The following is a 57,671-nucleotide window of genomic DNA, read 5'->3' as shown; positions in this document are numbered from 1 at the left end:
TGGATTCAGATATTTTACTCAAAAAGCCGCCCGGAGTTGCGGCATATATGGTTTTGTAAAAAATGAATCTGACGGCTCTGTTTTCATTGAAGCTGAGGGAGCGCATGAGCAGCTAATTACATTTCAGGAGTTGTGCAAACAAGGCCCGGCCAGAGCTGCAGTAAGTCACATCAAAGTCATCGAAGGACCTGTCATGAACTACCATTCTTTCAGCATCAGGTAACTGCCTGTTGATAATTCGCCGGTTAAACCAACTGCTTACAATCAAGATCAGCAGCAAACGCATCTTTTCTGCCATCTGCAAAAACTAAATAGCCGTTGCCCTGAGCATTTCACGTTTCCCTGGAGGGCCAGGCAATCGTTCAACCCGAAAACCCGATTGCTGCATAAACCGTCTGACAGCCCCTTTTGCACAATAAGTTACCAGTACTCCACCTGTTTGCATACTGTTTCTAACCTTTTCAAAAACAGAAAGCTGCCATAAATCAGGCGCCGACTCAGGAGAAAAGGCATCGAAATAAACCAGATTATAAAAATCAGGTGCTAAATCAGCTTGCTGTAGTTCATGATTTATCTTTAGCAAATAAAAATCCTGACCAAGAGCCACTTTCAAACCAGCAGCAACAGAATGCATGTGATGAAATTGCGCAGTAAAAATTGAGAACTCAGGATTATCACAATAATTAAGATTTTGGCAGAGCTCAATTGCAACAGGAAATGGCTCTATACCATGATACTCAACCGGAAGTTTAAGTTCTGATGCCCGCCTGAGCGTAAGCAGGCAGTTAAGACCAGTGCCAAAGCCTATTTCAAGCAAACGGATTTGGTGATTAAAACGGGCTGCCATTTCAAAACCGGTTTGCAAAAATACATGTTCAGACTCCTGTTTCGCTCCATGAATTGAATGGTAATGCTCGCCTGATTCAGGACTAAAAAGCGTGTGTGAACCATCCTCGGTAACTTCAAGTCTTATTTGCTGCACAACAATTTCTATTTGTTAAACTTCAAAAACAAATCTCTTATACTCCCAGGCAGTTCGAACGATTGCGAAGGAACAGAAGAAGGAAGCCGGTAAATTTCAATTTGGTTCCCTTTTCCCACATAAAGACTATTGGTAAGAAAGTCGTCGGTAATATGTATTTCGCCCTCAAATGACAGATATTTCACCAGACTATTATTACCGGGTCGATACCAATAAACTCCATCCTGAAAAACCAAAAAGGCATTTTCTGTTCCTGACATGGAAACAGCTGAAATCTTGCCAAAATTAAGGTCTTTTAGTTTAACAAGGCTATTGGTGGCAACATTGTACTCAAAAATGGCAGAGCTATTGCTGTAATTGATAAAAATGAGCACTTTTTCGTCAGTCTGGGTCAAAATCCTGGCTACATCACCTTGAAAATCTACGCGCTGAAACAGCGTTCCGCCGGGATAATTAAACACCATCAATGTATTAAACAAGCCATTAAAAGGTTCAAAAACGGCCAAAAATCTGGAATCCACCCTGGTCATTTCAGTAAAGTATCCATTATTGTATAGCTGACTTTTAAAAATAGTAAGACCAGCCGTATTATAACCGGTAATAAAAGCTTCGGGCGAAGCAACAAACACCTCCTCATCAGCATAAAATCCAGTAAAAAGCGGAAAAGGAGGACTGAAAGGAGGAGCAACAAACCAGAGTGAGGCATTATCGGCAAGCCTCCAGGCCTGAAGATTACCGGTCAAATTTCCGCAAGTGTAAAATACATTGGCAGCACTTTGCACAGAGGCGCCCAGATAATCGCCGGCAAGACTGATTTTTTTCTCAGCTGTACCATCTAAAGGCCAATTATAAACGGCATACGTTCCATCAGGTTCAGTGCAGACAGCCAACACCGACTCCAGGGTTTTCTCAACAACAGAAATATAAATGCCGGCATAAGCTGTGAAACTTTCAGTTCCGGCATAAGCCCTGACCTGAACATAATACTGGCCACTCTCCAGGCTGGTATTATCGACAACCATCTCTGTTTCAAATTCAAAAAAACTTCCGGTAGCTTGTAAATTCTGAACAGGCAAAACAGAAACAAACTTATCATTAACCACAGCAATACGCACATAATCAATACTTTGATTACCCGAAACTGCAGCACTCACACGTATCGTATCAGCCTCATTATAAAGCTGATTTGCAGAAGGCTGCAAAATACTAACTTGCAACACGCCCGCAGAACTTTCATCCCTGGTACATTGTGCAAATAAAAGCGGCACCAAAATCAGCGACAAAAATCTGACAACAAACAAAGCTTTTTGTGGCATGAATGTTCTTATTTAACGAATTTGAAGGTTACAAATGTCAGATAATAAACAATTGAACTGATGAAAAAATTGCAGATTCAGCAGGATTGGAATATCTTTATCAAAAAAATATCAATATATGCTGGAGCAGATAAAAAATGAGAATGTATTATTTCTGGATATAGAAACCGTATCACAATATCCTGAATATAACGAAATGCCTGACAGATTTAAAAAACTGTGGGACCATAAAGCTGCCAAAATTGCGCAAAAAGAAACCGACACACCTGCTGAGGTTTATGAAAAAGCAGGAATTTATGCTGAGTTCGGAAAAATCATTTGCATATCGGTTGGCTATCTTAACGGGGAACAAATACGGATAAAATCATTTTTCAGTGAAAATGAGGCAGAATTACTTTCAGCATTTGCCGGACTGCTAAACGCCCGTTACTACAAACCCGAATTTCAGCTTTGCGCACACAACGGCAAAGAGTTCGACTTTCCATATATTGCCCGGCGAATGCTTATCAATGGTATTAAAATTCCGGTTATTCTGGATACTGCCGGACGTAAACCATGGGAAGTACAGCATCTTGACACAATGGAACTATGGAAATTCGGCGATTATAAAAACTACACTTCACTGGCTCTGCTTACCGCTGTTTTTGATATTCCCACGCCCAAAGATGATATTGACGGCAGTCAGGTCGGCCATGTTTTCTGGAAAGAAAACAACCTTGAAAGAATAGTTGAATATTGTCAAAAAGATGTAATCGCTATCATTCAGCTTTTTCTCAGGTACAAGGGTCAGGCTTTAATTTCTGACCACAATATCATTATTGCCTGAAATTCTTTTGTTAAATATTATTAATTCTCCGACACGGAGTTTTGATTCCAGCGTCGAATTTATACTTTTGCCTGTTATAAAAAAAAACTTAGATGAAAACCCAAATCAGCACCTTACTTTTAGCTTTTGCTTTTATTGTTACCGGATTTAATGTTCAGGCTCAAAAAAGCAAAAAACAGAAAAACGATCAGGCTAAACCCTGCGAACAAACCCAGGCTCTTATTTTAAAAACCAAACAGGATACTATCAGCTACCTTATTGGAAGAGATATCGGAAGCAATATGCGGACCAATGAAATAGCCGTAACTCCTGAAGTTATGCTTGCCGGATTGAAAGACGGACTGAACAGCATTGACAGTGTATTCAGCCCCGAAGTAACCGAACAGATTATGGTTCAGTTTCAACAGGAGATGATGCAACGCAATCAGCAAAAAACAGCTGCTGCTTCTGCAGAAGTAAAAGCCGAAGGCCTTGCTTTTCTTGCTGAAAACAAACTAAAAGAAGGGGTTATTGAATTGCCAAGCGGGCTTCAGTATAAAGTGATAAAGGAAGGTGAAGGGGAAAACCCCACAGCTGAAGATGTGGTTGAAGTACACTATACTGGCAAGCTGCTCGACGGCACTGTATTCGATTCATCTGTTGAGCGCGGTGAAACTATAAAATTCCCGTTAAATGGTGTTATTCCAGGCTGGACAGAAGGCGTTCAGCTAATGAAACCCGGAGCAAAATACGAATTTTACATTCCTTCGCAGCTGGCATATGGAGACAAAGGCGCCGGCCCTATACCCGGAGGAGCCACATTAATTTTCGAAGTCGAGCTTATTTCAATTGAGAAAAAATAATGATTCTATCGCAATAAACTGCCAGGATCATTTATAAAATCAATAAAAAGAGGCCATCCATTGGATGAGTCTCTTTTTTTTAACCATACCAGAAAGCAAATAAATAGTTTTTCGTCAAAAGCCACATTTAGACGGCATTGACTATGAAACATCAACCTTTTTCAGACAATGAGAAATAAATTAGGTAATAAACAGATAAATAACACCTGATGAGTCTATGCATGCAATTAAAGCCGGCAGGAAAAGTATAAACTATTCAGCTTCGAAAATTTCTTCCAGCTTGCTTTCAAGCGCTTTTCCGCGAAGTTTTCGGGCAATAATTCTGCCTTCACGATCAAGAAGCACAGTGTGAGGGATTGATTTAACGCCATATGCAGCCGCTCCGGCACTTTGCCAGTATTTCAAGTCGCTAACATGTGTCCAAACAAGCCCATCCTTGGCAATTGCATTTGTCCATGACAAGGAATCCCTGTCGAGGGAAACCCCAAAAATTTCAAATCCCCTGTCATGAAAACGCTGGTAAAGTTTTACAACCTCAGGATTATCCTTCCGGCATGGGCCACACCATGAAGCCCAAAAATCAATCAACACAATATGGCCTTGCAACGAAGCTAGGGAAATCATCTTGCCATCCGGGCCGGGCAATGAAATGTCAGGTGCTTTCATTCCGGGGCGGAGTTGTTTTTCAATATCCATTCTTTTTTTCAAATCAGAAATAAGTTTAAAGTCAGGATAAAGTTTAAAGAGCTCGTCGGAAACTTTTTTGTAAACATCAAAATCAGCAACCACATCAAGTTTGTCAATAAAAAACAAAGAGGCTGGAGACGAAGCATTTGCCCAAAGATCGCTTTTTAATTGTTGCACCTGCTGTTCAACAACCCGTGCGTAAGCATCTTCAATTTCCGGCAACAGATAGCGCGTTTCATCCTTCATCTGGGCTTCAGCAAATGCACTGTTAAGGCTGTCGAGTAATTTTTCATTCCTTGCAGTGTGCATGGCAATCTCATAGAGCAATCTGGTATCGGCCGAACCCGATATTTCGGGCATTTGGTTCAGCTTTTCACTATTCAGTGTGAGGTTAATTTCATTCCCAGCTGAAGCAAGAATCATCAAATAGTTTTCAGGTGAAGCATACAGCTTTTCAATCACTAAATCAGCAGAAGGCAGCTCAACACTGAAATACCCGTTTTCATCAGTCACAAATGAACGCACTTGGGAAGTAACTTCAAGCGGGTTTACCATAAAAAGCTGCACTCCGGCAATTTGTTTTCCGGTTAACCGGCCTGAAACCATAATTTTATCCTGGCTGTATGATGCAGATCCCAACAGACCAGAGAAGATAAATATTAAAAACAAGACAAATACTTTTTTCATGCTTCAAGATTTAATGAACCATCAAAATTATAAAAAACCAAAAGTCCTATGGCAAATAAAAATAATCTAAAAGCCGGATAATGGGCAGCGCAAATTAATATTTTCTTTTCCAGTCAATTATATGGAGACGATAGATTGTTCATAACTTTAATCCCTGAGCAAATGTTGTAACAAGCAGTGGATTATCTATTTTTGAACTATGGAAGAGAATAAATTTACAAGCAACGATAACAAGAAAAAAAGGAGCAATCGCTTGCAACCCCTGAGTGAAGTATTTGAGCACGGTAAGATTCCACCACAGGCAGTTGACCTTGAAGAGGCTGTTCTTGGTGCTATTATGCTCGAGAAAGACGCTCTTGCTTCAATTATTGATTTAATCAGACCTGATGCATTTTACAAAGAATCGCATCAGATCATATTTCAAGCCATCAGCAGGTTATTTGCCAAAACTGAACCGGTTGATATTCTCACAGTAACCAATGAACTTAAATTCACCGGCGAGCTTGAAATTGCCGGAGGGCCTTTTTATATTGCCCAACTTACCAACAGGGTAGCCTCATCAGCTAACACTGAGTTTCATGCCCGCATTATCCTGCAGAAATTTATTCAGCGCGAGCTTATTCGTATCTCATCAGAAATAATCCGCGATGCTTACGAAGACACAACAGATGTGTTTGCCTTACTCGACAAGGCCGAAAATCAGCTTTTCAGCGTAGGTGAAAACAATATGCGCAGAAATTATCTGGATATGCACAGCCTTGTGCGCGATGCCGTAAAGCAAATTGAAACAGCCCGAAATCAAACAGGGCAGTTTAGCGGAGTTGCATCTGGTTTTACAGAGCTCGACAGGGTTACAGCAGGTTGGCAACCTTCTGATTTGATTATTATTGCAGCCCGTCCAGGTATGGGAAAAACCGCCTTTGTACTCACAATCGCCCGAAATGCGGCAGTTGATTTTCACAAACCGGTGGCTGTTTTCTCACTTGAAATGTCATCTGTTCAGTTGGTTACCAGGCTTATTTCCGCTGAAGCCCAGCTACCCGGAGATAAATTACGAAAAGGAAACCTTGAGAATTATGAATGGGAGCAATTAAATTCAAAACTCAACAGCCTGATAGACGCTCCGCTTTATATTGATGACACACCTTCACTCTCCGTATTTGAACTCAGGGCCAAATGCAGAAGATTAAAAGCCCAGCACGACATTCAAATGGTAATCATTGATTATATCCAATTAATGTCAGCCGGGATTGACAGAGGCAGCGGGAATCGCGAACAGGAAATCAGTACAATTTCGCGCTCCTTGAAGAGTTTGGCCAAAGAACTTAACATACCGGTAATTGCACTTTCGCAGCTCAACAGGTCGGTTGAAACCCGTCCCAATAAAAAGCCACTCTTGTCCGACCTGAGGGAATCAGGTGCGATTGAGCAGGATGCCGACATGGTGCTCTTTATATACCGGCCCGAGTATTACAACCAAAACCAGGACGAAAGCGGCGCCAGTCTTGTTGGCCATGCCGAACTAAGTATAGCCAAACACCGTAACGGAGCCCTGAAAGATGTAGCAGTGAGATTTATCAGCAAATATGCCAAATTTGCTGATTTGGAACCTAACGAATATTCAGGCGAAGGCCAGCTTATGCCAAGCAACGGATTTGAGCAGGGCTTTAATTCTTACACCAGGCCTTCCAAAATGAATGAAATGGAAGAAGACCACGAAACACCATTTTAATATTTCACACAAAACATTCAACAATACTCCATCATATAAAACAATCAAACCCGAATAACAAAATACCGGGTTTACCGTTAATGGATGAATACCTTCGGTAGTATGAAAAAAATAACTATCATTTTCATCGCACTCTTTTTATTGACCTTCAGGTTACAGGCTGCTTATATCCTGATACCTATGGATAAAGCCCAGAAGAACCACCTGAAAGCTTATGGCATAGCTTACTGGACATTACAACAACAGGTAGAGGTTAGCTGGCTGCTTAATTACCGGGGTGGAAGTTTTATGTTTAAACATCACCCTCAGCTTGAAGGTGAATGCGTGGTAAGAGGCGTTTCATTTCAGGTAATTGCTGATGTACAGGCTAATGCCATTTTACAGGAAATCAGCGACCCCCAGGTAAATATGGACGAAATGCGGCTGCAAAAAGCACCGAAAATTGCCGTGTACTCACCTAAGAATAAACTCCCCTGGGACGATGCAGTTACACTCGCCCTAACTTACGCTGAAATTCCTTATGATATTGTTTACGATGAGGAAGTTATTGGAGGAGCCTTGCCTTTGTATGACTGGCTCCACCTGCACCATGAAGATTTTACAGGTCAATACGGAAAATTCTGGGCTGCCTACCGGAACGCCCCATGGTATAAAGATGATGTAGCTTCTTCAGAAAACAGTGCCCGCAAACTGGGATTTGCAAAAGTTTCGCAACTTAAACTGGCTGTAGCACAAAAGATTAGAGAGTTTACCGCTGGCGGTGGATATTTATTTGCCATGTGTTCAGCCCCTGACAGTTATGATATTGCCCTTGCGGCTGAATCTGTTGATATATGCGATGTTATGTTTGACGGTGATGCAGCCGACCCTCATGCCAATGAGCACCTCAATTATAACAACTGTTTTGCATTTACCGACTTTACGGTTGTAACAAACCCTTATGAATATGAGGTTTCAAATATTGATGTTACAACTACCCGAAAAATCACCATGGCGAATGATTTTTTCACATTATTTGACTTTTCGGCAAAATGGGATCCGGTTCCTGCCATGCTTACGCAGAATCACGAACAGGTAATTAAAGGTTTTATGGGACAAACTACTGCCTTTAACAAAAAATATGTAAAGCCTGAGGTATTAATAATGGGCGAAAATAAAGCCGCTGGTGAAGTCAGGTATATCCATGGAAATTATGGCAAAGGCACCTGGACATTCTATGGTGGCCATGATCCTGAAGACTATCAGCATCTTGTCGGAGACCCGCCGACCGACTTAAATCTCTATCCTAACTCACCGGGATACAGACTTATTCTTAATAACGTTCTTTTCCCTGCGGCTAAAAAGAAAAAACAAAAGACCTGATTTTGACCACCATTTTAAAATTGGGTTTTCATAATACCAATCAGGCTTTCGATAATCCCAAATACAGTTCAGCTATACAACTGAACATGAGTACTTTGCACAGTAAGTCAGTTATAACAGGCTATATGGCCATTTTAAAAAATAAGGGCTAAGATTGTCTGCGCTCCAGGGTTACATATGAATAATCGAATCCAAGGCTATCTTTAGCCGAAATATCCTCACGCTCAACTTCATTCCACTGCGAATAATCAATCTCATCATAAAAAGTATCAGCTTCAAACTCATGATGAACAATAGTGAGATACAACTTATGAGCTAAAGGCATAAATTGCTTGTAAACCATGCCCCCTCCAATAATAAAATTCTCACGGTTTTCTTCCATTTTATCAATGGCATCCTGAATCGAGTATGCCATTTCGCAACCTTCAATAACCTCATCAGCAATATCAGTAATAACCACGCTGCGGCGATTGGGCAAAGGGCGCAAAGGCAATGATTCAAATGTACGTTTACCCATTACAATAGTATGACCTGTTGTCAACGCTTTGAATCTTTTCAAATCCTGGGGAATATGCCAAAGTAACTGATTATCTTTTCCAATAGCATAGTTTTTTGCAATCGCGACTATAATTGAGATGGGTTTCATGTTTATTTCTCTGTTTAAAAATAATTATACAGCAACCGGTGCCTTTATGTGTGGGTGAGGCTCATATCCTTCAAGTTTAAAGTCTTCAAATGTAAAATTGAAGATATTGTCCACTTCAGGGTTTATTTTCATTTCAGGCAACGATTTAAAATCACGGCTTAACTGAAGATTTACCTGTTCAAGATGATTCAAGTAAATATGAGCATCACCAAACGTATGAATGAATTCGCCGGGCTTCAAACCGGTAACCTGAGCCATCATCATGGTAAGCAAAGCATAAGATGCTATATTGAAGGGAACTCCCAGAAAAATGTCAGCACTCCGTTGATATAACTGACAGGAGAGTCTGCCATTGGCCACGTAAAACTGGAACAACACATGGCAAGGAGGAAGGGCCATTTTATCGACATCGCCGGGGTTCCACGCGCTTACCAACAGCCGGCGTGAGTCAGGGTTGGTTTTAATCATGCTAACTACCTGACTTATCTGATCAATCGTCCGGCCATCGGCAGCTCCCCATGAACGCCATTGATGCCCGTAAACAGGCCCGAGATTTCCTTCAGCATCGGCCCATTCATCCCAAATGCTCACTTTGTTATCATGGAGATATTGAATATTGGTTTCTCCCTTCAAAAACCAAAGCAACTCATAAATAATGGACCGAAGATGCAACTTTTTGGTAGTCAATACAGGAAAACCTTCTTCAAGGTTAAATCTCATCTGATACCCAAATACACTGATTGTACCTGTGCCAGTGCGATCGTCTTTTCTGACTCCGTTTTCCAGCACATGCTTTAAAAGGTCGTGGTATTGCTTCATGCGATGTTTTTAGAACACAAAAATAATTTATTAATCCGCTTCAGCTAAACAATCACCCCATCATTTAACATCCTTTCTTAAAAAAACACAATGTTAACCCGTCATATGTTTGACAGTGAATACATTAAACAAAAGCCCTGTTTTTGCCGGATACCGAATCAATTTCTTTCTTTAAAATGCAGGGAATCGCCCCATTCGTCAAAGCCAATTTTATTGCCCGACATATGAATTCTGGCTTCAAGACAGTTCTTGCAATCAGAAGCTTCTTCATCAGTACAGGGCTTATTTTCATAGAGTTTATAATCGTTTCGATAAACGCCCGGTGTAATATTAGGCATAATAATATTAGCTCCAATTTTCAGTGCTTTTTCTCTGCCTATGGGATCAATAGCCTGAAGGGCAGTAGCAGAAGCGATATTGATATTTTTCATCATCAAGCGCAAAATGGCAATCATTTTAAGCGCCAGATTAAATCGCTCATCAAGTGGTAAAAGCTGATGACGAAACTCCCATAAAGGAGTATCGGCATGTTCAATGTAAGGGCCCATCCCACACATGTCGATATCAAGTTCCTTCATAAATAAAAGGTCTTTAGCCAAATGATCCGATGTCTGAAATGGGAGGCCAATCATCACACCAGTGCCAACCTGATACCCCGCACTTCTTAAATCGTAAAGCGCCTGCAACCTGCGCTCAAAATTGTGGGTTTTATCCTGTGGATGAATTTTATAGTACAATTCCCTGTCAGATGATTCAATACGAAGAAGATAACGATGCGCTCCAGCATCAAACCACCGCTTATAAACATCAGGTGATTGTTCACCAACTGAAAGTGTGATTCCAAGCTTTCCGCCCGAAAGTTGTTTGATATTTTTCAGCAACCGCTCCATTCGTGATGTAAATGCTTCACTCTCAAGTTCGCCACCCTGCAACACAATAGAGCCGTAGTTACTTTCAAAAGCAAATTTTGCTGCATTCAGGATTTCATCATCAGTAAGATTATACCGGTGAGCATTTTTATTCCCTTTCCGGATTCCACAATACAAACAGTTTTTCCCGCAAATATTGGAAAATTCAATCAGCCCCCTGAAATACACTATATTTCCAACGTATTGTTCCTTAACAGCAGCAGAACGTGCAAAAAGCTTATTGCGCCCTTCGGCATCAGATTGAAGAAGCTGAACAATATCCTGATGGGTGAAAGTATCTTTTTGAAGAATTGATTCGATTGCAACCATATAACAGTTTGATAAGTAGTTGAAGCAAAATTACGTATAAATCATGTTCAGATGAGAGCTTAAACAAAACAGGCCTAACGTCTCCAGTTTGAAACTGCCAGATGCCAGGGCATACGAAAATCTTCGGATCTTAAAAGAAAATAATCCTGTATACCATTGCTGCTGTTTTGTAACTTAAAAACAAACCTCACTGAAGAAGCATTTCCCGGCTCTCCATAAGTCCATTCCTCCACTTCAGAATTTCTATATACAACATAAGGCGAGCCAAAAACAATATAAATCATCCCCCGGTCCGATTTCCAACCTTCGCGTGAAATTGTAAAGGCTCTGTTAGCCTCCTCTACCCTGCCGTAATAGCGCTTTAACTGTACTACTGAGCGCTCGGAGTCTCCAGTTACACTACGCCAGAATTCATCAATGGCAACACGGGGATTTAATTTTTGCATATTTCTAAACTCTGCATCAGAGGCTATATAGCGCAGCGATTCAACCATTACGCTTTCTTTACTGATTTTAGGAAATCCGTCATAAAAGCTGTATAGCTTAATGCCCTGAACCTGATTTTCAGAATCTAAATAGATACCTTGCTGCTGAAATGTCAAGACATCTGTATAACTCCGGTTATTATTGTTTATATTTATTTTCACAGAATCGATAGCCATTTTATTGTCGGCCAATCCAAATGCAAAAGGTGGTGATGCAGCTTTTAATTCATCGGATATCACCCGCAGAAGCTGAAAATGGTGCGTAAACCCATCGCGGTATCTCAAACGGATTAAATCAGCCCTGTTGATAAAATTGCGCATCAATGGCAGACCATTGACATCACAGATTAAGATGTCGGCGGCTGTTCCCATTTTAGCTTTTGGAAGGGTGACTAACTGATGAAAATCTCTTTTTGCGTTCAGGTCAGTAATTTGAAGATCCAGAATATAATCTTTTCCCTGCCTGGCATTCAAAGCAATAGAATCGAAGAAAACAGGCAAAACCAATAAAGAGTCAAGTCCTGAAAAAGAAGCAGAGTCAACCATAACCCCCTGCTCATATCCATCAAAAAGTTGGTAAGTCAATTTAAAGTGAACGGCCCCAGTCAAATTTTCTTTATTCAAATCCGGCATCCGTTTCAACGAAGAGAGCGGAAAACGAATATATAAATTTGAAACTGAATCATTCAGATTAAAAACCGAAAATTCAAGTCCTTTCAGCTGAGCCTCTTGCTTATAAATATCAGCCAGATTGCGGTATGCTAACTTTCCCGGGCCTTTGCAGGAGTAGAAGGACAACGCCAGCATGCAACAAACAACGGATAAATACACGACTGAATTTCTATTCATGACAGACACAAAACAGGATGAAAACTTAAAATACAGACAAATGCCGAATCAGAGAGTAAAATTAACTAAAAATGCAAACAGAGAATGAGCAAAAGACAATAATAAAGGCAGGACAATACAGGGGTTTACGGGTAGATCATTTTAAGATGAGCATTCGAAATTACTTCACCCGTAAACGACTACCCACTTTTAAAGTCTTACGCTCAGAAATGCCATTCAGACGGGTAATTTTTGAAACGGTTGTTTTATAACGCAGGGCAAGCGCATACAATGTGTCGCCGGTTTTAATGGTATGATATTTTTTTGTTGACGAGTTATCTTCTGTAACTGCCCCCTGAGAATTAACAGACTTATCAGCAGTTTTCTTTTTACTAAAAAAGTACTTGTCAACAATCAGCTTATCCTGCTTAAGTGTATAATTGTCAAAATCGATAATGCGGGCAGGATTAAAATGCTCACCCAAGAACCTTGTTTCAAAATGCAGGTGAGTTGTAGTAGCACGCCCTGTTCTGCCTCCAAGTCCGATGGGTTCACCTGCCCTGACCTCCTGATTATTCTTAACCAATATTTTCGACAAATGGCCGTAAACAGTTTCAAGCCCATTGGTATGTCTGATTACTAAAAGCTTGCCATAACCACTCATCACTCTTGCAATCCGCACTTTTCCATCAAAAGCACTTTTCACAGTATCTCCCAATTCAAGTTTAATATCCATGCCGGCATGAAAACGCCTGCCTCGCATACCGTAAGGTGAAAGTAATTTACCTTTGAACGGAAAACAAAATTGGCCTTGCTGCGGATTATTCAGAACGAGCACAACCGAGTCCTTCATTTCAGACAAGTCAACTTTCCCGGTTCTGATATAAAGCGTGTCCCAGCGGTTATTATACACAACATCGGATGGAACAAATATCATGTCAGCTGGAATGAAATTGGTTTCAGGAGCTTCGTCTTCAAAGGTCTGATCATAATCAAAATCATGCGGCCCCATTACCAAGGTATCCTCGGTATAAAAAAAAGAAGTTGTATCGATGGCAAATATCTGACTAAAAGCGCTTTTACCAGTTGCAAAGGTTAGCAAAAGTGAAAAGAAAATAGTATAGCGGAGTCGTTTACTGACAATCATTAAATGCGTATTGAAAGATTGCTGTTGATTTAAGAAAATAGAATTACAAAAATAGCTATTTCAACCATAGCTTTAAATGAGCAGCAGATGTAAACAATTTCAAATGCCGTTGTTTTGTGTTAAAATTTGTTAAGTCAACATTAAAAAGCGGGAAATCAGCAAAGACTTCCCGCTTTCTGTATCAACAATAAAATGGTTAAGGAAAAACAAGTCCCGGATAATCACCAATATTTACATGCGGAATGGCTGAGTTATACTTTGCATTGATAACATCAATAAAATAATTAGCCACAATAGCATTCCCACGTGGCGTAAGGTGAATTCCATCAAGCGAAAAAACGCCCCCGGTAACATAAGTTAATGAGAATCTGATACCATCATAAACCAAACCTGTCTTTGCATTCCTGAGGAAGGCATTTACATCAACAAAAGCCAGATTTTTAGATTCAGCCAAAGTTTTAAGTGTTTGATTGAAAGCATTTGTTGCTGTTTGAATAGCGCTCACCTCCAGTTCATCCAAGGTATATTGACCGGGTATCGGCTTTATACTTCCCCATCCCGCACAGCGGATAGAATCCTGAGGTACAGTAAGTAAAACATATTCGGTTGATTTAATCTGGCGCAGATGTGCAGGAGCCGATGGATCAGCAATGATAAATGCATTCTGACCTAATTGAAAACTGATACCCAACGCACTATAAGCCATATTGAGTGCATCAACCTGTGCCTGATCAGTTAAAACGAGTCCGTTATACGGTACTGTTGTAAAAAAAGGCGCACTGGTAATTTCTGGAATATTGGCCACAACCCCTTTGGCGCCGTTGGCTGTTAATCCGGTAATAAGACCATTTAGGGCTCCGGTAAACAAATCCTGGGAAGTAATAACATCTCCCATGCCTCCTGAAGTTGAATAACCCAAAACATCGTTATTGCCTATCCACAATGAAAAGAAAGTCGGGTCAACAGCTAAAGCATCAGCCAGAACAGAAGTTTCAGGTGAAGAAGCAAAACGGACAAAATAAGGATTGGCCGTTGGAGGTAAAGTAGCCAAGCCGGCAGGATTTCCATAACCAGGTGCCACCAGATGATATGATTTTGCCCCCGGAACGCCAAAATTATGAACAGAATAGCCCACAGGTGCAAGAGCTGCCGGAATTCCTGTAGGAGTTCCACCAGCAGAAACCGGCCCTAATGAACTAACACCCAAACAATTGGTTGAAACGCCTAAAGTCATCTTGCCGGGAAGTAATCCATCTTCATTGGTAACAACGGGCTGCACAAACTCACCACCGCCTGCAAGTTTCATTTGCTGAGCAATCAGGTTGGCATAAGAATAACTTTGTCCGGAGGTATACAGCGCTCCATTTGAATATCCGGCAGTTAGCGAATTTCCAAGGGCCACATATCTGGTAAAATCAGCGGAACCCGCCGATGGAGAAAAATCATCAATTTTTGGTTCGCATGAAACCGCGGTTACCAGCAGAAAGAGAAATGTAATATATCTATATTTCATGGTTGAGTTCTTTTACGATTAGAAACTATAAGTAAAACCAATTCCGGGTATGTAAACCCTTGATTTGAATGTACCTCCAAAGTTGTCGGGAGTATAATTCTTCTTAGCTTCCATTCCCATTATATAAAGAAATGAAAGGTCTACCGATAATTTCTCAACAGGCATAAAGGAGAGACCGGCCGTTAATCCTAAATTATTAAGGCTGGGGGTTTCAGGTGAAAAATAATCTTCGTTTACCGGTGAAGGATCGTAATATCCGCCAGCTCTTACGGTGACTTTTTCATTGATTTTATATTCACCGCCCAGCCTGACTATCAGTTTATTAGAATAAAGCCTGGGATTTTTAGAATCAGGCAAAGCAGGCGTATTGGTTTCAAAATCAAAAATTAATGAATCATAAACATTCCAGAAAACATAATTCAGGCTTAATGCCAGCATAAGTTGATCATTAACCTGGTATGAAGCGCCCAAATCAAGATTAGCCGGCAAAGGCAATGATGTAGAGAACTTGTTTTTAGCCGGGAAATTGGCAGCCAACGAAGCAGGTGTATTAAAAGTGGCATCAGCACCATCAACCTCCATATTAATCCGTGATCTGAAATCGACTCCAATACTTAGTTTATCATCAGGTTTTATCATAGCACCTAAATTGAAGCCCATTTCTGCAGTAGAACCAGTCAGTTTAACACTTCCCTCCCCACCTGCATCATACACAGGAAGAGCCTTTGCCAGCTCAAAATCGCCAGTAGCATAAATAAATCCAGCTCCTAAACTCAGCCAGTCATTCAACTTATACGAAATCGTTGGTTGAAAAAAAATAGCCTTTAATGACAAATCCTGAATCAGGAAACGACCGTCCCATTCCTTTCCCCATGAAAGACTGTTGCCGTAAGGGGTATTAACAGCCAAACCAGCGCTGAACTTATCCGTAATTTTAACTCCTCCATAAAAATAAAATGGCGTTCCTAACGGGTTGTCAGTAGTTGCAGTGTAGTCAGAAGGTGCATTTTTCTGAAAAACAGTAAAAGATCGGATAGGACTGACACCTGCCGAAAAACTGTACTTCGTATTCATAAAAGAGAGCCCTCCGGGATTATAAAACATCGAACTGGCGTCAAAACTAAGGGATGTTCCAACAAGGCCCATTCCTATCTGTTTCTGTCCGTGAAGTCCAACCTGGTAACCTCCGGCATGTGCACCACTTATTAAAGCGGCACAAAATGCTACAAGCAAGGAAATTTTTCGCATAGTTTGATTGTTTGGTTAATAATGGAACTGTTTCCAAATAACGCACAAATTTACATATTTACATCTAATATGTAACAAAATATTTACACACTGTAATTCAGCCAGATGTGTCAGAGTTGCCAGTCAATAGGCGTAGCTCCGGAATTTTCGAGCAACAGATTGGTACCGGAAAAATGCGCGCATTCGAAGAACCCTTTGTGAGCGCTTAGAGGTGAAGGATGAGGAGCTTCAAGAATGAAGTGTTTTTGAGTATCGATGAGCACTTTTTTATTTTGTGCATATTTTCCCCACAAAATAAAAACCACGCCCGTTTTTTGTGAAGAAATCAAGCTGATTACCGAATCTGTAAATTGTTCCCAACCCTTGCCCTGGTGAGAGCCTGCCGAATGGGCTCTTACTGTCAGTATGGCATTCATCATCAAAACACCTTGATCGGCCCATTTCGACAAATCACCGCTATTTGGAATAGAAACGCCCAAATCACTTTGGAGTGCTTTGAAAATATTCCTTAATGAAGGTGGGAATGCAACACCTGAGGGAACCGAAAAACAAAGCCCATGCGCCTGCCCGGGCCCATGATATGGATCCTGCCCTAATAAAACCACCTTTACTTTATCAAATGGAGTTCTGTTGAAAGCTTCAAAAATTTTATTCCCCGGGGGATAAATATGATATTGCTTCTTTTCTTGCGAAAGGAATGATTTGAGTTCAGCAAAATATGGTTTTGCAAATTCGCTACTCAATATTTTTTTCCAACTTTCTTCAATCTGAGGATTAATCTGCTCCATCCTGTATTACTTTTAAAGTTTTCGTGAATAAACAATATAATTGCTGATAATTAGTTAGTAACTTTGTCAGGCATAGATTTTTCAAAATATAATCCTATCAAAGAGTAAAATTATGAAAAAATTTGTTGTAATCATGTTGGCGGTTTTTACATTGGGTATAATTATGTCATCATGCCAGTCGAGCCAGAAATGCGCTGCTTACGGAGAATCAAACCGTTACAAAGTAGAACGCAACCGCTAATTTCAACTCCATTGATTAAATTCCGCCTATGAGCATTCATGGGCTTTTTTTGTTGATTCCGGCATATTGTTTGTGTAATTTTGCTTCACACATATTCTTTTCATGTAGGATGAAAAAATTGCTATCTGTTTCTATCGTTGTATTAAGCTTGATACCGTCCTTGTTAAAAGCTCAGGATGATATTGCTTTTGACAGTATTGCTGACAATGTACTCTTCAGAAAGGAATTGAGTGGCAGTGCCATTATTCATTCTAATGGCTGGGGTTTGGAGTTCAGGATTGGACAAAACAGGAGTGTCTTCAATAAATTTATGTTTGAAGCCAATCTGCTTGAAATGAAGGATGCCAAAGAAATCAAATCCATCAACCCGTTTTTTACAAACACAAAAAGTTACATTTATGGCAAGCTGAATGCCATGTATATTTTAAGAGCAGGAGTTGGTCAGCAATACCAGCTTAACAGAAAACCATATTCAGGTGGTGTAGAACTGCGCCTTTTTTACTCAGGAGGATTGTCCGTTGCCTTTACCAAACCAGTTTACCTGTATATTATAACCACCGACGGATCTTCATTCAGATACATTACTGTAACTGAAAAGTATAATCCGGACAATCATTTCCCTGACAATATTTTCGGGAGAGCTTCTTTCACAAAGGGCTTTAATCAGCTTAAACCTTACCCGGGTGCGTACGCCAAAGCAGGACTTAGTATCGAATTTGGCACAATTAATCAACGCCCAAAAATAATTGAAGTAGGTGCTGCACTTGATGTTTATGCCAAACCTGTGCCAATAATGGCGTTTAAGAAACCTGATCAGTTTTTTCTTACCTTATATGTTAGCTTTGGCTTAGGCAAAAGATACAATTAAATTACGGAGCCTTCTTTTACAACCTGCACCCATCCCGAATTAAAAAACAGCCATTACTTTAAAGCCCTGGGCTAATATTCAATATCTTCGATTATGAATAGGCAAAAGGACTTCACTGGTAATGGCCAGCAGACCGGGATGCTGGCTTTCATTCTATTCAATGAAACGGAAAGCACAGGAAATATTCAAAATTCCCTTCCTTCACTCCCTCAAGAAATTAACTTAAGCATGGTTATTGCCTAATCAAAACTTTACATAAAAAAAACGTCTCTGCCATTTGGGAGCAGAGACGTTTTTTTAACTTATGTTTCAGACAATTACTTCTTTACAATCAGTTTTGCAGTTGTAATACGTCCGTTAGTTTCGGTGCGAAGCATATATACTCCATTGGGAAGTTCACCAAGTTGAAAGTCTTTAATCAAGCCGTTGGTGATATTCACTTCACGTTCAATTCTGCCTTTACCCAGCAGGTCAAAAAGAGCAACAACAGCCTTGCCGGTATAATTACTTTTAAGCTGTACATTCACGCTTGAAGCAGCAGGAACAGGATAAATTCTGATTCCGGCTAACTGTGAAGGATTATCAATACCTAAAGCTACGCATCTGAAATTCCAGGTTTCACTCCAATCACTGGTATCTTTACTACTCAAAGCCTGAACTCTCCAATAATAAGTAGCAGCACTGTCAAGTAAATTGGCAGGAACTTTAAATTGCTCAAGACCAGCTGTGGTTGTAGCTTCAATTGTATAATTCAAGGCGTTGTTCATGGCCGCATTTGAAGCAAGCTGCAATTTATAATTTAACACACCGCTAATTTTATTCCACTTGAGCAAAGTGCCTAACTCTACATTGGTGGCATTATTTTCAGGAGTTCCCAGTGCAACCTTATCTATAACGGTAAAGCTGAACTGATTGGATGTCAAGGTATCTAAAGCATGAATAGCATCCATTTTCCAGTAGTAATGAGTACCAAACTTTAAAGTATCTGGAATGGTTTTCAACAGATTCTTAGCAGCTACATAAGTATCAAAATGAGTAAAATCAGACTCGGTTGACATGTAAATATTATACTTTTCAATACCGTCAATCTTGTTCCACTCCAGTTGTACGTCAGGTGAAAGGTCTACTGAATTATCGTTTGGTTTTTTAAGAGCAAAAGCATCAACAACATTAAAGCTTCTGGTGACAGACCATTCACTGGTATCTGCAGCATGGCGGGCTCTGACTCTCAAAAAATATTTCTGTGCAAAGAGTAAATTTGAAGCATTGGTTTGGGTAAGGGTTCCGGCAACAGCAATAGCACGGAAAGCAGGACTATTAAAAGTACTGGCAGTATCAAACTGTACATCAAACAAACCTATACCGGCAATGGCTTCCCAAATAACCTGTACATTGGGCATTGCGCCGCTTGAGTTATCATTTGGTCTTCTGATAACCGGCTTAACAATAACTGTGAAATTTCTTGAAACTGACCAGTCAGATGTTCCCTGATTATCAATGGCTCTTACCCTCCAATAATATTGTTGACCGAACAACAGATTAGAAGTGCGGAAACTTGATAATTCGGTTGTAAATACAACAGGGGTTTCAAAACCTGCAGAGGTACTGAGTTGTACTTCATAATACAGGCCAAGTTGTCCGGTAACTGCATTCCAGTCAAGCTCAACATTGGGGGCTGCACCTGTAGCATTATCGTTGGGAGCTACCAGCTCCGGTGTATAGATATCAGGCGAAGCCATGGTAATCAGAAACGCCAGAGAAGCAAGAACCGAGAGGTATATTTTTTTCATAATTCTGATTTATTAATTTCTGTTTAAACAAGGGCCGGCAGTTTAACCGGCCCCATGCTCCAATTATTTTACAACAACAAACTTAGCTGTTTTAACATCATTTCCGGCGATTACCTGAAGCAGGTAAGTTCCTCTTGAAAGTCCTTCAGCTGAAACAGCCAACTGATGTTCACCGCGGCTTAAAGTACCGAATTCAACTGATTTAACTTCAATGCCCTTAAGGTTATAAACTTTAACGGTAACCGGGGTTAAACCTGCCAAATCCATATTAAAATTAACAACAGAACTTACTGGGTTAGGATAAACACGCAGACTATTAACCTTATTCACAGCAGGGTTCTCAGGGCCGTCAATTCCAACAAAAAGCCTGTTTTCATAAATTCCTTTTCCATGAGTGGCCATATAGATGGCTCCATAGTTATTTACACCTGTGATACCGTCAATCCATGGACGACTAACTGTTTGCTGACGAATCATCATTACTGGTAAGGCGCCTACGCCTTCATTTTCAGGTGTCCAGTTTACACTTCCGCCAAGCGACTCAGTTGTAAACACGCCATTGTCAGTTCCTATAATTACGCGATTAGAGTTATTCATCTCAATCAGCACACTATAAACCGGCATTGCAGGCAGGTTGCCCTGAATTGAATTGAAATCAGGCGTTTCAGCAAGTGCATTGGTAGAACGATAGATATACTCGTTGTTACCATAATTGCCTAAAGTAACAATTACCTGACTATCATTATTGGGGTCAACTGCAACAGAAGTTACATAACGGTTTCCAAAATCTTTCACAACAGAGTTGGAAATGATACAACTTGCACTGGTCACATCGGCTCTGATAGAGTCATAAGCAAGTGCAATATTGGCAATTCTGATAAGCTTTCCATCGCTGGTACCAACAAACAGGTAATTAGCATCTGATGAATAAGCCATAGCGGTAGGAATACCGGTAATTGTAGCGATTTTGAAGAACTTGGGCTCAATCGCAAAATCAAGCACTTCTTTGGTCATATAAACAGCGTTTGTTACGCCCAGGAAGAATCGAGTAGAGATGACATCCTTAACCCTGATTGAATCGCCATTGGCAAGATTTGAAGTAAGAGTATAGTTGAATGGGAATTTTTGCGAGCTACTGAAAGCATTCTTGCTTTTTACCATCACTACATCACCTGCTGAATAATTTTGTTTGGCAACAAAAGTCACACTATCACGTGAATTGCTATTGTTAAAACTCTCCCACAAACGGAATGGAGTAATAAATACACCGGCATTGGCATTTGCGATAGCATCAGGTACAAAAGCATTGGCTTCTGAAACGCCCAAATCCTGTGAACGAACCATGTATCCACCAGTGCCTGAATAAAATACAGAAGTTGGGTTTACCATTGACATTTCAACAGAACCACCAACAAAAGTACCAAGAATCTGGTTACCGGTTTCAGGTGTATTTCCTTCTTTATCAAGGAAAACAACGCCACCACCCTGTGCGCCGCCTAATGTACGGCCTTTATCGTCGAATGCTACGGTGTAGAACATAGCTGTACGATAATTGCGATTCAGGTTTTTAAAATCTGAGAAATTGCTTTCGGTTGCACCAACACCAAAATCAGATGCAAAATAACATGTACCGGGTCTGGTTGGGTCAAAAACTATGGCATGGATATAAGAACCTGCATCACCATATGATTTCAGTTGCCATTGATAAAACCCTGTTTCAAGAATTTTTTTACCTTCCCATACATTAACACCTCCAACATAAACTTCGTCGGGATTGGTTTCACTTACGGTTACGCTTGCGGCATAATTTCCTCTGTGAACAGTATTGGCAGCATTGCCAAAAACATTAAATACAGTACTAGCACCAGGGCCCACAAGTCTCCAGGTTAAACCTTTGTCTTTAGAAACATAAATACCCTGCAGCTGTCCAAGCAAATAAGCACTTTCAGAACCATCAGCAATTAATACGGCATAAATGGTCGAAGGATCTGAAGGGGCAAAAGCAACTTCAATTCTTGACAAACCATTTACGGGCAGGCTATCGGCACCAGCACCTGTTGAACGAAGAACGAAATTACTTGCATCACCGTTTGACGAAATATAAAGCTTGTTACCAACAGAAGCAGCAACTGTACCATCAGAAGCCATTTTAACATCTGAGCTGGCAGCAGCCAAATCTTCAGTACCGGCTTTGGCCATTGTCCATGTTTGGCCACCATCGCCAGAATATTTCAAACCTCCATTGGTAGCAGCAAACACATGATTGCCTGTACCTGCGGCAATTTTGTTTACAAAAGCCCATTCAGCCTGAGTATTGTTAAAAGTGCCGGGATTTGTGGAAGCCAGTTTTACAAAATTGTTTCCATCAGTTGATTTGTAAATACCCTGACCGATAAATCCGCTGAATAAATTAAAACGCTCGCTGGCGAATGATTCACCGGTTCCAACATAAATATCTCCATCAGGTGACTGTGTCATGCAACTTACGTTGATGAGCACATTATCTGTATTAATCTGATTCCATGTTAAACCCTGTGTGGTTGATTTCCACAAGCCACCGGAAACTGAGCCGGTAAAAATTGTTTTACGTGAAGCATCCTGATTGTCAAGGATTAAAGCACGGGTACGACCAGCAAAATTATCAGGACCCATTGAAATCCAATTCAAGCCAATGGCATTGGATGATTTTAAAGCTGCAACCTGTTGCCTTGCTTTCAAAACATCAGCCGGATTTACCTGACCCGTAGTCTGATTGTTACGCATTTGAGAAAGCAATCCCCAGCCATCTGCCAATCCATCAACCGAAAAGCCGGTAGCCGGAGCATTGATAACCTGCCGGAAAGTGGCGGAAGTTGTCAACACAAATACTCCTGCTCCAAACATTAATGCCAGAAAGCCAATGAGTAAATTTCTATTTTTCATATCCTTGTTATTAATTGATAAAATGAGTTTCAGCAAGTAAAACAGGGGTGCAATTTACGTCTTTTTTACACACCTGCAATAGGTTTTTCCTTTTTTTATTGCACAACAAATCCACAATTCACCGCATCCTGAACGCAGTTGTACAGGTATCTGGTGTAATTATTTCAGCGGGCTATTTTGATCGGCAAATGTATGGTAATTTACCAATTATCTATATCTGTTTTCAGCTTTTCAGCAAAAAAAAAGCAACACACCTATTTTTCAACCAAAATATAGAGATTTATGGTGTTTTTTTGATAGGTTTGCCATCAGTTATCTGACAAAACAACCTGTTCTGTCCACAATAAAAACATTAACCACTTAAACCATGAAACATCAATTTATAATTGCTTGCCTTTTATTGCTGAATTCAGCATTTTCATTATCTGCTCAGGACTCAATAAAAGCCAAAGATGAAGGTTTCGTTTTTGAAACCATTTATGATATAGCAGCCAGTCCTGTTAAAGATCAATACAGATCGGGCACTTGCTGGAGTTTTGCCACCACTTCATTTGTGGAATCAGAGTTATTAAAAATGGGACAAGACACATTAGATCTCTCCGAAATGTTTTTCGTCAATTATGCTTATCGTCAAAAAGCCGAAAAATATGTCAGACTTCATGGAAATGCGAATTTTGGCCCCGGCGGACAGGCTCATGACGTTATAAACGTAATAAAAACCTATGGATTTGCTCCTGAACAAGCTTATACCGGGCTAATAAAAGGAGAAGCCAAACACAATCATGCAGAACTCGACAAAGTTCTGAAATCATATCTTGACGCTGTTATTGCAAACGAAGGAGGCAAGTTATCTCAGGTATGGCCTGATGCCTACCTGGCACTTTTATCGGCTTACCTTTCGCCAACCCCCGAAAAATTCAGCATAAAAAACAAAGAAGTATCTCCTGAGCAGTTTGCCAAAGAAACGGGGTTCAATGCCAGCGACTATATTGAACTTACCTCCTACACGCATCATCCTTATTATTCGCAATTCGACCTTGAGATTCCCGACAACTGGTCGCATGACTTATATTATAATATACCGATGGAAGAAATGGTTCAGGTGATGAACTATGCCTTTGAAAAAGGTTATACAGTTTGCTGGGATGGCGATGTCAGCGATAAAGGCTTTTCACATACCAACGGAGTGGCTATTGTTCCTGAAAAAGAGACAAAAAACATGGATGGGACCGAACGCACCCGGTGGGAAAAACTGAGTGAACGTGAAAAAAATGCCGAACTGTATAATTTCAAAACTCCGGGAACAGAAAAACAGATTACAGCAGAAATGCGACAGGAAGCATTTAACAATTACCAGGCAACAGATGACCATTTGATGCATATGACCGGCATGGTTAAAGATCAGAATGGAACAATTTACTATAAAACCAAAAATTCATGGGCTTCAGGTAGCAACAAATACGGAGGATACCTGAATATTTCCGAATCTTATTTCAGGTTAAATACCATATCCATTATGGTAAATCGCAATGCAATTCCACAAACGATTAAAAAGAAACTGAAATTATAACCCAACTCTCATCAACATTAAGAGCAGTCATGTGGTAAAAGCAGACTGCTCTTTTTCTTTTTAAAGGTGATTAACAATTTTTAACACCGCGTCAATAGCGCAATAGCAGAGTCCTGAGTATTTTTGTCGAAAAATATGAAGCCATGATTGAAACTGATATCAAGGAACTAAACGAAAGGATTCAAAAGGAAAGCGCCTTTATTGACCTGATTGAGATGGAAATGCATAAGGTAATTGTTGGCCAGAAACATATGGTTGAACGCTTACTGATTGGCCTGCTATCTAACGGGCATATACTTCTGGAAGGTGTTCCCGGACTCGCAAAAACACTGGCCATTAAATCACTGGCAGGGATAATTGAAGCCCGGTTCAGCCGTATACAGTTCACCCCCGATCTTTTGCCGGCCGACTTAATCGGAACCATGATTTACAGCCAGAAAAAAGAAGAATTTATTGTGCGCAAAGGTCCGATTTTCGCCAACTTTATTCTTGCCGATGAAATTAACCGTTCACCTGCCAAAGTGCAGAGTGCCTTGCTGGAAGCAATGCAGGAAAAACAGGTAACTATTGGAGAACAAACCTATCCGCTTGCTGAACCATTTTTGGTGCTGGCCACTCAAAACCCTATTGAACAGGAAGGCACCTACCCACTGCCAGAAGCACAGGTTGACAGGTTTATGCTTAAGGTTATAATAGGTTACCCAACCCGCGAAGAAGAAAAGCTGATCATGAGGCAAAATATGGCCGAGGCTCAACCGGTGATAAAACCTATTATTACACCCGAACAAATACTAAAGGCCAGAAACCTCACCAGAGAAGTTTATCTGGACGAAAAAATTGAAAACTACATTACCGACATTGTTTTTGCATCCCGTTTCCCGGCTGAAAACAAGCTGAAAAAATTTGAAGGACTGATTGCTTACGGAGCATCTCCGCGTGCCAGTATAAATCTGGCTTTAGCAGCCAAAGCTTATGCATTTATCAAGCGACGTGGTTATGTAATTCCTGAAGATGTAAGAGCAGTTGCCCATGATGTTATGCGTCATCGAATTGGCCTTACTTACGAAGCCGAAGCCGAAAACATTACTACCAATGACATTATCAACGAAATCCTGAACACAGTTGAAGTGCCTTAATCAGCCTCAAATCAAGCATCGTCAGGAAAGGATAAAAGCGTAATGGAAACTAGCGATATTCTGAAAAAAGTACGACAAATTGAAATCAAAACCCGGGGATTGTCAAACCACATCTTCTCCGGGCAGTATCATAGTGCTTTTAAGGGCCGCGGTATGGCTTTCAGCGAAGTACGTGAATATCAGTACGGCGACGACATCCGAAACATCGATTGGAATGTTACCGCCCGTTTCAACCATCCGTATATAAAAATCTTTGACGAAGAACGCGAACTAACAGTAGCTCTTCTGATTGATGTAAGCGGTTCGAATGAGTTTGGAACTGAAAAAAGGCTGAAAGAGGAATTAATGACTGAAATTGCAGCTGTTCTTGCTTTTTCGGCCATTCACAACAATGATAAAGTGGGCGTTATTTTTTTCAGCGACCGGATTGAAAAGTTCATACCACCTCAAAAAGGGCTGAGCCATATACTCCGCATTATCAGAGAACTGATTGATTTCAAACCGCAAAGTCAGAAAACAAATATTGCCGAAGCATTGCGTTTTCTGACCAATGCCATGAAAAAACGATGCACAGCCTTTCTTATCTCCGACTTTATTGACAAGGGGTTCGAAGATGCCCTGAAAATTGCCGGACGCAAGCACGACCTTGTTGCCCTGCATATTTATGACAAACGCGACCTTACACTTCCCGACATGGGTCTTGTGCGTCTTTATAATAAAGAGCTGGACAAAAGTTTGTGGGTTGACACTTCAAGTGCAAATGTACGCAGGGATTATGCCAGGCATGCGACACAAAGAGTGCATCTACTTGAACAGGCTTTCCGAAAAAGCGGAGTTGATTTTGCACGCATAAGCTCAGGTGAAGACTATGTTAGACCACTTCTGGGGCTATTTAAAGCCAGAGAAGCCAGACGATAATGAAAACCAAGCATTTAATTAAGATGGAAAAGAGGCGATTTTCAGGCAATCATTTAAAGAAAAAGGATTTGGGCAGATTGCTGATACTCATCATTTCTGTTTGTCCACTTTTGGCTTTTTCGCAGGTTGTAAAGCCTGACACTACGCGCTTTCTGATTGGCAATAAGATAAACGCAAACATTGAACTGGAAATTTTGCCCGGAAGCAAACTTGAATGGCCGGTACTTACCGATACACTTTCCAAATCGATTGAGATTATTTCAAAAAGCAAACCAGACACTATTACCCGCGAAGGTATTGACAAATTGCTGGTTCGTCAATTGATAAGTATAACCTCATTTGACACCGGATTTCTGGTAATTCCGCCACTTACCTTTAAAGTTACCCAACCCGGCAGCCAAAGCCCGCAAATATTAACAAGCCAACCGGTTTTGCTTGAAGTGCTGAATGTTCAGGTTGATTTAAAAGGCGACATCAAAGACATCAAACCACTGATAAAGGCCCCTTACACCTTTCGGGATTTCCTTCCGTGGCTCTTAATGCTGCTTGCAGCGGGTCTCACTGGATTTCTTATCTGGTTTTATTTGCGAAAACGAAAACAAAACAAACCATTTATCAAACTTCCGGCTAAACCGCAAAAACCGCCACACATCATAGCCATTGAAGAGCTTGAGTTGCTAAAACAGGAGCAGGTATGGCAAAAAGGGCAGGTTAAGGAATACTATACCAGATTAACTGACATTTTACGTGCATATTTTGAAGCCAGATTCGGGGTACTTGCGGCAGAAATGACCAGCGATGAAATCATGAATGCAATGAAGGATTTACTAAATGATGCTGCTATGATTGGGGATCTTAGAAAAATTCTATCACTGTCAGACATGGCCAAATTTGCCAAAGCACAACCCAATGCTGCTGAAAATGAACTTAGTCTTACCTATGCACGCTCTGTAATTATCAATACAGCACCGGCAACGGCAACGACAAAAGAAAAGAACCATTTAACCGGGAGCAACACCGAAACCGGAACACAGATAAAGGAATAAAAGATCATGTTTGAACATTTGAAATTTGCCAATCCTGAAGCATTTTATCTGTTGCTGCTTATACCAGCTGCTATAGCGTGGTATTGGTTAAAGGATTCATCTACCCGAGCCCGGCTTCAGATATCAGATTTTGCAGCATTTTCGCAAAAATCAAAAACCATCAAGCAATACCTGCAACACGCGCTTTTTGTTTTTAAAATTCTGGCTTTTGCAATGCTCATTTTTGCATTGGCAAGGCCACAGTCAACATTATCGAGACAAAGTGTAAGTGTTGAAGGGATTGACATCGTAATGGCCATGGATATTTCAGGAAGTATGCTTGCCGAAGACTTTAAACCCAATCGCCTGGCTGCTGCCCGCGATGTAGCCGAAGATTTTATTAAAGGCCGCCCGAGCGATCGCATTGGCCTTGTGGTATTCAGTGGCGAAAGTTTCACCCAATGTCCGCTAACAACTGACCATCCTGTGCTGATAAATCTGCTGGATGAAATAAAAAGCGGAATGATTGAAGATGGAACTGCTATAGGCGACGGACTGGCAACAGCTGTAAGCCGGTTAAAGGAAAGCCAGGCCATCAGCAAAGTAATCATTTTACTTACCGATGGTGAAAACAACCGTGGGTTTATCGACCCTGTTTCGGCAGCTGAAATTGCCAAGGTTTACGGCTTAAGAGTTTACACAATCGGAGTTGGTACAATTGGTACTGCCCCCTACCCGATTGAAACCCCGTTCGGCACGCAATATCAGCAAATGGAAGTACGCATTGACGAGCCTCTGCTAAAGCAAATCTCTGAAATGACCAATGGAAAATACTTCAGGGCTACGAACAAACAACATCTCAAAGAAATTTACAGCGAAATTGACCAGTTGGAAAAATCGAAAGTTGACGTAACTGAATTTCGTAAAAAGAAAGAAGAATTTTTGCCTTTTGCCCTAGCTGCACTGGCATTACTGTTACTTGACTTTATTTTGGGAATCACCGTATTTAAAAAATTCCCCTGATAATTTTTCTGTAAAACGAACAATGAAAGTAAAAGCATATGTTTAGATTTGAACATCCGATATTCCTCAACCTGTTGATGCTTCTTCCACTGATGGTGGTGCTCTATTGGCTTTACAACCGGTGGAAATCAAAGGTTGCCAGCAGTTTTGGCGATTCGCAGGTCGTTTCAAGGCTTATGCTGGATGTAAGCCCGTTCAGAATGCATTTAAAATTTGCATTGATTCTTATCACAACTGCAGCGGTGTTATTGGCACTTGCAAATCCTCAAATAGGCTCAAAGCTTGAAAAAGCTCAACGAAAAGGCGTTGATATTGTAATTGCCCTTGATGTTTCGAACAGTATGCTTGCCCAGGACATTCAGCCAAGCAGAATTGAGCGAGCCCGACAATCAATTTCGAGATTAATTGATGAATTGGAAAATGACCGTATAGGACTTGTGGTCTTTGCCGGAAAAGCTTACACACAATTGCCTATCACAACCGATTATGCTGCTGCCAAGATGATGCTTTCAACCGTTGGCCCGGGAATGGTGCCGGTGCAGGGAACGGCCATCGGGCAAGCAATTGATTTAGCCTCGGTTTCGTTCAAAAATGAAAAATCAGGAAAAGCCATCGTCATCATTACAGATGGTGAAAACCACGATGACGATGCCATTGAAAAAGCCTCTGAAGCGGCCAAAGCAGGCATAAGGGTCTATACCATAGGAATGGGACTGGCCGAAGGCGGACCAATACCCGTTTACAAAGACGGCGAGATTACAGGATTTAAAAAAGACAAAGCCGGCTCAACCATTATTACCCGACTTGATGAAACCATGCTGAATAAAATTGCTGAAGCGGGCAACGGTATTTATGTTAGGGCCAGCAACACCCAGGCTGGGCTGCGCAAGGTTTTTGAAGAAATAAGCAGACTTGAGAAAGTTACGGTCGACACCAAAAGTTTCTCCGATTACGAAGACAGGTTTCAATACTTTGTGGCAATTGCGTTGCTTGCTATTGTGATTAATTTTCTGTTAAACGAAAGACAAAGTAAATGGGCTCGCAAAATTTCATTGTTTCACCCAGGCAAGAACATAAAAAAATGAAATCACTGATTATAATCCCTATTGTACTTCTGTGTGCCTTTAGCCAGGCTTCTGCCCAGAAAGACAATGCTATTATTCGTAAAGGAAATAAACTTTACGAAGAGGGCAAATATAAAGATGCGGAGATTGATTACCGCAAAGCGATGGAAGTGGCCCCTAAATCAGTAAAGGGAGAATACAACCTGGGCAATTCACTGTATAAACAAGAGAACTGGGAAGAAGCCGGCAGAAGCTTCACCAATTCAGCCGGTAAAATGAAAGCTGATGACAATACCGGCAAAGCGGCAGCATATCACAATCTGGGAAACTCATTGTTTAAAGCTGAAAAATACCAGGAAAGCATTGAAGCATACAAACAAGCGCTCAGACTGAATCCATCTGATGATGACACGCGTTATAACCTGAGTTACGCCTTAAAGAAACTTGTTCAGCAACAGCAGCAACAACAACAGCAGAATAAGGACGACAAACAGGACGACAAACAGGATAAAAAAGATCAGCAACAACAACAGCAGCCTCAGGATCAAAAAGACCAGCAGCAAGACAAACAGCAACAGCAACAGCAAAAGCAACAGATATCGAAACAGGATGCTGAACGCATGCTTCAGGCCTTAAAAAACGACGAACAAAAAACAATTGACAAAGTCAAAAAGCAAAAAGTAAAACCAGTTCAGGTGCAAATTGAAAAGGACTGGTAAGCTATATTTGCAGATTATTATAATCAAACCCTTAAATATCCGTTAACTGAAAAAGGGAAGATGAGAAAGACAGGAAATTCACTCGTTATTTTATTACTGCTGATGGTCTTGCCGGGCTATGGGCAGCAAGTTGAATTTAAAGCATCAGCCCGCGAAGTGGTGGCTGTTGGCGACCAGTTCAGACTGGTTTTTTCGGTAAATGCACAAGCATCAGGATTTACAGCTCCTGTATTAAGAGACTTTTCTGTTCTTGCAGGACCCAGCCAGTCATCAAGCTCAAGCATGCAAATTATTAACGGCCAGGTTTCAAGAAGTGTAGACTATTCTTTCACTTATATTTTGCAGGCTTCAAAAGAAGGCTCCTTTACAATAGGCCCTGCCTCGGTTAATGTGGATGGTAAGACCTATAAGTCGAATGCTCTAACTGTAAAAGTTGTAAAAGGAAATGCTCCTCAATCAGGGCAAAGCGCTGGAAATAATCAGAGCAGTGGCGGAAATCAGCAACTGCAAGGTGATTTAACATCAAAAGACCTTTTTGTAAAGGCAACAGTGAGCAATTCAAATCCTTATCAGGGCGAACAAGTAATTGTCACTTATAAAATCTACACCAGAGTACCCATTGCCGAATACAGCATTACCAAAGCGCCCGGCGTAAGCGGATTTTGGTCACAGGATCTTTTAAAGGACGATAAAAACCTGAACCAATACCGTGAAAACATAAACGGCCAGGAGTATGTAGTTGCGGAAATTAAAAAGGATGCCATGTTTGCCCAAAAATCAGGCAAACTGAACATCGACCCTCTTGAAATGGATGTGATTGCGCAAATACAACGGAAATCGAGCCGCAGAACTACCAATGATCCATTTTTCGACAACTTCTTTAACGACAGTTTCTTTGGAAACACCATGCAGAATGTACGAAAAACCATTAAATCAAATCAGGTTAGCATCAATGTTAAACCTCTACCCGCACAAAACAAACCAATTGGGTATAGCGGTGCTGTAGGAAAATTCAGCATTTCAGCCACCACTGACCGTCAGGAACTGAAAGCCAACGATGCCATGAGCCTGAAGTTTACGATTACCGGAAAAGGCAACATCAAACTGATTGAAAAACCAGCCATTGAATTCCCCAGCGACTTTGAAGTATACGACCCCAGGGTTACTGACAATATTTCGGCAAATGGTAGCGGGGTATCCGGTTCACGCACTTTTGAATACCTGGTAATTCCCCGAAATCCGGGAAACTTTAAAATAAAGCCTGTTACATTTTCATACTTCGACGATGAAGCCGGAGTGTACAAAACCCTTAATTCGCCTGAATTTGCCATTAAAGTCAACAGAGGCGATGATAATGGCAACACTATTACTACCGGAGGTGCAGATAAGGAAGACTTTAAATATATCGGCAGTGACATCAGGTTTATCAAAACAGGAAAACTTAAACTCATCCCGGTAAATACTTATTTCTTTGGGTCTTCTCTGTTCTGGATTTTACTGGCATTGCCCATCATTCTTTTCATTGCTTTTTTACTGATTCTGAAAAATGAGCTTAAGAAACGCAGCAATCAGGCATTGATGCGAAATCGCAAAGCAACAGGCGTTGCGCGAAAAAGACTGAAATCTGCTGAACAATTTATGAAAGACGGCAAACATGAAGCCTTCTGGTCGGAAGTTTCCAATGCATTGTGGGGCTATCTGAGCGATAAATTCAACATTCCCAGGTCAACACTTTCCATGGATTCGGTAAATGAAGCACTGACCAGCAAAAGAGTGAGCAGTGAACTTATCAAACAATTTATTGATACACTGAACAATTGTGAGTTTGCCAGATTTGCACCTATAGATAAATCAAAAGCTATGGGCGATTTGTACAAACAAGCCATTGATGCCATTACCCGAACCGAACAGGAATTAAAATAGGCTAAGGAAAACTCAATCACAAATGATTGAAGCAAGTTTTGAAAATTAACAGCTTTAAACTGCAAGCTTAAAAGTATGTAACCAGGACACTTCCCTGGTCGAATTTAGAAATCTGAAATCAGAAGAAAATATGAAACGAAGGCTATTCACCATAATTTTGCTGTTTGTCATTAGCCTGACGATCCAAGCCAGTCCTCAGGCTGAAATCGACAAAGCCAACAAAGCCTACATGGCCGGCTTCTTTGAAAATTCAATCCCCATCTATGAGAAGGTAATTGCCGATGGATTAGCCTCCCCCGAACTATACTACAACCTTGGGAACGCATATTTTAAAACCAACAATTTACCTTCGGCCATACTCAATTATGAAAGGGCTTTAAAACTTGAGCCAGGAAATGAAGACTTCATATACAATCTTGGCGTTGCCAACAGCCGCATCGTTGACAAAATTGAAGTTTTGCCTGAACTTTTCTACATACGCTGGTGGAAACAGTTAAAATCATTATTTTCTCCAGATAGCTGGGCCAAATTTGCCATAATTACTTTTTTTCTGCTCTTCATCAACATCGCCATATTTCTACTTACAAGGACGATTAACGGACGAAAAATATTTTTCAGCACCGGAATCCTGTTACTTTTTTTAAATATGGTTGGCGGAATAATAGCATGGCAAACCAATACAGAATCAAAAAACCAAAAAGCAGCCATTGTTTTTGCTCCAACGCTTCCTGTAAAAAGCTCGCCTGACGAGAGCAGCATCGATCTGTTTGTTATTCATGAGGGATTAAAAGTAAAAGTGATTGATAAAATAGGCGAATGGAATGAAATACGGATTGCAAATGGCAGCAAAGGCTGGGTAAAGACAGAAAATCTGGAGCCAGTTTAGTGTCATAAAATGTTAAAACCGCCCCTCCTTTTCCTGTATATTCATCTGAAACGATACTTCAGAATGCTTGGGCAGCTGGGCATTTTCAGGGTACTTTTGCTGGCAGGTATTTTATTGATGGGTTTAAAAGCCACCTTAAAAACCGGAATGCTTCAATGGCAGGCCATTGTTCTTATTCTAATTCTTGCCCAAAACCATATAAACCGGAAAGATTTTATTTTACTTAACAATCCGGGGCTCAATCGCTGGGGCTTTTTTACGCTCCTTTATCTGCTCGCATTAAGTCCGTTCCTGCTGGCTTACCTCATCTGGCCCGATTTCATAGCAGCTTTGATAGTTATTGGAGGTATTTCTATTATTTCGCTGATAAAAAAGCCATTGGTCTTCAGGCGAAAAAGAAATTACCTGTCCTTTCGGTTTATTCCTGCAGATTCGTGGGAGTGGCGCGCCGGCCTGCGTAAAAACTATCTTATCATCCTGGCCTTCTATATTTCAGCTGTTGTTCTTTCAGATTTTGATTATGTATTTGCCATTGTTTTGCTTGCTTTTTCGCTGCTGGCAGCTTCTTTTCAAATGGAACACGAATCGCAAGTATTCATACTTTCAACATCATTATCCCCTCAATCATTTCTTTTGAGGAAAATACTTCTGCAAATAATTCTTTTTACAATTTTTTCAATTCCGCTCCTATTGGGCTCTATCATCCTTTATCCTGACAGTTTCAGGCCATTACTGCTGGTTTTTACCAACAGTTTATTGGTTCAGGCATTCTCAATAACCTTAAAATATGCCGGATACCAACCCGGAGCTCAAACACCATATCATATGGTAATCATTGTTTTGCTCAATTTTACCTTTGTTTTGCCTGTTTTACTTCCACTACCTCTTCTTATGCTTGCCGTATATTCAAAGAAAGCAATTGTTCAACTTACACAAATTATTCATGTTAAACATTCATAACCTGACCTTTAGCTACGGCAAACCACTTGTGATCAACGGATTGAATTGGGAGCTTGAAACCAGCAAAGTGCATGGTTTGGTTGGAATGAACGGTGCTGGAAAAACAACCCTTTTCAATCTTATAGCAGGATGGCTCAGGCCCAACAGCGGTGGTATAACCCTGAATAATAGCCGGATTCATCAGTCAGCCTGTGGATTTATGGAAACATCCCCCTACTTTTATCCAATGATAACCGGCAAAGAATATCTTCAGGTTTTTATGTTAAAAAACCCGTCATTCAATGTTGAGAAGTGGAATCATATTTTTAAACTTCCATTAGACGAAATTGTAGATAATTATTCAACCGGTATGCTTAAAAAATTAAGCTTTATGGGAATTCTGGCACTTAACAGAAAGCTACTGATACTGGACGAACCGTTCAATGGACTCGACTTTGAAGCTGTAAGGCAAGTACAGCAAATACTTCCGGTGCTTGCAGCCAGAGGTAAAACAATTATTGTAAGTTCTCATATTACGGAATCATTAACCTCTGTAAGCGATACTATTAGTTTGATAAACCAAGGGAAGATTGATTTTTCCTTAAAACAAAATCAATTTGACCAAATTGAACAGATGATAGCATTATCAGGAAATCAAATAATTACACCCGGCGACCTTCCCGATTAATACTGGGCGCATTGCTTGTCAGGTGTTTACAACATTTGCAGGTGATAAAAAGTTAAATAGCCTGCTTACAGTTCATATGCGTTAGCTCTTGATTAAAATCAAACTTTATGCATATGATCGCTTCTACTATCGACAAAAAGAAGTCAATAAAAAGAACAATTAATCATATCCTTCCTGTTTTGGATTCCATTTTGCCCGGCATCAAACATTAAGTCCGCTGTCAATCTTTACAACAAACTCCCCTCATTCTAATGTATAATAAGCCTTTGATGTATTGACAAAATGCCATTTCTTACTATCTTTACTAAAACTATATCATCATGAGTAAAATACCGGCTGCCGTATGTCTCCTTTTAATGAATTACTATGCTTTTTCTCAGGAATATATACCTCCACAACCCTATGGCGGCAAAGCACAACTAAGGCAATTCACAGAACAGGAATTAGTTTATCCTGAAACAGCCTTACAGGCAAAAACTGAAGGAAATGTTATTATTTCTGCAAAAATCGATCAAAAAGGACAAGTTACTTTTACCCGGTATAAAGCCCGTGTTTCGCCTGAATGCGACCTAGAGACCATGCGGATTTTTAAAATGATAGAATGGGAGCCTGGCACCTTCAGAGGCATCCCCAATGAAGACAGCATTCAATTTGAAATAGAATTTAACTTGCGCAAATACAAGCGTTTGTGCAAACAAAGAGGATACTCTGAAATTCTTTTCCCCTTTGAGCCTGTTGACACATCAGGCACCATATATCAGTACAAAAATCTTGAAACAGCCCCCCACCCTATTTTTACCAGAGAAAATATTAATCTTGCTGGTTTCGTAGCTGCCAACCTTGTTTACCCGGAAGCAGCCATTAAACAAAATTTGAGCGGCACTGTTAAAATAGGGTTCATTGTTGAACCTCATGGCAGAATTTCTAATACAATCGTACTAAATTCGCTTGGGGCCGGCTGCAACGAAGAAGCTTTACGATTGGTACATCTGATTAAATGGATGCCAGGAACCATTCATCAACAAGCAGTCAGAACAAGAATGAGCATCTCTATCAACTTTAGTCTTGACCAAGGCCCTGACGGGAACTTTAACCCTAATATTAAATCAAGCTACGGGGGATAATGCCATGAAATGCTGAAGAAATAACAGAACAACAAATGATTATTATTGCAAGTTTATCTTTAAATTAAATATATGAAAAAAGCACTACTCTCTTTCGTTATTGTAATGGCTGCATCGCTAACTGGTTTATCTCAAACAGCCGACACCACCAAACTCTGGACAACAGGCATCAAAACATCCCTTTCTTTTTCGCAGGTTTCACTAACCAACTGGGCTGCCGGAGGTGAAAACAGTTTGGGAGGCAATTCATTTATTAATTTAATTGCCAATATGAAAAAAGCCAGGACAACCTGGGACAATTCACTTGATTTGGCTTATGGCTTAATCAAACAAGGCGATGCCAAGGTGAGAAAAAGTGATGATAAAATTGATTTTGTATCCAAAGTAGGGCATAATGTCATTAACAAGCATTTATTCCTAAGCGCCAACCTTAGTTTCAGAACACAATTTACCGATGGGTTCAACTACCCCAATGACTCAGTGCTGATTTCAACCTTTATGGCTCCCGGTTATCTGATGCTCGGACTTGGTATGGATTATAAACCCTATCCGTATTTGTCTGTTTCGTTGCTGCCTGTTACAGGCAGGTTAACCATTGTTGGCGATAAAGGATTATCAGACGCAGGAGCCTATGGCGTTGATCCGGGAAAAACCATCAGACCAGAATTTGGCGCTTCACTTAAAGCAACTTTTGAAAAAGACATTATCACCAACGTAAATCTGAAGAGCAAACTTGAACTCTTCTCAAATTATGTAGACCGCCCTCAGAATATTGACATTAACTGGGAAGCATTGCTCATCCTCAAAGTTAATAAACTAATTTCCACCTACATTGGATTACAAACAGTTTATGACCACGACATACAGATTATGGACAAAGACGGCAAAACCGGACCCCGGACACAGTTTAAACAAACTTTTGGAATTGGATTAACCTATGCTGTGAAACATTATCAGGCAACAATCAAACAATAACCCCTTAAAACAAACAACATGAAGCTATTAAATGAGTTTAAAGCATTTGCGATGAAAGGCAATGTAATTGACCTTGCTGTCGCTGTGATTATCGGAGGCGCCTTTGGAAAAATAGTATCCTCCTTTGTAAATGATATTCTGATGCCACCTCTTGGAGTTTTACTGGGAGGCCTGGATTTTAAAGATTTAGCGTATACCCTTAAGGAAGCCGTTGGCGAAACAGCAGCTGTTACATTGAATTACGGCATGTTCATACAGAATGTAATTGATTTCCTCATCATTGCATTTGCTATTTTCATGGCCATTAAAGCTATGAGCAGTTTCAAGAAGAAAGAAGAAGCCATTCCTGCCCCACCTCCTGCTCCAACCAAAGATCAGGAATTACTCACAGAGATTCGCGACCTGCTAAAAAATAATAAATAATCAGTTTTTATTTAAACTTTTTCAAAAGCCTGTATTAACCATACAGGCTTTTTTGTGCATTATCGTAATCTACTTCAAAAGACCCCTCAGTTAAACAAACTGCTAACTAACAGCTATACAATACCTTTAAACAGTGTTATATTGCATCAGGCTCATATATATCTAATTACTTTTATTAATCAGTATTTATACGTATTGACTTTCATATTAATACATTATACGTTTGTAATGCCATTTCATTCTATTACCTACTATATAAATCTCTTTACTATACAATTTCGCCTTATTCAATAACTTTTATACTTTTCCTTACCCGTTTAACTAAATTACGGCATCTCCTTAGATAATTAGTGCTTCTTAATTAATGCTTACTCACCATTTCTGTTACTTAGCTTAATTGTATTTTCTAATTTCCGGCACAGTCTAATCTGGTTACTATTTGCTCTTCAATGCTTCACGGGCTAATTAGCCATCTTTTCAACCTGTCTCCCGTCACTAACATCTACCAAACTGAGAAAGTCTGCATTTTCTATTTTCTCTGATACCCTTAACTCCATATCGGGCTCAAACCAGGCCTGGTTAATAGACGCTATCACAGATGATAATAAACCAAATGAGTTAACTAATAACCGCCAGTTATCAAAACAAACCATCGGATGAATTCACCATCATATGAACTGCTTACCAATAAAGATGAAGCCCAAACGTCAATTATCATCATATAACCCAATTACTTTTTCAGCCTGAGAAAAAAAAGCAAAATGAAAAATTGCAGATCACTTCACCAATGGCTTTTATAGTCATTATGCATAAACCAGGAACAAAAAAATTTCCGATTTACCTCCGGTTTATCGTCAGTATCAATGACGAAGAAATACGATTTATGTCCGGCATACAAAACACATCCTTAAAAGTGAATTTCTCACTTTCATCCCGGACCAGTACCAACCTAAAATCATCAAAAAATGAAAAAGATTTTATTTATTATTCTGGCAATAGGCGCCATGTTCAGTTGCCAAAAAAAGGAAACCGACACAACTGTAAGACAACAGGAAGTAACATTTTCAGCTATTAAAGTAGACCCGAGTACCGGTCTAAAAAGCGATTGGCTTTGCCCCACAGATGACAATGGAAATATTTTAACTCCGACAGTAGCCAAAATAACCATTGAAGGAAAAGGAGATTTTTGGCCTCAGGTATTTACGCTTGATGGAAATATGTACACTCAGGCAATCAAACTTGATGTAAATCCAGACGATTCACCAACCAATTATACTGTTGAGTTCTTTGGATTGTATACAGAAGTTGATGGAACATTAATAATGGCAACGCCTACCGAACAAGCTGAGTATGCTGAATACACAACAAGCCATGTTTCATTTGATTTTTCAGTTAGTGCATTTTCAAAAGCAGAAATTCCGGTAGAAGTATTGTGCTATATGCCTGACTCTTACGATAAATTTGGTTTTAACTGGGCTCAATTTGATGAAATCGTGATTCGTGAACAATGTTTCTTCGGAGATATCTGCTTCAAACATCCGGCAGATTATATAGGCTCAAATTACGAAAACCAAAGTACAGGCTTACAAATCGATATGCCTGCCATCTTTAAAATTAATGCGTTAAAGATGGTTAATCAGGTGTGGACACCAGTTCCTAACAATGAGGATTTCACCAATGACAATGAAGATGCCAATTGGGGAGTTGGAGCTCCGGTATGCGTAAGATATCCTGATAATTTATCAATTGACAGAGAGCTCTTTAAATTTGAGCTTTGGGTTCTGGTAAAAGTTGGCAATGTATTTGAATATTTAAAATTCCATGAATGGGAATTTGAAGATGATCAAACCATTGATGCAGGAGAAGATGGTGTGGTTGACTTTGTATTAGGCAGTTGCAATCTGAGTAACACCGACCTGCAATTACCTCCATATATGAATTTGCCAGTGACCTGCACTGTTACAACAATTAACCATATCCCGGGTATAATTCCTCTGCAGGATAATGTTGTAGGATATTTCGATGTAACACTTTCAGGCATAGGTGATGGTTACGATATAAGCAACATAAGCTATGGCGTGAACTGTTTCAACAGGCAGGTAACTATCGCCTTACCAGAAACATACACCTTAGATGTCCGCAGTTCTCTGTATCCAGAATTTATGACTGGCCCATGCAAAGATTTAAGCTGGGATAAAGCTAATTGGTTAATCAACCATCTCAATATGTTTCCGGGATATACATGGTCTGACATCCAGCAGGCTTTCTGGAAAATTGAAGATCCAACATGGAATATGGCTGAACATGGTCAGGTTCCGGCTGGTACAGCTATAGCTACTGCAATGTATTTAGCAGCTGCTGCCAACGGTGAAGGATATGTTCCACTGCCCGGAGGCTGGGCAGGAGTAGCACTCGAATCTCCTTCAGGAGTTCCTGCCACACAGTGTATTTTCTTAAGAATCGACCCATAATTTAGTCATGATCTTACGACCAGTTCAGGAAATAATACAAATTTCCCGGACTGGTCTTTTTATGTGTTTAATATTGTAAAAAACTATTAAAGTTAACGGCTCCATTCCCATCAAATGATAAATCAACAAAACACTTGACTTTTCTTATAAAAACATTAAATTAGCACTTTATTCAGCGCCAATGAAAGGTCGTTACTTTACGCAAAAACAGCGTTTTATAATTACGTCATTTCTCATTTTCAATCTTGTTATTTTCTCTGGTTTTGATAAAATTTTATCTGCTCAGGGTTGGAATTTTACAGCAACCCTGACATATGCCGGCCCGTGTGGATCATATACTCCTTATATACAACCCATCACATTCCCCCCCTCAATACCCACTCAGAGCGATTGTGAATCATTAAGGCAACTTATTATGAGTTACGAAGTAAGTACACCAATATATAATGATGACAATCAGTATATAGGCATGTGCAGAGTATTTTATACATGTACCCCTTGCTCAGGTTCTGATATTGTTGCAAATTTTGAACTGGACTACAACGCTCCCGGATATGTATCCATTGATGGACTAATGCAGGGAAATGCTTTTTTCTCCCCTCACCAAAGCCAGGAGATTGAGAACTGGATAAACAATTATCTGCAAAGAATGCAATCACTTGGCAATCCGGTCAATATGGAGAATTTACTTCCAATACAGGACTTTCCGCTTACCGGAGATAATGAATTTGATCAGTTTTATTTCAACCAGTTGAACGAACTTGAAACAACATTACCGGTAAATGAGCCCAATAACAGCAATACTGCTGCCAATGTAAACACATCAGAGCCTGATATTACAGGCTCAACAGTTCAGTTGCTTACAACTTCGGAACAAATAAGCCAACGCGATGAATGGTGGAATAATATGGGTTTTAATGAAACACAGCAGGTTGGCACTAACCAATACATAGATGAAAGTGGCACAATACCCGCCGGCACTTCTGTTGGAGAAGCTGCTTTACTGACAGCCCTTGGGCAAGCCCCTGGTTTACCGGGCATAATCGGAGATTTTATGCTGAACACGACCAATGAAACCATCTCCGGCATTCAGGGCGTTGTAAATAACCTCGCAAGTGGAAACGACAATCAGGCTCTTGAGAGTGCGAATAATCTGCCAGGGCAGGTTGTCATCAACGCCACAAGTACAACGGCTGTAAATGCTATCACTGGTCAGGTTACCGGCTTTATTACCAAGCCTGTTCTTGGCCTGGTTCATGGAGCTGAAACCGTTTATGGATACACTTCAACTGCTTTGGATTTCTGGAATAACCTGACCGGTAAAAAATAACCAAACTGTCATATGGGTAAGCTTGTAAAAATATTTTTGAGCCTCTGCTTTTACATTTATATTTCTTTAGCTTTTGCCCTTGCCTCTGGCAGCGATTCTACCCGCTATGAAATTTTGTTAAACAGCCAGCTATTCAAAGACATCAATTTGAATCAGGGCTTAACCCACTCTATTGATTTCACTTCCAGAAACTTAATTCTCATCTCTTCCACTAACTGCTTCTACCAGTTAGGATGGGGCGGGCTTGCTCCTTACGGAAACAAAGGCCAGACCACCATCAATTCATTTGCTTTTACACCTGACAGTCTATTAATGGTTATCACAGATGACAAACTGTGTTATATGGATGCATCGGGCAACCTGGCACAATTGTATAAATTGCCTGACAAAGGAATGGGAATCAGCCGCGGGCGACAGGCGATGTACATTTATGATAAAAATAATGTCAAAAACAAATATTCGATTTATGCTCTGGGTGGCAAAGGAAAGTATGCCAAATTACTTGAAATGCCATACCCCATTTTATCCGTAGCTGAATGCAACAATTCTATTGTTTTTTCCAATCAGAATGCCATTTTTCAGTACAATCCCAAGGACAAAAAGCTAACAGCAATAGCTTCTTTCCCATCAGGCACTCATGTTAAATCCATTGCCGTTGACACAACAGAAAACAGGATATTTTTCTCTTCTGAACAAATGGTTTGTACCATTAAAGACAACAAACTGGCAGTATTGACTGATAAAACAGGAGGTTTTCTCAGTTATTTTTACGGATTGATCATTTATAATCCGGAAGCCAAACAGATGATCCGTATCTCAGGTTCAGACTTCACTATCCCGCAAGAAAATGACAAATCGATAAAACCCGAAGTAACCTCTTTTCAGGAAACACTTACCAATAAATCAATCATTGAATTAGTAATCATCGGACTTTCTGACAATCAGATTATTGAAAGAATTAACCGTTCAAAACCAAATTTCAACCTGAGTGTAGATGCCATGATTGAGCTTTCCAATCAACAAGTTTCCTCTGAAGTCATAATGGCCATGAAGAAAGCAATGAAAAACCGCTCAACTGACACACCTTAATACATTTAAAATCAATAATACTATGAGAAGAGCTCTATTGTTGATTATCAGTTTGTTTTTTGCATTAAGTCTGCATGCCCAAAGCTCCGACACTCTTACTAATAGTACAATATTACGCATGGCAAAAGCACAGCTTGCCGACGAACTAATTATTGATGTAATCCAGAGTTCAATCGTGCAATTCGACTTGAGCGAAAAACAATTAAAGAGTTTAAGGGAAAATGTATCAGATCCGGTAATTGAAGCAATGAAAGAAGCCCAGAGCAAACAATTGCCATTACCGATTGCCATGGAAAATGAACGAAATAAAGATGAGAATAAATCAAATCCTGAAATAGCTGTTGAGAAGAACTACACTCAGATTCCTCCCGTTGCCGAAACACCACCTGTATCAATACAACCTGTTACAGAAACCGCTTCTGCAGCAAAAACTGCCCCTCAGCCAAACCCATCATTTCAAGCTGCGCCCACCAGTATAACTGACCATAATTCAACTTTGAACAACCTCGATTTTACAGCTTTCAGTTATGTAGCGCCTATCGGGCAGTTGCTAACTTTTATTGAAAAAGAATCAAACGATCTAACAAAATACATTGAAAACTGGGATACACAGATAAAACTCTCCATTGCAAAAATCAATGAAATTGAGAAACAAATCGATTTAAAAGAAAAAGAATTGCGGGAAAAGAAAAATATAGATTCAAAACGCTATTCAGCAGAAGTAAATGCATTAAAACTTCAATTAAATGAATTGCGAATCAGGTACAAACAAGTGAAAACCCAGGTAATTGAAGATGGTTTAGCAATTACAAAAAAGCTACAGGAAATCAGAGAAAATGAAATTTCGGCGGTAAAAAACACCTACAATTTAACTTCTCAGCAAATAAAATCATTTGAAACAGACCCATCGCAGGGGACAAAACCAACCCAAATCAAGCTCAGTGGCATTAAATTTAGTCAAAATATTGCTGATTACATTTTGCCATTAACAGAACTGGAAATATGGCACTTTAACCTTCTTTCGGAGATCAATGCAATGATACCGACATGGAATAAAAAAGTGGAATACATAAGCAATCGGGACAAAGAAATCAACCTTCAGACAGAGCCCTTAAAAGCGAAACTTGAGTCCTATAAAAGCGACAGCAAACTCTACAAAAGCGAAATATCTTCTCTAAAAAAACAAATATCGGCAAAAGAAAAAGAGAGAAAGCAATTGGCAAACCAAATGGAAAGCGATGCCAAAGAACTGGCCGATTTTTTTAAGCAATCGCGAAACGAAGTTCAATTGATCATCGAAGAACGATATACAGATGTAATTAACAATATCAGTTATAGTTATCAGGAAAAACTCAAACTCTGAATAACCAATGAAAGACTGGCAAGTTACACCTCCGAACTTTATAGTGCCGAAAACCGGGCTTTCGCTTTTATGCCTATTTGCATTTATAATTTCGCCGTTACTGTTATCGGGCCAGGACTACATTTACAAAACGGATCATACCATAATAGAAGCCACCGTAGCAAAAGTTTCAGAATCGGAAATTGAATACAGAAAATATAGCAACCCCAAAGGTCCTGTTTACACAATTCCACGTAATAGCATCAGGATGATAATCTATCAAAATGGTGAAAAAGAAACATTTAATGAAGATAATAAGCCGCAGGCCGTTGCCACATCAGCGTCAGTTAACAGTGTTATTACACGTGAGCCCATGAGTATAAACAAAGCGCGTATGATGTTGCTTTCGGGCGATATAAGAGGTGCTGTTTCAACATACGCCCAGTTGGCCGCCATTGACTCAAATAACATTACACTCGCTTCGGAATTTGCCTATGCCCTTGGAATAAATGGAATTATTGATGCAGCCTTTATGAAATTGGACAAATTATGGCAAAACAATGCACAAAATCAGGAAGTGCGGTATTTTACAGCTCAATTATTCAATTTAATTGGCCACGAACAACTTTCAGAAGCAATCCGTGGAAATACGGATAATTCATTTGCCCCTGCATGGATATCTGCCAATGCAGCCTCACTCAATTCAACTTATAAAACCAAAAATACCACCACCAGCTTCACAAAAAACGACTATATCAACAAATTAAAGACAGCCAACAAACTGGTTGCCAGAAACATGAACTTACAATCAATGCTTCAGTTTGAAGAAATTATCAGTTTTTTTCCGGAAGAGTATTTACCATACTTAGGTTACAGTATAGCCCTTGAAAAAGCAGGGATGCTAAAACAATCATCACAAGCAATAGAAAAAGCTCTATTAAAAACGGGAAATACGCCGGAAGCAAATGAAAAGAAAAAATTTCTTTCACAAAGGCTGGACATGGTAAATAGTAAAATCAATGTACAAAAAGAGCCTCATCAGAGTAATCAAAATAAAAAAAACAACCCAGAATCTGATAATTTTCAAATGCTGGCATATGCAGGCGGAATGTTTACATCCGGATATGCAAGCTTCAACACAAGAATGGGATACTTTATCGGCAAGTCGTCTAATGTAGCTGTCGACTTAGGATTTCAAAATTCGAATAGTTTAACAAGAGTAAACATTGGGGCTTCGGCTTATTATCGTTGGAAAGTGTTGGTTTATGGCTCAGGAGTAAATGCAAGTTTTGGGAAAGATATAAAAGCGCTATATTTCAAAATATCAGCAGGGCCCAGCTTTATGAACCGCAAAAGAACAGCAAGCTATGACATTTTCTGGGATATAAATGTTGCAGCTTCTAAAGATAACCCATCCACTTTTGGCTTTTCCATCGGCCGGAGTTTCTATTTTGGTAAAAGAAAACAATACAAATGAAAAAAGTAATACTGGTATTGATTTTTATTGAGCTAAGTATGCAGCCTGTATGGGCCCAGAATTCATCTGGCGCATTTCAGTCATTTTATCAATCCGTTTTGCAAAAATATTCAACCTACTTTAAATCGGCCGACCTTGATAAATACAACACCCTGACCATAGTAGCAACACCAGAATACAATACACTGGAAATAAGCGACAAGTATGCAATCATGAACATTCTGACCAATTCATGGCAAAATTCTCTGATAGTTGTGCAATATGAAGAAAAAAATGAACTCTGGGGAAGAAACCTTGAAAACAACAATGCTCTTTTGCTCGAAAAATGGGATTTAAACAGTATTATTCCGCAGAATATACCATCTGTAAATTCCTTAAGAACAAATCAACATCCCTGGTTTTTTTATCTGGGAGGGTTGTTTCAGCTAAACACCTCGGAATATATAAACATAGCATTCAACACGCGCATCGGTTTCTTTTTACTTCTTAACCGATGGGATTTGGCCGCGACTTACTCCATAAGTAAAAACGGGTATCTTGAAAACTCCGCCTCAACAAGCATTTCAAGCATAGGCATGAGTAGTAAAATTTATTTTCCGGTTAAAAAACTTAGGATTAACCCTAACCTTGGAGTTGAAATCAGCAACAATACTTCTACCACCGAAGGAAATACTTCCAGTAAGATTAATCCATTTTTGCTAACAGGTATAAGCTGGAGCATCGGCCATGGAAGTCTTGACATCGGGTTTAGGATAGGAAATGACCTTACAACCATGATAGGATATACTTTTGTTCCCGGCGCCAGGCACTTAAAATCACAAACAGAACGATTTAAAAAATAAAAAGGACAGTATTTCAGAAAACATCCTCACTCTTCTTAGAAATTACCGTCAATTTTTTAAAGGTGAGAAATCAAGCAGAATTACAAGCTAAAGGCTGTTTTGATTTCTGAAGTTTCCAAATATGCAAGCGAAAGTTAATAAAACCAGAAGTCCACACTCATTTTTAAACTATCATTAAGTAATTTTGTAATTTTGAAGACCAGAGAAGGCTACCAGAACAAAGATTATAAATATCGGATAATGAATTTTTTACACAAATCAATTGCTTTTCTGCTTTTCACATTAACGAGGCTGTCCGGACAATTGCCATTAAAACTTCTGTACTTTAAGGCTTCCTTCTTACGATTTTGCGCTTCCCGAATATTTCATTACCGCTCCGACGTTATTGTTCAAAACCTAGCCCGTTCATTTCCCGAAAGAAACTACAAAGAAATTAAAAAGCTGGTCAACCAATTTTACGTGCATTTTTTTGATGTATTTACTGAAGTAATCAAAAGCCAGGGATTAACATCAGAAGAAGCAAAAAAACGATTCAAAGTTGAAAATCCAGAAATGATCAATGACTATCATTCAAGGGGACTCAATGTAATAGCTCTTGCGGGTCATCATGGTAATTGGGAATGGGGGATAATGCTGCCACTTTATTTCGGATTTAGCATTTACACTTTATACAAGCCCCTCTCCAATAAAATAACCGAAATACTTATGAATAAAATCAGGGGCAAATTTGGCATGAAATTGCTTTCAATGGGCAAAGCCGGCCGGTTTATTCTCAGTAAAAAAGATTATCCGGCACTTTATATTTTTATTGGCGACCAGTCGCCCAATCATAAAGACCCTGATTATTGCTTTCACTTTCTTCATCAACCCAGCCTTTTGTTCAACGGAGGCGCTAAATTGGCACGGGCAACAGGCTCAGTTGTGGTCTATTTATCCATCACAAAAGTTAAGCGGGGTTATTATACAGCTCAGTTTATTCCAATATCCGAACCACAGGAACAAAAAAGCGAGCGGGAAATCCTCAGCACTTATGCTGCTTTGCTTGAAAATGACATTCGCCGGCAACCGGCTTATTATCTTTGGTCGCATAAGCGATGGAAAAACAAACCTGAACCAAAGCGGGATGTTTAAAACAAACAATCAAACATTCTCCGTGAATGCCCCCTCCCTCTGACGCCATCAGAGCAACAACCATTTTCCCTGCATTATAACACTCAAATGTGAACTATCCGATAACACACCGTAATTTTACCACCACCCTATTAATTGTAAATTTATTAAACACATATTTTACTATAAATCAACGTAATGTAAATTATTTTTAATTATTTTCAAACCCGGCGCATTACTTTTTTACATACCAGACATAAATAAGTAACTACAACTTCTGTTTCAAAGTTTATTAAAAATACTTGTAAATCTTCCCTTACGAACCGGCTGTTAGCTTTGAATTGTTCCTGACTTGTGCCCTATTTCAACTATAAGAGATATTCGGGGAACCTGAGCTTACAGCCGGTTTTACATTTTATCAAATAAACACAATATTCCAGGTTAACTTAAAACTAAAGATAATAAGTTGCCGAAAATCAGGATCTGCCTTTATGAATTAAAAACCACCTGAATTGATCCTTCTCCCCAACCGGTAACTTTTCCGATAATAGCAGCCATAATTTCATGCTCAATCAGGTCGGCAAGAAGAATTCCGGCCTCGTCAGCAGGCAGCGCAATAAGCAAGCCCCCCGAAGTCTGGGCATCGCAAAGCAGGTATTTATCAGTTTGAGAAAGCACACCAAAGTCGGTAAAATCAGCTGCAAAATCTGTGTTTGCTATTGTCCCTCCCGGTATTGCACCCGCTGCAGCCAATTGCTGAACACCTTCAATAAACGGGATGTCATTAAACCTTACTTCGGCATTGACGCCCGATCCGGCTGTAAGCTCATGCAAATGCCCTAAAAGTCCAAATCCGGTTACATCAGTACAAGCATTTACCTTTCGTTTGAGCATAAGCTCGGCTGCTGTCTTATTCAGTGAAGCCATATTTTTGATAGCCAATGAAATGCTCGACGGCTCAGCAATGCCCTGCTTGGCTGCAGTAGCAATAATGCCAGTTCCGATAGGTTTCGTCAGAATCAATAAATCACCAGGCCGGGCACCATCATTTGACAGCACTTTATCAGGATGAACCAATCCACTGACTACCATGCCAAATTTCGGCTCTGTATCTTCAATAGAATGTCCTCCAAGGATTGAGATACCAGCTTCGGATGCTTTATCTGATGCACCTTTCAGAATAGCCTCCAACACATTCAATGGCAGACGGTTTACAGGGAAAGCGGCTATATTGAGCGCAAAAACAGGCTTAGCCCCCATTGCATAAATATCGCTGAGCGAATTGGCGGCAGCAATGGCCCCAAAAGTATATGGGTCGTCAACAACAGGTGTAAAGAAGTCAACTGTCTGAACCAGTGCCAGGTCATCTGTTAAACGGTAAACCGCAGCATCATCGCGCTTATCAGCGCCAACCATAACCCTGGGATCATGAACAGCAGGCATATTGGCAAGTACTTTTTCCAGATCGGCAGGCCTCATTTTACAGGCACAACCCAATCCGTGTGTAAATTGAGTTAACCTGACTGTATCATTATTTTCTGAAAAAGAAGACTGAGCACCTGATTCAGGTGCAAAGGAATGAACAGCACGCACAATCTGTTCTACAGCCTCATCAATTTCAGCTTCGGTTGTATTACGGCCTGTTGAGAATCTTATAGTTCCCTGCGAAAATTCAGGTAAAACTTTCATCGCCCCTAAAACAGATGAATCGCCGGTTGTTCCTGTATGACATGCAGCTCCAGCCGAAGCAGCCACGCCCTCCATTGCCTGTAGGAGCATTACAGCATTCAGATTCTTAAACCCAATGCTCAGTGTATTGGGCAAACAACGGTCAGGATGACCATTTACATGAAGCTCTCCCAGTTTTTCTGTCAACCCCCTGTACAGTCTGTTTTTCATTTTTGCCAGATGAATCAGATTGTTTTCCAAGTCGCGGCCTGCAATTTCGCAAGCCTTGCCCAGTCCAACAATTTCGAGAACATTCTCGGTTCCTGCCCTCAAATTCTGTTCATGGTCAGCCCCATGCATCAGCTTTTCAATTTTTACCCCATGACGGATAAATAAAACCCCAATCCCTTTAGGAGCATATAGTTTGTGTCCGGCAACCGAAAGCAAATCAACATCCAGTGCTTTAACATCAACCGGAATTTTACCCAATGATTGCGCCGCATCGGTATGCATCAAAGCTCCATGCCTACGGGCAATATCCGCAATTTCAGCAATGGGTTGAATTGTACCAACTTCATTATTGGCATGCATAACCGAAATTAGAATTGTTTCAGGACGCAGCATTTTTTTCACATCATCCGGGTCAACCATACCCATAGGGTCAACCGGTACAATAGAAATCTCAAATCCATGATTTTCGAGAAACCGGGTAACTTCGGTGACGGCCGGATGCTCAACAGCAGAAATGACAATGTGATTCCCATGAGCACGCATTGCAAAAGCAGCACCTTTAATTGCCATATTATTCGATTCAGTACCCCCACTGGTAAACACTATTTCCTGCGGCCGGCAATTTAAAAGAGCTGCAACCCTTGACCGGGCCTTTTCAACCGCGCCGCGGGTTTTTATTCCAAAAAGATGACTGCTGGATGGATTTCCAAAAAACTCATCAATAAATGGGCGCATTTCAGCGGCTACTTCAGGTGCAATGGGAGTCGTCGCATTATAGTCAAGATAAATCTGGTTCATAGAAAAAGATCTGAAAGCTATAAATAATAAAAATGATTTCGCCCTTTAGAATGTGAATTACAAAAAGGGCACTTTGATCATGTTTGGTTTAGTCTTTAATAATAATCCGGCATTTATATTTGCATCGCCGGTATCAGTTTTAACTTCAAAAATTTCGCGATTGACAAACTTTTGAAGAGCTTTCCGGTAGGTTTTATCATAATACCCCAAAACAAGGTTTATGGCTTCGGCAAACCGGCATTCTTCGATGGCAACCAATGCCTCATTATAAACAAGCCCTCCGAGAGGCTGTGCAATTTTTATAAGAGCATTGGCAAGCAATGCCTTGTCAAACACCGCATACTCATGAACAAGCCGCTGAACCCTTACTTGCGGAGGCACATCAATCATTAACATGGGCGATAATTTCATACGTTCAAAAAACGGCCCGGGAATACCCACAGCACCTATTGAACGGCTTTCATCTTCAATCCATACCGGTTTTGTTGAGTCAAGTTTATTCCATGCTTCAAACAAGTCGTTTTCAAACTGTTCGTTAGTTGGTTGAACCGGCTGTCCAAGATACCCAAAAACAGAACCTTTATTGCAGGCTAATCGTTCCAGATCAATTATCTGTTCGCCTTTCTCCTGCAGCTTATGCAAAATCTCAGTTTTGCCTGAACCTGTCATTCCGCCCAATACGACAATGGGCTTACCAGCACCGGACAATTCACGAATGAAAGCCCTGTAAGCCTTGTAACCTCCTTCAAGAAGATGTACTTTAAAGCCAGCAGTACTGAAAAGCCAGGCCATTGAACCACTTCGCATCCCGCCCCTCCAGCAATAAACAATAACCTCTTTGGGTTTATGATGACAAAGTCCGTTGAGCTTTTTGACAAACCCCGACATTTGCGGTCCAACAAAATCAAGGCCCAGCAACAAGGCGGCCTCGCGACCCGCATTATGATAAAGCGTACCAACTTTAGCCCGCTCTTCATTGCTGAACAAAGGAATGTTTACAGCGCCGGGAATATGCCCCTGTTCGAACTCAAGCGGAGAGCGCACATCAATCAATGGAAGCGCAACCTTCAGCTCATATAACCGTGAAGCATCTATTTTCATCACCATAGCGCAAAGGTATCAATTATTAAAACCGGCGAATGAAAACAATCAAAACTCATTGTATACTAAAAATAGCTCAATTTTGTTCAGCCATTTACCATTTCAATAACCTCGACAGGCTGATTCAGATATACTAACCAGGCTCTCACACGCGGATAACCCATACCCTCAAGAAGAGAAGCATATTTGAGCACCTGGCCTTTATGCGATTGAACCGGCGCTCCTGCCTTGTAATCAACCACATGCGTTTCATTTTGCAGAAAAACAACTCTGTCGGGCCTGTAACTTTTACCTCCCGGAGCAAGAATTTCAGTCTCAACTGCGATTTTTCCTTCCTGTCCAAAAAAACGGGCGACATCAGGATGACTCAACACCAGCCCAAGCCGATGTCGCAAAACCTGAACTTCTTCAGGAACGATTACGCCTTCGTTCAGTAATTTATTTATCGTTTTATCGAGATCTGACGGGTAAATAATTCCGGCAAGGGCCTTGTGAAGCAAATTGCCGGACAATTGCGCACTTTCAGGAGTAGACGATTGCCAAATTTGAGGAGCTCTTCCTGCAAAAACCAATCGTTGTTGCCAATTACTTGACAAAAATTCACACTCCAGTCCATTACTTCCTGAAACATTGTTTGATTCCTGGACTACAACGCCTGAATCACCAAAAGTGTACCTCAGTTTTGAAACTTCAAACAGCCCGGCAGCTTTTAAAAAATCAACAATTAATGCTGTCAAACTTCTGACTTCCTTTTCAGTTTCCTTTTCGGGGATTTTTCCAGTAAGTACATATAATCTTTCAGCCGGCCGTGTAAAAGCCACATATACCATATTCATCAAATCAAGTCGCGACTTCTGGTCTTCTTTTGTATAAAGACTTGCAAAATCAGTCTTTTCCAACGACTTATCCAGTTTGAGCATTGCTACCGGCATTTCGGTCAGCAATGGGTCATTCAGATTAACCCATGCTGATTTTTTTGTCAACTTATAAGCATCATCAGCAAAAGCATAAATTACCACAGGAAATTCAAGTCCTTTTGACTTATGAATGGTCATAATCTGAACAGCATCATCAGATAATGGCAGTACAACCGACAGTTTATTCTTTTTCTGTTCCCAATGCTCAAGAAATTCAACAGCTCCAGCCATTTTTCCTGATGTAAAAGAGAGAATTTCATCAAGGAAAAATTGCATATACACCGGTGATTTAAGGTGTAGCCCGAAAATCCGGATGAGTTCTTCACAAGTATCATAAAGTGACATTTGCCCGAAGTTTATGAAAGAAACCCGGTATCCATTCTCTTCAAGCAATTTGTAAAATCCTGAAATATCCAAAGCCTTTTGAAGATTTGTATGCAGCGTATTTGCTGAATCAGCAGGATGATTAAACAGGTACATAGCAATTGCAGAGCGAACAATCACATTTTCGGGGTCAGTCATCAGGGTCAGCCAGTTCATCATAAAATTCACTTCAGGTGAATGACGAAGCAACAGACTATCAGAAGAAACCACTTTTACTCCCTGTGAATTAAGATAAGCGGCCATTTGCGATGAGTCCTTATTTGAACGACACAATATGGTTATATCTCCCGGGGAATAACCCGAATCCTTCAACTCATCAATTAATTCATATGCCCTGCGGCAATTATATGCCGAAAACTCCTTTTTATCACCATCAAAAAATTCAATCTGAACCTGCCCGCCATTATTGAGAGGGTCTGACTTCTGCGCTGAGTCCTCATACACCTGGCTATATTCAGGAAGAAAGCTTTTCGATGAAAAATTGAAAAAACTGTTGTTAAAGTCAACAATCTCGCATTTTGATCTGAAGTTGGAATCCAAAACACTAGGTAAATATTCGCGTTCAAGCGATTTAGACCTCTGACTAAGCACTTCGCTTCCTGATGGGTTATCCACTTCAGGCAATTTTACAAACTGTTCAACTTCTCCGTTGCGAAACCTATAAATAGCCTGTTTTCCATCTCCGACTATCATATTTAAAGCCCCATGCGACAATGAATTATCGATAAGCGGCAGAAGGTTGTTCCACTGTAAAACTGAAGTATCCTGAAACTCATCAATCAGGTAATGGCGATATTTTTCGCCTGTACGTTCATAAATAAATGGCACAGGCTCATTCATAACGATAGAAGAAATAATGCGGTTAAATTCTGCAATGGAAACCACATTTAAATCTTTTTTTACATTTTGAAGCCTGTTGCTGAGCTCGCCCAAAACAGCCATTGGATAAAGGTTTCTGCGCAGATTAAGATAAAGTTCATATCTGCCTGAGTCTTTTTGCCTGACCGCTTCAATACTTTTAAAATATCCCAGTAAATCATCTGCAATAGAAAGAACAGCCTGTCCCTGAGCACTCTTTTGCCCTTTTGCACTAAGCCAGACTCCATCATTTATGGTTTTGGCCACATAGGAATTTACTTCTGTTTTAATAAACCCCTGACTCAGTTTTTTAAAATAATTATAGATACCCGTATTCCCTCTCGAAAATAAATCAGGATCAATGCCATGTGCTTCTATTAATTTCATTGCATCAGTGGCCAGATTAACAATTTCTTCCTTGTAATCGAATAGAAACTGAGTTAACTTTTTCCTGAGCGAATCAAGATTATCGGCCGAAAATTCGCCGGCTGGTTTCAGAAAATCAATAGCATCTTCGTTAAAAAGATTATCGGCAAAAGATTGCAAATCACGATCAATTTGCCAGCTTTCATCTTCTTCGGCACGCTCACGTACAAACTTAACAAGCACTTGAGTCAATTGCTCATTTTTTCCTACATCAGCTAAAAGTGCATCAACGGTGTTGGCAAGCAACAAATCGGTATTCATCTCTACTTCAAAATTCATTGCAAGCTTCAGGTCAAATGAGAATGCCCTGATAATACGATGCATAAAACTATCAATGGTTGAAACCGCAAAATCGCCATAGTTATGCAAAATAAGCGAGAGCACCTTTCCGGCATTTGCACGCAATTCTTCAAATGGAAGTTCAGTGCGCTGTTGAAGAGATTGAATGAGATGAACCAATTTTCCTTCCGTTGGTTCTGATTGCATCTCAATGATAATTTTAAGACTGGAAACAATACGCTGTTTTATCTCATTGGCGGCTTTATTTGTAAAGGTAATGGCCAGAATATTTCTGAACCTGGCAGGCTCTTTTAAAACAATGCTCAGATAAACAAGCATCAGTGTATATGTTTTGCCAGATCCGGCAGAAGATTTATAAACCAGGAATTTTTGCATAATAAAAGAACCTTCTGAATTTTTTGTTGAAATAGCTCAGGATAAATGGTAGAATACTGATTTACCGCATCAATAAAAGCTTAGTATGATTATCAGGTTTTCTAACAAAAGTAGAGAAGTAATCTCATTCATGCAAGCGATTAATCCTAAAGCGCCTCACACTTCTTAAAAGTATATATTTGCAGTCTGAAAACAGAATCAAGACTCAATAATGAAAGACAACAACATGTTATATGGCATGCGTCCGGTCATAGAGGCCATTGCTGCCGGTAAAGAAATTGACAAACTGATGTTACAACAGGGGCTTAAAGGCGAACTTGTTCCTGAGCTCCGAAAACTCATCAACGAAAACAACATTCCTTATCAATATGTACCCATAGAAAAGCTTAACCGGCTTGTACGCGGCAATCATCAGGGGGTTGTCTGCTTTGTTTCTCCGGTCATTTTTCAACCCATTGAAAATTTACTGCTTTCTGTTTTCGACAAAGGGGAAACACCTCTTTTTATTATTCTTGACAGAATTACCGATGTCAGAAATATGGGAGCCATTGCCCGCACAGCTGAATGCGCGGGTGCACATGGTTTGATTATTCCGGAAAAAGGCGGCGCTCCTATCAGTGCCGATGCCATGAAAGCCTCAGCAGGAGCGCTCAACAGCATTCCGGTTCACAGAAGCTCCAACCTGAAAAATACAATAGATTACCTAAAGCAGAGCGGCTTGAAAATAGTTGCCGCCTCTGAAAAAGGCAAATCAAATTATTATGATACCGACTTAACCGGACCGCTTGCCATCATCATGGGCTCAGAAGAAGATGGTGTTTCAGGCGAATATCTTCGCCGGTGCGATGAAGTTTTGAATATTCCGATGCGCGGGACAATTGGTTCATTAAACGTTTCGGTTGCAGCCGGAATCCTGCTTTTTGAGGTTGTAAAGCAACACAGCAATACCTAAATTATCCCTTATACGCTCATTCTCAATATGAAACTTCCGGAACACCTGACTTCATTGTTAAAAAGCAAACTGAACAATTATTGGTTATCTGTAATTGCCATACTGATAGTTGCGGCTGCTTTGCGTTTAACCGGACTTAATTTTTCTTACTCAAACGATGAGTTAAGTGCCTTACTAAGAGTCCGCTACAGTTCATTCAGCGAATTGGTGTCTAAAGGTTTTTATGTTGATGGCCACCCCGGAGGAATTCAGGTATTTCTTTACTACTGGGTAAAACTTTTCGGCATGAGTGAAACGGCTGTCCGCTTACCCTTTGCACTGGGTGGAGTATTAGCCACTTTCATGGCCATCAGGCTGTTTACAAGGTGGTTCAACCCGGCGGCGGGCTTATTAACCGGCGCTTTTATTGCATTTCTTCAATTTCCTCTGCTATACAGCCAGATTGCCCGCCCTTATGGCTCAGGATTACTTTTCAGCCTGATCATGACCTGGTACTGGACAAAATTGTTGTTTGACGAAAAACCTTTGAAACGTGATGCGTTGGCATATGCACTTGCCGCTGCAGCCTGCATGTATAATCATTATTTCAGCTTTTTACTGGCTTTAATAATTGGAATAACGGGACTGTTCTATTTAAAAAAAGACAGAATAATACATTATCTGCTGGCCGGCTTACTGGCTGCCGCCCTGTTCTCTCCTCATATTTACATAACGCTCAACCATTTAAGCATCGGCGGTGTTGGTCAGTGGCTCGACAAACCTGAAACGGCCTGGCTGTTTAAACATATTTTTTATGTGTTTAACGATTCCATTATCATGTTATTGATCGTAGCAGTATCCATGGCAGTATTATTTCTCTTTTCCGGTCAATTTATCAAACCAACTAAATTCCACCTGTTTGCGTTGTTGTTTTTTATCCTACCTTTCCTGGTCGGATTTTTTTATTCACGCTATGTGAATCCGGTATTGCAACACAGTGTCCTAATATTTTCCTTTCCATTTTTTCTGGCGCTGCTGTTCTCCTTTACAGAGAAAATATCGGCCAGGCGCTTAAATCAGTTGGTGCTTGTTGTATTAATCAGCGGCACTTCACAAACCATTGCAGGAAATAATTATTACACCAGCCAGCATTTTGGCGAGTTCAGGGGCATAGCACAAACTATAGCCGGATGGAATCAGCAATTCGGGCAGGATAAAATAACCAGGGCTATCAGCGTAAATAACCCATGGTATATCGATTATTATCTCTTACAAACGCCTCAAGGCAAAACAACATTCGAGCAATATGACAACAGAGGCGGTACATATCTCGACAGCCTTTCAACTATTCTTAATCAGTGCCGGACAGAATATTTCATGTATGCCTGGACCAAACCAGTTCCGTTAGAGATTAAGGACATGATTCAAGCCCGCTTCCCATGCATTCTTTCCGATACCAATTTCGGAGGATTATCAGAAGCTACTTTATATCAGCGTAAGCATGATTTGTGCCATGGCCCGAAAGCTGACACCCTCTTCAGGGTAACAAAACAACAAAACAAAGATCTGCCAGACAATTACCTTATATTAGACAGCCTTGAATATAGCCCGGGTTATGAAGGAATACCAGCCGATTTACCCATACCAACCGGCATTCAACTCGTTGCATCAGCAGAAGTATTCGCATCAAATCCACAGAATGAATCTGTGCTGGTTGTATCATTTCACAATGACGCTGGTGAAACAGTACATTATCTGGGTGCCCGGTTCAACCTTTTCTGCCTGCCCGGGAGCTGGGGTCAAGTCAGACAGACAATCTGGTTACCATCATCAGCATTACTCCACAACAGAATGAAAGTTTATGTGTGGAATAAAAATCGCGAAAAGCTCACCATCCGAAATTTATCAATAACTGCTGAAGCACCCGTCGGTAAAAACTAAAAATAAAATGAAAATAAAAATATTACTTGCATTCCTGGCCTGCTTGTTTCTAACTACCTCCTGCAAAAGAGAAAAAAAAGAATACTACCCTGACGGACGGCTGAAGTCGGTTCAGCAGTACAAAGGCAAAAAACAGCAAGGAGTAAGCACCTGGTATTACGACAACGGTAAAAAGCAGCTGGAAGCTTCCTACCTGAATAATAAGCTGGAAGGAAAAACCACACGTTGGTATTTCAATGGCTCAAAAGAAGCAGAAGAAATGTATAAAAACGGTCTTCGTAACGGACTATCTGTCAATTGGAACACCTCCGGCCTTAAAATTGAAGAACGCACATACAGCAACGATACGCTTGACGGCACCTATTTAATGTATCACGAAAACGGAGTGGTTAAAATAGAAGGTGGCTATAAAAAGGGGCTTTATGACGGAAAATGGACTTATTACAATGAATTTGGATTCAGAATAGGCGACGGCAATTATCACCAGGGAAATGGAACGCAACGGGCGTTTCACCAGAATGGCAAACTGTGGATTGAAGTCCCTTATGCATCAAATAAAAGGAATGGTGTTGGGCGCGAGTATAACAATAATGGAAAACTTATTAAGGAATCCATTTATAAAGACGATATTCTGATTGAAACCAAAAGTTTTGAATAAACAAAAAAACATCTGCGGCAGAATTCTTCGGTGCTTGTAATC

46 protein-coding genes (1 of these 46 cut by a window edge) are annotated in these 57,671 nt (G+C 40.3%); 30 read left to right on the top strand and 16 right to left on the bottom strand.

Going from position 1 to position 57,671, the window contains the following annotated elements:
- Positions 1–223, top strand: partial view of an acylphosphatase gene (locus tag H6541_10990; GenBank protein MCB9016311.1) — the 3' portion only. The gene continues 50 nt to the left of window position 1, outside the view; only the last 223 of its 273 coding nucleotides appear in the window; its start codon lies beyond the left edge, outside the window; the stop codon is at positions 221–223.
- Positions 224–307: 84 nt separating this feature from the next.
- Here H6541_10990 and mnmD read toward each other — a convergent pair whose 3' ends face one another.
- Entirely contained in the window at positions 308–982 is a 675-nt protein-coding gene (mnmD, locus tag H6541_10985; GenBank protein ID MCB9016310.1) for a tRNA (5-methylaminomethyl-2-thiouridine)(34)-methyltransferase MnmD, read from the bottom strand.
- 8 nt (positions 983–990) lie between these two features.
- The gene (locus H6541_10980; GenBank protein MCB9016309.1) at positions 991–2,298 is read right to left on the bottom strand and encodes a hypothetical protein; all 1,308 of its coding nucleotides are present in this window, start codon (positions 2,296–2,298) and stop codon (positions 991–993) included.
- A gap of 118 nt (positions 2,299–2,416) precedes the next feature.
- On the opposite strand from H6541_10980, the gene H6541_10975 reads away from it, so the two are divergent.
- Together H6541_10975 and H6541_10970 are read left to right on the top strand one after the other, a co-directional pair.
- Positions 2,417–3,124, top strand: coding sequence for a 3'-5' exonuclease (locus H6541_10975; GenBank protein ID MCB9016308.1), 708 nt, complete (start codon positions 2,417–2,419; stop codon positions 3,122–3,124).
- A 92-nt stretch (positions 3,125–3,216) separates the two neighbouring features.
- On the top strand, positions 3,217–3,966 hold the full coding sequence (locus H6541_10970) for an FKBP-type peptidyl-prolyl cis-trans isomerase (GenBank protein MCB9016307.1): 750 nt from the start codon (positions 3,217–3,219) through the stop codon (positions 3,964–3,966).
- A 252-nt stretch (positions 3,967–4,218) separates the two neighbouring features.
- Here H6541_10970 and H6541_10965 read toward each other — a convergent pair whose 3' ends face one another.
- Positions 4,219–5,340 carry a redoxin family protein gene (locus H6541_10965; GenBank protein MCB9016306.1) on the bottom strand — a complete coding sequence of 374 codons (1,122 nt, stop codon included), beginning with the start codon at positions 5,338–5,340 and terminating at the stop codon, positions 4,219–4,221.
- A 199-nt stretch (positions 5,341–5,539) separates the two neighbouring features.
- On the opposite strand from H6541_10965, the gene dnaB reads away from it, so the two are divergent.
- Positions 5,540–7,072 (top strand): replicative DNA helicase, encoded by a 1,533-nt coding sequence (gene dnaB, locus H6541_10960; protein MCB9016305.1) that lies wholly within the window; start codon positions 5,540–5,542, stop codon positions 7,070–7,072.
- A 102-nt stretch (positions 7,073–7,174) separates the two neighbouring features.
- A complete protein-coding gene (locus H6541_10955; protein ID MCB9016304.1) occupies positions 7,175–8,434 on the top strand; it encodes an asparagine synthetase B in 1,260 nt (419 codons plus the stop codon).
- A 148-nt stretch (positions 8,435–8,582) separates the two neighbouring features.
- On the opposite strand, the gene H6541_10950 is transcribed toward H6541_10955, so the two are convergent.
- The 8 genes from H6541_10950 to ung all read right to left on the bottom strand — a co-directional run bounded on the left by H6541_10950 (position 8,583) and on the right by ung (position 17,137).
- Entirely contained in the window at positions 8,583–9,080 is a 498-nt protein-coding gene (locus tag H6541_10950) for a dihydrofolate reductase (protein ID MCB9016303.1), read from the bottom strand.
- A gap of 24 nt (positions 9,081–9,104) precedes the next feature.
- Entirely contained in the window at positions 9,105–9,899 is a 795-nt protein-coding gene (locus tag H6541_10945; GenBank protein MCB9016302.1) for a thymidylate synthase, read from the bottom strand.
- A gap of 158 nt (positions 9,900–10,057) precedes the next feature.
- A complete protein-coding gene (gene hydE, locus H6541_10940; GenBank protein MCB9016301.1) occupies positions 10,058–11,137 on the bottom strand; it encodes a [FeFe] hydrogenase H-cluster radical SAM maturase HydE in 1,080 nt (359 codons plus the stop codon).
- 74 nt (positions 11,138–11,211) lie between these two features.
- Positions 11,212–12,429, bottom strand: a complete 1,218-nt coding sequence (locus H6541_10935) for a GWxTD domain-containing protein (protein MCB9016300.1) — start codon at positions 12,427–12,429, stop codon at positions 11,212–11,214.
- Positions 12,430–12,631: 202 nt separating this feature from the next.
- Complete coding sequence (locus H6541_10930; GenBank protein ID MCB9016299.1) at positions 12,632–13,597, bottom strand: peptidoglycan DD-metalloendopeptidase family protein; 966 nt, start codon at positions 13,595–13,597, stop codon at positions 12,632–12,634.
- Between the two features lie 196 nt (positions 13,598–13,793).
- Positions 13,794–15,110 carry a hypothetical protein gene (locus H6541_10925; protein MCB9016298.1) on the bottom strand — a complete coding sequence of 439 codons (1,317 nt, stop codon included), beginning with the start codon at positions 15,108–15,110 and terminating at the stop codon, positions 13,794–13,796.
- An 18-nt stretch (positions 15,111–15,128) separates the two neighbouring features.
- Entirely contained in the window at positions 15,129–16,358 is a 1,230-nt protein-coding gene (locus tag H6541_10920) for an outer membrane protein transport protein (protein MCB9016297.1), read from the bottom strand.
- A gap of 110 nt (positions 16,359–16,468) precedes the next feature.
- Positions 16,469–17,137, bottom strand: coding sequence for a uracil-DNA glycosylase (ung, locus tag H6541_10915; protein MCB9016296.1), 669 nt, complete (start codon positions 17,135–17,137; stop codon positions 16,469–16,471).
- A 359-nt stretch (positions 17,138–17,496) separates the two neighbouring features.
- Between ung and H6541_10910 the strand changes: the two genes are divergently transcribed.
- Complete coding sequence (locus H6541_10910; protein MCB9016295.1) at positions 17,497–18,255, top strand: hypothetical protein; 759 nt, start codon at positions 17,497–17,499, stop codon at positions 18,253–18,255.
- Positions 18,256–18,572: 317 nt separating this feature from the next.
- Here H6541_10910 and H6541_10905 read toward each other — a convergent pair whose 3' ends face one another.
- Positions 18,573–20,045: a T9SS type A sorting domain-containing protein gene (locus tag H6541_10905; protein MCB9016294.1), complete on the bottom strand. Its 1,473-nt coding sequence runs from the start codon at positions 20,043–20,045 to the stop codon at positions 18,573–18,575.
- Positions 20,046–20,108: 63 nt separating this feature from the next.
- Positions 20,109–22,967: a T9SS type A sorting domain-containing protein gene (locus tag H6541_10900; GenBank protein MCB9016293.1), complete on the bottom strand. Its 2,859-nt coding sequence runs from the start codon at positions 22,965–22,967 to the stop codon at positions 20,109–20,111.
- A 367-nt stretch (positions 22,968–23,334) separates the two neighbouring features.
- Between H6541_10900 and H6541_10895 the strand changes: the two genes are divergently transcribed.
- The 21 genes from H6541_10895 (at position 23,335) to H6541_10795 (ending at position 47,062) form a co-directional block, all read left to right on the top strand.
- The gene (locus tag H6541_10895) at positions 23,335–24,537 is read left to right on the top strand and encodes an aminopeptidase (GenBank protein MCB9016292.1); all 1,203 of its coding nucleotides are present in this window, start codon (positions 23,335–23,337) and stop codon (positions 24,535–24,537) included.
- 143 nt (positions 24,538–24,680) lie between these two features.
- A complete protein-coding gene (locus H6541_10890; GenBank protein MCB9016291.1) occupies positions 24,681–25,673 on the top strand; it encodes a MoxR family ATPase in 993 nt (330 codons plus the stop codon).
- 42 nt (positions 25,674–25,715) lie between these two features.
- Positions 25,716–26,591: a DUF58 domain-containing protein gene (locus tag H6541_10885; GenBank protein MCB9016290.1), complete on the top strand. Its 876-nt coding sequence runs from the start codon at positions 25,716–25,718 to the stop codon at positions 26,589–26,591.
- A 23-nt stretch (positions 26,592–26,614) separates the two neighbouring features.
- On the top strand, positions 26,615–27,637 hold the full coding sequence (locus H6541_10880; GenBank protein ID MCB9016289.1) for a hypothetical protein: 1,023 nt from the start codon (positions 26,615–26,617) through the stop codon (positions 27,635–27,637).
- Positions 27,638–27,643: 6 nt separating this feature from the next.
- Positions 27,644–28,639 (top strand): VWA domain-containing protein, encoded by a 996-nt coding sequence (locus H6541_10875; protein MCB9016288.1) that lies wholly within the window; start codon positions 27,644–27,646, stop codon positions 28,637–28,639.
- Positions 28,640–28,677: 38 nt separating this feature from the next.
- On the top strand, positions 28,678–29,724 hold the full coding sequence (locus H6541_10870; GenBank protein MCB9016287.1) for a VWA domain-containing protein: 1,047 nt from the start codon (positions 28,678–28,680) through the stop codon (positions 29,722–29,724).
- Positions 29,721–30,422 (top strand): tetratricopeptide repeat protein, encoded by a 702-nt coding sequence (locus H6541_10865; GenBank protein MCB9016286.1) that lies wholly within the window; start codon positions 29,721–29,723, stop codon positions 30,420–30,422. The genes H6541_10870 and H6541_10865 overlap by 4 nt, the downstream gene beginning before the upstream one ends.
- A gap of 60 nt (positions 30,423–30,482) precedes the next feature.
- A complete protein-coding gene (locus tag H6541_10860; protein MCB9016285.1) occupies positions 30,483–32,345 on the top strand; it encodes a protein BatD in 1,863 nt (620 codons plus the stop codon).
- A 130-nt stretch (positions 32,346–32,475) separates the two neighbouring features.
- Positions 32,476–33,231 (top strand): tetratricopeptide repeat protein, encoded by a 756-nt coding sequence (locus H6541_10855; GenBank protein MCB9016284.1) that lies wholly within the window; start codon positions 32,476–32,478, stop codon positions 33,229–33,231.
- A 9-nt stretch (positions 33,232–33,240) separates the two neighbouring features.
- Entirely contained in the window at positions 33,241–34,191 is a 951-nt protein-coding gene (locus H6541_10850; GenBank protein MCB9016283.1) for a hypothetical protein, read from the top strand.
- Positions 34,175–34,858, top strand: a complete 684-nt coding sequence (locus tag H6541_10845; GenBank protein MCB9016282.1) for an ATP-binding cassette domain-containing protein — start codon at positions 34,175–34,177, stop codon at positions 34,856–34,858. The genes H6541_10850 and H6541_10845 overlap by 17 nt, the downstream gene beginning before the upstream one ends.
- A 320-nt stretch (positions 34,859–35,178) precedes the next feature.
- Positions 35,179–35,982, top strand: coding sequence for a TonB family protein (locus H6541_10840; protein MCB9016281.1), 804 nt, complete (start codon positions 35,179–35,181; stop codon positions 35,980–35,982).
- Between the two features lie 72 nt (positions 35,983–36,054).
- Entirely contained in the window at positions 36,055–36,957 is a 903-nt protein-coding gene (locus H6541_10835) for a DUF3078 domain-containing protein (GenBank protein ID MCB9016280.1), read from the top strand.
- 18 nt (positions 36,958–36,975) lie between these two features.
- On the top strand, positions 36,976–37,380 hold the full coding sequence (gene mscL, locus H6541_10830; protein MCB9016279.1) for a large-conductance mechanosensitive channel protein MscL: 405 nt from the start codon (positions 36,976–36,978) through the stop codon (positions 37,378–37,380).
- Between the two features lie 965 nt (positions 37,381–38,345).
- Positions 38,346–39,851 (top strand): hypothetical protein, encoded by a 1,506-nt coding sequence (locus H6541_10825; protein MCB9016278.1) that lies wholly within the window; start codon positions 38,346–38,348, stop codon positions 39,849–39,851.
- A gap of 181 nt (positions 39,852–40,032) precedes the next feature.
- Positions 40,033–41,181, top strand: coding sequence for a hypothetical protein (locus H6541_10820; protein ID MCB9016277.1), 1,149 nt, complete (start codon positions 40,033–40,035; stop codon positions 41,179–41,181).
- Positions 41,182–41,193: 12 nt separating this feature from the next.
- Complete coding sequence (locus tag H6541_10815) at positions 41,194–42,270, top strand: hypothetical protein (protein ID MCB9016276.1); 1,077 nt, start codon at positions 41,194–41,196, stop codon at positions 42,268–42,270.
- 22 nt (positions 42,271–42,292) lie between these two features.
- Complete coding sequence (locus H6541_10810; protein ID MCB9016275.1) at positions 42,293–43,633, top strand: hypothetical protein; 1,341 nt, start codon at positions 42,293–42,295, stop codon at positions 43,631–43,633.
- 7 nt (positions 43,634–43,640) lie between these two features.
- Entirely contained in the window at positions 43,641–45,089 is a 1,449-nt protein-coding gene (locus tag H6541_10805; GenBank protein ID MCB9016274.1) for a hypothetical protein, read from the top strand.
- The gene (locus tag H6541_10800) at positions 45,086–45,931 is read left to right on the top strand and encodes a hypothetical protein (GenBank protein MCB9016273.1); all 846 of its coding nucleotides are present in this window, start codon (positions 45,086–45,088) and stop codon (positions 45,929–45,931) included. The genes H6541_10805 and H6541_10800 overlap by 4 nt, the downstream gene beginning before the upstream one ends.
- A gap of 240 nt (positions 45,932–46,171) precedes the next feature.
- Positions 46,172–47,062: a lysophospholipid acyltransferase family protein gene (locus H6541_10795; GenBank protein ID MCB9016272.1), complete on the top strand. Its 891-nt coding sequence runs from the start codon at positions 46,172–46,174 to the stop codon at positions 47,060–47,062.
- 468 nt (positions 47,063–47,530) lie between these two features.
- On the opposite strand, the gene selD is transcribed toward H6541_10795, so the two are convergent.
- From selD to H6541_10780, 3 genes are all read right to left on the bottom strand, one after another.
- Complete coding sequence (selD, locus tag H6541_10790; GenBank protein MCB9016271.1) at positions 47,531–49,738, bottom strand: selenide, water dikinase SelD; 2,208 nt, start codon at positions 49,736–49,738, stop codon at positions 47,531–47,533.
- 57 nt (positions 49,739–49,795) lie between these two features.
- Positions 49,796–50,845 carry a tRNA 2-selenouridine(34) synthase MnmH gene (gene mnmH / locus H6541_10785; protein ID MCB9016270.1) on the bottom strand — a complete coding sequence of 350 codons (1,050 nt, stop codon included), beginning with the start codon at positions 50,843–50,845 and terminating at the stop codon, positions 49,796–49,798.
- A gap of 80 nt (positions 50,846–50,925) precedes the next feature.
- The gene (locus H6541_10780; protein ID MCB9016269.1) at positions 50,926–54,099 is read right to left on the bottom strand and encodes a UvrD-helicase domain-containing protein; all 3,174 of its coding nucleotides are present in this window, start codon (positions 54,097–54,099) and stop codon (positions 50,926–50,928) included.
- A 208-nt stretch (positions 54,100–54,307) separates the two neighbouring features.
- Here H6541_10780 and rlmB point away from each other — a divergent pair, with 208 nt between their 5' ends.
- Genes rlmB through H6541_10765 form a run of 3 tightly spaced genes read left to right on the top strand, consistent with a single transcriptional unit; the run spans position 54,308 to position 57,629 of the window.
- Positions 54,308–55,051, top strand: coding sequence for a 23S rRNA (guanosine(2251)-2'-O)-methyltransferase RlmB (gene rlmB / locus H6541_10775; GenBank protein MCB9016268.1), 744 nt, complete (start codon positions 54,308–54,310; stop codon positions 55,049–55,051).
- Positions 55,052–55,078: 27 nt separating this feature from the next.
- A complete protein-coding gene (locus tag H6541_10770) occupies positions 55,079–56,971 on the top strand; it encodes a glycosyltransferase family 39 protein (protein ID MCB9016267.1) in 1,893 nt (630 codons plus the stop codon).
- Between the two features lie 7 nt (positions 56,972–56,978).
- Entirely contained in the window at positions 56,979–57,629 is a 651-nt protein-coding gene (locus H6541_10765; GenBank protein ID MCB9016266.1) for a toxin-antitoxin system YwqK family antitoxin, read from the top strand.
- Positions 57,630–57,671: the final 42 nt, after the last annotated feature.

The sequence above is a fragment of the Lentimicrobiaceae bacterium genome (assembly GCA_020636745.1).
Lineage (GTDB): Bacteria > Bacteroidota > Bacteroidia > Bacteroidales > Lentimicrobiaceae > Lentimicrobium.
Note: the sequence above shows the minus strand (reverse complement) of the source record. Positions and strands in the feature narration are given on the sequence as shown.

Coding starts and splice junctions, on each gene's coding strand:
- H6541_10980 (MCB9016309.1), bottom strand. CDS start 2,298: ATGCCACAAAAAGCTTTGTTTGTTGTCAGATTTTTGTCGCTGATTTTG.
- H6541_10975 (MCB9016308.1), top strand. CDS start 2,417: ATGCTGGAGCAGATAAAAAATGAGAATGTATTATTTCTGGATATAGAA.
- H6541_10970 (MCB9016307.1), top strand. CDS start 3,217: ATGAAAACCCAAATCAGCACCTTACTTTTAGCTTTTGCTTTTATTGTT.
- H6541_10965 (MCB9016306.1), bottom strand. CDS start 5,340: ATGAAAAAAGTATTTGTCTTGTTTTTAATATTTATCTTCTCTGGTCTG.
- dnaB (MCB9016305.1), top strand. CDS start 5,540: ATGGAAGAGAATAAATTTACAAGCAACGATAACAAGAAAAAAAGGAGC.
- H6541_10955 (MCB9016304.1), top strand. CDS start 7,175: ATGAAAAAAATAACTATCATTTTCATCGCACTCTTTTTATTGACCTTC.
- H6541_10950 (MCB9016303.1), bottom strand. CDS start 9,080: ATGAAACCCATCTCAATTATAGTCGCGATTGCAAAAAACTATGCTATT.
- H6541_10945 (MCB9016302.1), bottom strand. CDS start 9,899: ATGAAGCAATACCACGACCTTTTAAAGCATGTGCTGGAAAACGGAGTC.
- hydE (MCB9016301.1), bottom strand. CDS start 11,137: ATGGTTGCAATCGAATCAATTCTTCAAAAAGATACTTTCACCCATCAG.
- H6541_10935 (MCB9016300.1), bottom strand. CDS start 12,429: ATGCTGGCGTTGTCCTTCTACTCCTGCAAAGGCCCGGGAAAGTTAGCA.
- H6541_10930 (MCB9016299.1), bottom strand. CDS start 13,597: ATGATTGTCAGTAAACGACTCCGCTATACTATTTTCTTTTCACTTTTG.
- H6541_10925 (MCB9016298.1), bottom strand. CDS start 15,110: ATGAAATATAGATATATTACATTTCTCTTTCTGCTGGTAACCGCGGTT.
- H6541_10920 (MCB9016297.1), bottom strand. CDS start 16,358: ATGCGAAAAATTTCCTTGCTTGTAGCATTTTGTGCCGCTTTAATAAGT.
- H6541_10910 (MCB9016295.1), top strand. CDS start 17,497: ATGAAAAAATTGCTATCTGTTTCTATCGTTGTATTAAGCTTGATACCG.
- H6541_10905 (MCB9016294.1), bottom strand. CDS start 20,045: ATGAAAAAAATATACCTCTCGGTTCTTGCTTCTCTGGCGTTTCTGATT.
- H6541_10900 (MCB9016293.1), bottom strand. CDS start 22,967: ATGAAAAATAGAAATTTACTCATTGGCTTTCTGGCATTAATGTTTGGA.
- H6541_10895 (MCB9016292.1), top strand. CDS start 23,335: ATGAAACATCAATTTATAATTGCTTGCCTTTTATTGCTGAATTCAGCA.
- H6541_10890 (MCB9016291.1), top strand. CDS start 24,681: ATGATTGAAACTGATATCAAGGAACTAAACGAAAGGATTCAAAAGGAA.
- H6541_10885 (MCB9016290.1), top strand. CDS start 25,716: ATGGAAACTAGCGATATTCTGAAAAAAGTACGACAAATTGAAATCAAA.
- H6541_10880 (MCB9016289.1), top strand. CDS start 26,615: ATGGAAAAGAGGCGATTTTCAGGCAATCATTTAAAGAAAAAGGATTTG.
- H6541_10875 (MCB9016288.1), top strand. CDS start 27,644: ATGTTTGAACATTTGAAATTTGCCAATCCTGAAGCATTTTATCTGTTG.
- H6541_10870 (MCB9016287.1), top strand. CDS start 28,678: ATGTTTAGATTTGAACATCCGATATTCCTCAACCTGTTGATGCTTCTT.
- H6541_10865 (MCB9016286.1), top strand. CDS start 29,721: ATGAAATCACTGATTATAATCCCTATTGTACTTCTGTGTGCCTTTAGC.
- H6541_10860 (MCB9016285.1), top strand. CDS start 30,483: ATGAGAAAGACAGGAAATTCACTCGTTATTTTATTACTGCTGATGGTC.
- H6541_10855 (MCB9016284.1), top strand. CDS start 32,476: ATGAAACGAAGGCTATTCACCATAATTTTGCTGTTTGTCATTAGCCTG.
- H6541_10850 (MCB9016283.1), top strand. CDS start 33,241: ATGTTAAAACCGCCCCTCCTTTTCCTGTATATTCATCTGAAACGATAC.
- H6541_10845 (MCB9016282.1), top strand. CDS start 34,175: ATGTTAAACATTCATAACCTGACCTTTAGCTACGGCAAACCACTTGTG.
- H6541_10840 (MCB9016281.1), top strand. CDS start 35,179: ATGAGTAAAATACCGGCTGCCGTATGTCTCCTTTTAATGAATTACTAT.
- H6541_10835 (MCB9016280.1), top strand. CDS start 36,055: ATGAAAAAAGCACTACTCTCTTTCGTTATTGTAATGGCTGCATCGCTA.
- mscL (MCB9016279.1), top strand. CDS start 36,976: ATGAAGCTATTAAATGAGTTTAAAGCATTTGCGATGAAAGGCAATGTA.
- H6541_10825 (MCB9016278.1), top strand. CDS start 38,346: ATGAAAAAGATTTTATTTATTATTCTGGCAATAGGCGCCATGTTCAGT.
- H6541_10820 (MCB9016277.1), top strand. CDS start 40,033: ATGAAAGGTCGTTACTTTACGCAAAAACAGCGTTTTATAATTACGTCA.
- H6541_10815 (MCB9016276.1), top strand. CDS start 41,194: ATGGGTAAGCTTGTAAAAATATTTTTGAGCCTCTGCTTTTACATTTAT.
- H6541_10810 (MCB9016275.1), top strand. CDS start 42,293: ATGAGAAGAGCTCTATTGTTGATTATCAGTTTGTTTTTTGCATTAAGT.
- H6541_10805 (MCB9016274.1), top strand. CDS start 43,641: ATGAAAGACTGGCAAGTTACACCTCCGAACTTTATAGTGCCGAAAACC.
- H6541_10800 (MCB9016273.1), top strand. CDS start 45,086: ATGAAAAAAGTAATACTGGTATTGATTTTTATTGAGCTAAGTATGCAG.
- H6541_10795 (MCB9016272.1), top strand. CDS start 46,172: ATGAATTTTTTACACAAATCAATTGCTTTTCTGCTTTTCACATTAACG.
- selD (MCB9016271.1), bottom strand. CDS start 49,738: ATGAACCAGATTTATCTTGACTATAATGCGACGACTCCCATTGCACCT.
- mnmH (MCB9016270.1), bottom strand. CDS start 50,845: ATGGTGATGAAAATAGATGCTTCACGGTTATATGAGCTGAAGGTTGCG.
- H6541_10780 (MCB9016269.1), bottom strand. CDS start 54,099: ATGCAAAAATTCCTGGTTTATAAATCTTCTGCCGGATCTGGCAAAACA.
- H6541_10770 (MCB9016267.1), top strand. CDS start 55,079: ATGAAACTTCCGGAACACCTGACTTCATTGTTAAAAAGCAAACTGAAC.
- H6541_10765 (MCB9016266.1), top strand. CDS start 56,979: ATGAAAATAAAAATATTACTTGCATTCCTGGCCTGCTTGTTTCTAACT.